We start from the raw sequence: 49,310 nt of genomic DNA, 5'->3' as shown, positions 1-49,310 counted from the left end.
TCTTCTATTCTTCTATTCTTTCACTAATAAATCCTAACCCTTTCACGTAGCACAAGCGTTAACTTATAGATTATTTTGATAATAGTGGGGATTTTACGTGCTGAGATCAATGTTACGCAAACGTTTAAATTTTAATGTAATAGCACTTGTTAAAAACAAACCATTCTCAGTAACTCATGCTTCTTTGCCACAAACTTTCAGTTCAACAACAAAACACTCAACGACTGCACCCACTCGATCTGAAAATTAATCAAAGTGAGCGCTGGGTAGTCATTGGACGCAATGGTTCCGGAAAAACCACGTTATTAAAGGCACTGGTTAATTTACTTCCCTTCAAAGGCGAAGTCGTCATAAACCAATTGCCGCTACGTAAGTTAACTTGCCAGCAAAGAGCAAAACAAATCAGTTACCTTCCACAACACAGTCAAGTGGATGGTCGTTTAACACTCAGAGAGTACATTCAACTAACCGCTTCCAATCAAGCCACTTCTAGCTTTTTACTTGACCAAATAAGTAAAGCACTAAAGATCGATACTTTCCTCGAACGAAGAATGGGACAGCTCTCAGGCGGCCAGAAGCAGCGAGCGCATATTGCACGATCTTTATGTCAGAACGCTGAGTTTCTGGTGTTGGATGAGCCTCTAAACCATCTAGATCCATGTGCTCAAGGGGAAGTTTTATCACTATTGAAAGATCAAGGTAAAACACTGATTTGCTCACTGCATGATATTTCCCTTGCGGCCAAGTTCGCGACTCACATTGCGATTTTGGAACACGGTGAACTGGTCGCGAAAGGAAAAGTAGAAGAGCTACTGACCCACACACAGCTTCAGCCGATTTTTGAAGTCGATTTAATCAGCACAACCAATAAGCGCACACAGAAAACAAGCAAGTTTTTCGACATTGAACTCGACCAAGGACAGGATCTTTCATGAATAAATTATCAGCATCAGCTTTAACTTTTACTTTCTTACTTTCCATGTCCGCACAAGCTCAAATCACGGTAGAAAACTGCGAATCGACACTTACGTTAGATACGTCGCCTAAAACCTTAATCACTCACGATATCAATATGTCTGAGATGGCATTTTCTCTCGGGCTTGAAGAGAATATAATCGGAGTCACCGGTATTAGCGGATACTACAAAACGACCCCGGAATTTAATCGCCTCCAAGGCAGCATTCCGGAGCTCGCACCGAAATATCCTTCTCTGGAGGTGTTAGTTAATGCCAACCCTGATGTTTTCTTTGCAGGATGGAATTACGGTATGCGGTTGGGCGGCTCAGTCACGCCTGATTCATTGAAAGAATTTGGCATTGATACTCTGATTCTTAATGAGAGTTGCAGCCATATCCGTAAAGATAAGCAGCCAGCGAACATGGAACAGATGTTCGATGACGTGACACGCCTTGCGACTTTATTCGGTCAGCAAGACAGAGCTCAAGCACTTATCTCCAAGTGGAAAGAGCAATTAGTACAGATTCAACAGCAAACCAAGAATCAAACTCCACTTAAAGTCTTTCTGTATGATTCAGGCGAAGATAAACCCTTCACCGCAGGAAAGTACGCGACAGTGAGCGCCATGATAAAAGCGGCGGGGGGCGATAACGTCATGAAGGATCTTGATATCAGTTGGGGAACCACATCATGGGAGTCAGTTGCGATGCATAACCCTGATGTCATTATTCTTCTCGATTATCAAAATGGGACAGGCGCTAAAGGCATGCAAGCCTTTTTGGAGCAGCACCCAGCGATGAAGCTGACCACAGCGGTAAAGACGACCCAATACCTTCCTCTGCGTTATGAGGAAATTACTCCTGGCCCAGCAAACATAGCTGCAATTGAAAAACTGGCACAGCGCATCCAAGAAATCCATGACAAGTCTTAGCACTAACCTAAACCGAACCGTACTGAACACCTGTGTATTCAGTGCTTTTTTTGCCCTCTTAGCGATGTTTTCTCTAAGTTTAGGCAGCGTTCAGCTATCTTTTGCACAAGTCGTTACGATTTTTTCAGCGGCGATGAATCAACAGATCGACTCTCCGATAGATCAAGTGGTACTGCACCTACGCTTACCAAGAACAATCATCGCGATTATTTGCGGTGCTGGGTTAGGTATTGTTGGGGCGTTATTACAAACCGTGACAAAAAATGATCTGGCCGACCCCTTCATTTTTGGATTGTCATCTGGTGCCGCAACGGGCGCAGTCTTTGTAATCACCGTAATTGGCAGCGCTATCGGTATTTGGACGCTTCCACTCGCCGCTTTTATCGGTGGAATCATCTCGGCTTCGGCTGTGCTATTTCTAGTCAGAAAAGTAGATGGGCAAGCGTCTTCTCAAATTGTTTTAGCCGGGCTGGCTATCTCATTCTTATTTACAGCTTTGACCAATTTTTTAGTCTTCCACGGCGATCAACGAGCAGCCCATTCGATCCTATTTTGGTCGCTAGGAGGCCTAGGAAACGCACGCTGGGACAATATGCTAATTGTGCTTGCTGGACTTATCGCCTTGATAGTCCTAGGTATATTAAAACATCGCCAGTTAGATTGTTTACTTGCCGGAGACGACGTAGCACAAACCATGGGCGTAGACACAAAACGCCTGCAAAGCGGTGTCTTTATTGTCTGCGCTTTTGCAACTGCATGTTTTGTTTCTATCATCGGAGTTGTCGGATTTATTGGCTTGATGGTTCCTCATATCGCGAAGAAAATCATCGGCCCATTGCACAAAAAGTTACTCATCACTTCAGGGCTGATTGGGGCTTTGCTTATGCTATTAAGTGATATTTTGGCGAGAACCTTGGTTGCTCCTCAAGAACTGCCTCTTGGTGTTGTCACCACCGCGTTTGGCGCACTATTCATTGTTTCCATTTTGATGGAGAAAAGTAATGAAAGCTGAACGCTTCACCATCATTGCGATTCGTCATGGCGAAACCGAATGGAATCGAATAGGCAAAGCACAGAATCAACAGGATAGCCCTCTGACAATGAAAGGCAAACGACAGATGCATAACGTCGGTCGTTATCTTGCAACTCAAAAATCATTGACTCTCAATGCTATTTACACCAGTCAATTAGGCCGTGCTATTTCCAGTGCTAAAACCATCGCACGCTACCTGAAAGTGCCCGTCATTTCTCAAATGGAGCTCAGTGAGTTCGATTCAGAACAGCAACGAAGAACAATGGCGATTCAGTGGATCCAACGAGTTTCTCGTCACCACAACAATGAGAACCCTATTTTGCTGCTCGGACATGGTGACTGGATAAAAACATTAGCCAGTTTAGGGACACCAAAGCAAATAATAGAAACACCAAACAACGGAGAAATCCTCAGGATAGATATCGAAGTATAACGTCATATCAGGGAATCAGGTGTAACTCCTGAACTGTACCCGCAGCTGTAAGCGATGAGCCCTTTACAAGCCACTGAGTCACACGACTTGGGAAGGAGTAAAGCGCAATGAGAACCTCAACATCGTAAGTCAGAATACCTGGACACATATGAATATCGAGCGGGAAAACTCAACACCATCCATACCTTGTCTAACAAGGGAACGCTCTGTATTCGTCAATACCTAAAACGTAGATGAAGAATACTGTGGTCACAAAAGTTAAACGATCCAAAAATAAGTCCGATCTCCGCAGTGGGTTTACCACCGGAGCGTGCGCAGCTGCAGCAAGCAGAGCGGCAGTTCAAACACTATTAACCGGACAAAAGCCTGACTATATCTCCATCACTCTACCTAATGGTGAGCCCGCTACGTTTAAGGTCGCGTTTATCCAAACATCCAACGATGCGGTGACCGCCAGCATTGTTAAAGATGCAGGGGACGATCCTGATTGTACCCACGAAGCCCATATTCAGAGTATTGCCCGTTGGCATTCAGAGCCCGGTTTTCACATCGATGGGGGTGTTGGCGTAGCTCGTGTGACTCTACCCGGATTAGAACTTCCCGTCGGTCAGGCGGCGATTAATCCCGTTCCTCGAAAAAACATTCTCGATATGGTGACTTTGGAATGGAACCAAGCTACCAGTCAACAGAAAAAACACGTCGGTATATTACTGGAAATTTGCGTCCCTGATGGAGAAGAGCGAGCCAAGGAAACCATTGGGCCAAGACTCGGTTTAATCGGTGGTATTTCCATTCTCGGGACACGCGGAACGGTAAAACCCTACTCCACTTCAGCGTTTTCAGCATCTGTGCGTCAATCGGTACAAATAGCGAAACAAAATGGCCAAAACCACTTGGTTCTCACGACAGGATCTCGAACCGAAAAATCAGCGATGGCCATGCTACCAAGTTATGACTCGATGTGTTTTATCCAAGCGGGTGATTTTGTTGGGGTCGGACTGCGCGCAGCAAAACGTTATCAAGTAAGCAAAATCACCGTCGTCGCCATGATAGGCAAACTCGGCAAGATGGTCGCTGGGCACATGATGACTCACGTATCCGGTAAAGCTATCGACTTTTCATTGCTGGCCGACCTCGCCACTCAATCGGGCGCGCCGAGTGAATTTTCCGAAGCGGTTAGCCAAGCCAACACAGGCCGCCACGTACTCGACACATGGAAAGAAGCCCAATCGGGCAAAGAGATTCCCAATTACGACTTTCTTACCTTGCTCTGCAAACAAGCTGCAGAGCACGCTGCTGTGTATGTCAAACATCACGTCAGCATTGAATTCAAATTGATCGATTTCAACGGCGATCTATTAGCAGAACATCTCTGCTCAAAAGGAAGTGATACCAACACTCACTTTCATGATGAATAAGCATGAACAAGGAAAACTCCATGACTAACGATATGCGTCAAATGACCAAGCAAGGCCGTCAAATTGAAAGTGACTCTTTCTCTATCATCGATGAAGAAATAGAAACTCTCCATGGGGGACATAACTTCAATCAAGGTGAATGGAATGTGGTTCGTCGTGCCATTCATACTACGGGTGACTTTGAATACGCTAAATTATATCAATTCAGCGACAACGCGATTGAGTCTGCCATTACCGCTTTAAAAAACGGTGCCAACATCATTACCGATGTCAGCATGATCGTGACAGGTTTAAACCAAACTCGCCTCAACGCTTACGGCAATAAAGCACAGTGCTTCATTAGTCATCCAGACGTCATTAGCACGGCCAAAGAGACAGGAGAAACACGTGCTATTCACTCAATGCGTTATGCCCGCGATAACGGCCTACTCGACGGCTCTATCATAGGTGTAGGCAATGCGCCTACCGCATTACTTGAGCTATTGCGCATGATAGAGGCAGGTGAAGCCAAACCAGCATTGATCATTGGCATTCCTGTTGGCTTTGTAAAAGCAGATGAATCGAAGCAAGCATTAACTGAACAAAACACAGTGCCTTACATTGCCAGCCTAGGCCGTAAAGGTGGCAGCCCGTTAGTGGTATCGACTATTCACGCCCTACTTGCTGAGTCAGTAAATGAATAATGTAAGTACTCACTCTCAGCTTATCGATTGCTATCAATCGGCTATCACGGTAGTCGGAGTACCCGAAGATGGGTGTTTAAGCCTAACCAGTCGAGCTGTTAATGCAGTTGAATCTGCACGCGTTGTTGCAGGTAACGACCGACTATTGGATTGGTTCCCCCAATTCAAAGGTCAACGCTTATCGATGCAAGAAGGCTATCAATCTTGGTTCGCTAAGTTGCTTGATGAATGCGAGGAAGGCGGCGTCGTCGTATTAGCTTCTGGCGACCCATTGTTCTTTGGCATCGGCGAATCGTTATTAAAAAAACTGCCTAATGATGAAGTACGCTTTATTCCCTCCCCTTGTTCAATGCAACTCGCTTGCAGCCGAGTCGGCATTGCATGGCAAGAAACCAAAGCAATTTCACTACATGGAAGAAAGCAGCATTACGATGGCATTAAAGGTATCGCAAGCCAAATGCAATGGGGAACTAGCTACTGCTTGCTAACCGATGTTCAAAACAACCCAGCTCGTATTGCGAAACACTTAGTCGAATTTAATCAACAAGGTTGGACGGCTTGGGTATGTGAGAACTTAGGTGGCACCGACGAAAAGATAAGCCAGTGGACTCTCGAAGACCTCGCACTAAAAAGTTCCGACGACTTCTCTACACTCAATGTAATGGTACTGCACCGAACGCTACCTCATGCGTGGGGTGAATTGGGCCAATACGCCAACGATGATGACTTCATGAAGCGCATGCCTAAGCGCGGCTTAATTACCAAACAACCCGTTCGTCACTTAGCGTTAGCAAGTATGCGTATTCAACCAAGATCTGTGGTGTGGGATATAGGCACAGGCTCAGGTTCTATTGCGATAGAAGCCGCTAAACAGTGCTATCAAGGACAAGTCTTCACCATTGAATCAAACCAAGAATGTTATGAGTCGGTCGAGGCTAACTTTAGAGCACACGGTACCGACAACGTACAACTGATTCGAGATAAAGCCCCAATGCAGCTCGACACCTTGCCTCAGCCAGACAGTATTTTTATTGGTGGAAGCCGCGGCAACATGCACACCATTTTAGATTTCTGTTGGTCAGCAATAAAACCGGGAGGCGTCGTGATCGGTTCTGCAGTGACTGTCGATTCAGTTTGCGAACTTCATCAATGGAGTAAAGACAGCGATGCTCCGACACAGGTTCAACTGGTCTCTATATCAACAGGCGTACCACTCGCTCACTACACCCGTTATCAATCAGAAAATCCGATTCACTTATTTATTTTTACCAAGCCGTTTATTCAGAAATAAGCGCTTAATTTTTTAATTAAGCGCCACTCAACATATTAAATAAAAACATAATTAGAGAAAGCACAGATGAAATTAGGAACTATGTACGCAATTGGTGTCGGCACTGGAGACCCAGAATTATTAACACTTAAAGCTCACCGACTACTCAGCACCGTCGACATTGTCGCGTTTCCAGAAAAGGACGCGGGCAGTAACCACTCTTTTGCTCAACAAATTGCCGCGGGTTCTGTTAGCCCTGAAAGCATGAAAGGCGAATGCCTATTTTTGCATTTCCCAATGACGCGTGACCCAAACATCAACGTTCCTGCATGGCGTAAAGCCGCCGTCACAATTGTTGAACTATTAAAGCAAGGTAAAGACGTGGCATTTGCAACCGAAGGTGATCCATCGGTTTACAGCACATGGGCATACATCCAAGAAGAACTAACAGAGCTACTTCCTGAACTTGATCCGGTGATCATTCCGGGTATCACTTCAGTTACCGCTATTCCATCACAAACAAAAATTCCACTTGCTGACGGTCAGGAGCGTTTTTGTGTTGTACCTGCGACATGGGGTATCGAGTGTTTAGAAAAGCTAGTCGAAGATTTTGACACCATCATGTTAATCAAAGCAGGTCGCGTTATCCCTAAGCTGATCACTCAACTTGAGTCGATGAATATGTTGGATTGTGCAACCTACGTGTCGCATGCCACCACAGAGAAACAAGAGCTTTACTCTGACCTACGTGATGTACCGAATGAAAACCGTTACTTCTCTATGGTTCAGCTTTCTGTTCGCGCTCGTCGTGGTGTACTACGTGGTACTAATGAATCAAAGAAATGTGCCGTTCTTGATGGTGGTAAAGCTGATAGTGGTAAAGATGACATCAATAAAACTAATAGCGGTAAAGCGTAATGAAAATCGCCATTTATGCCATCACGCTACACGGAGCAAGGCAAGCCAAACGCTTAGCTAAAACATTTCCGTTTGCTGATGTCTTTATTGCACCAGTTGGACAAGAAGAATACCCAGAAGCCGATGAGTTAACCCTGCCGCTTTCTGGTTTTCTTCCTCCTCAATTTAAGCAATATGATCACCATATCTGCTTTTTTGCTGCGGGCATTGTCAGCCGAATGATCGGCCCTTTGCTAGAAGACAAACGCACCGACCCCGGCGTGATCTGCATTGACGATCACGGCCAATTCGTGATCCCTATGTTATCGGGTCATCGCGGTGGCGCAAATGGGATCGCACTACAGATCTCACAAGCACTCAACGCGACTCCTGTAATCACCACCGCTTCTGACGCTGCCGGCAGTTTGTCGGTGGATATGCTCGGATCGCCATTTGGTTGGACACTTGATCCACAATGCGAACCCGCGATCACCGCCACCAGCGCAGCAGTTGTAAATGAAAAACGCATTCTAATAGTGCAGCACGCTGGCGAACAGAACTGGTGGCAGAACAAACGTTCCATGCCAAGACACATCATTACCCACCCAGCACTAAGCGATACAGACCTTTCTCAAATCAGTACTGATGATTGGGATGGTTTAGTTCTGATTTCAGATGAAGCACAACCAAAAGGTTACGCCGACTTAAAAAATAAAACCGTACTGTGGCGACCAAAATCGCTTGTGCTTGGAATAGGTTGTGACCGCAATACTCCTTTGCATGTATTGAAAGCAGGTATCGATGTTTTCCTGACTGAATATAACCTAGCAAAAGCCAGTGTTTCAGCTTTCGCCAGTATCGCTTTAAAAGCAGATGAAAAAGGTATTTTAGAACTCTCGTCTGAAAGCCAAATTCCTTTCCACACTTATTCAGCCGAGCAACTCGACGGCGTTGAAGGGATTGAAAACCCATCAGAATACGTAAAAAAAATCACGGGGGTATCATCGGTTTCTGAAGCGGCCGCGCTAAAGCACGGTAAACGAGATCAACTATTGGTACCTAAGTGGAAGTTCAAACAAGACGGTTTCAACATGACTTTGTCTTGTACTCGCATCGAATACGATGAACCCCTCGCCAAGAAGAAGTGGAAAAACTGGCTAGATAAAAACGTCAAAATCAACCTTCACGGTAATGAAGTGGTAGATGGTTTTCAGTGTAAGCCTAAGCATGTCGATTTAAACCGCCCGATGCTCTACCACCGCCATCACGTATTGCTATGTGAAGGTGGCCGCTGCGCGAAAGAAGGCAGTAAAAACCTTGCACACGATCTTAGACAGGTACTTAAAGCGCTCAATTTTTCCGACGGTGAACAGCGCATCAAGATAAGCCGTACACACTGCGCGGGCACCTGCAGAAACCGCGCCGCAATGGTGATTTACGAACGTTTACTAGAACATGAAGCACCTGTTAACAACGGGCTTTGGATTCGAGGTATCGAAGAATTCACCGAGCAAGACTGGAAAGATTTGTTCACAAATCTAGTCGAGCGGAAATCATTAAAAGCTTATTTAGATCCTAAGTTTATCGCACCAATTGAAAATGCAGACGGCACCACTGAGCTTTAGAAACCGCTTAGTTTTAAGAACCACTGAGCTTAGGTATAACTGAGCTTAGGTATCACTGAGCTTTTGAAACATAGTAGGCCAAATACTTTGCAAGCTATGAACATGATATTTCAAAGCTCACTTTAACCTCATTACCAACATGAGATAACCCGTTTATCTTGTGATATAGATTTGATAAGGACAGCGACAATTATGAAACGACTTCGTCATTATAACCAAGGCACAGCCATTGTACTGAGCTGCTTTGGTAGCGTTGTAGAACAACAACGTTATGAAACTCTCGCAGATCGCGTACGTCAAAGTTACCCAGATGTGCCAGTGCGCATTGCCACCAGCTCAAAGATGGTGATCAAGAAGCTGGCTCGTAAAGACACACCATGTTTCAGCCTACCTCAGGTATTGGCGGATCTAGACACACAAGGTTACGAACGTATTTTGATCGTTTCAGTGTACTTATTCCCTACCGATGAACATCGCTACATGACATCAATAGTTGATGGCTTCAAGCAGTTCTCATTGGCGCGCATTGAACAAACACCAGCGATCATGCATCACAGCCAATTAACGACCAATTTGCTTTCGGCTCTCCATGATCGTTTTGCTCCACAAGATCATTTCAACGTGTTCGTTCACCACGGTGCGCCTATGTTAGATAACCCTGGCCACCAATCGATCCATTACTGTGATGATCTACTCGGCAAATTATCGCAACGCAACTTCACTTGCTCGCTCGAAGGCGCATGGCCATTTAAGTTAGTGAAAGATGAAATGGTTCGCCGCATTAAAGAGCAACATACAGGCCAAGGCCGACCGCTTCTTAATCTAGTTCCACTACTGCTTGTATCGGGTAACCACTTCATCAACGATCTTAAAGAAATTAAAGAGATGCTGGCAGAAGACGCTGACGTTCAAGTGGCAGAGCCAATCCAAGGTGACAAGTTCTGCATGCTCGATATGCCAGAACTGTTACAGATTATCGATAAGCAAATTAAAGAAGGCTTAATTCGTTTAGGTGCACCAGAGGAAGAGAAATAATCATGGCAAAACTAACACTGGTAGGCTTAGGGCCTGGCGCAATAGACCTAGTCACACCCGCAGCGCAACAAGCGGTAAAGAATGCAGATGTCGTTGCAGGCTACAAGCCGTATGTAGAATCAATCAGCACACTAATCGACACTCAAGAAGTCATTCAAAGTGGTATGACTCGCGAATGGGACCGCGCTCAAGCCGCAGTAGAAGAAGCAGCAAAAGGTCGAGAAGTCGTATTGGTATGTTCTGGGGATTCTGGCATGTACGCGATGGCGCCTTTAGTGCTTGAATTATTGGAGCAAAACGCAGAACTGAACGCACAAGTTGAACTGGATATTATTCCGGGCATCACCGCGGCTAACGCCTGTGCTTCTTTAGTTGGTGCACCTCTTGGTCACGATAGTTGTACCATTTCGCTGTCTGATTTATTAACTCCTTGGGAAGTGATTACCAAGCGGATTGAAGCCGCGGCAATGGCTGATTTTGCGATTACCTTCTACAACCCTCGCTCTAAAAAGCGCACTCAGCATATTGAAACTGCACGTGAAATCCTTTTGAAACATCGTGACCCAAATACTCCCGTTGCTATCGTGAATGCTGCGTATCGTGATGAGCAAAAAGTCACACTGACAACACTGGCTGAATTTACCAAAGTGGAATTTGGTATGAACGCCGCGGTCGTGATAGGTAACAGCAACAGCTACCGATTTGGTGATTGGATCGTAACACCGCGTGGCTACACCAATAAATATCAACTGAAAGACGGCAAGGTACTAGAAGGTCAAAAACGTGGCCATTCATTAAAAGTTGAACCTAAAACAGAATCAGTGACGGAAGAGGCAAACTAGTATGACGGTATTTTTTATCGGCGCAGGGCCGGGTGACCCAGATTTAATCACAGTGAAAGGCGCACGCTTAGTTGAAGAGTGCCCTGTGATTGTTTACGCAGGCAGTTTAGTGCCAAAAGCCGTCATCGATCGCGCTCACCCTGATGCACTGGTCTATAACTCCGCTGACATGGATCTTGATGATCTAACCAATGTGTACCTAACCGCACACGAAAAAGGTCAAAACGTTGCACGCGTTCAAACTGGCGATCTTTCGATTTACTCGTCTCTTGCAGAACAAACACGTCGCTTGAACGAACTTGGCATTGATTGGAAAGTGGTTCCGGGCGTGTCCTCTTTCCAAGCAAGTGCTGCGGCTCTTGGCCAAGAACTGACGCTACCTGAAAAGTGTCAGACCATTATTCTTAGCCGAGCATCAGGTCGAACGCCTGTTCCTGAAAAAGAGAATCTACGCGCCCTTGCCTCTCACGAAGCAACACTGTGTTTATTTCTTAGCGCAACATTGATTCGTAAAGTGGTTCGTGAATTATCGGATGTTTACCCGCAAGATTGGCCAGTGGCTGTCGTTGAAAAAGCCAGCCATCCTGAACAGCGAATATTCCGTGGTACATTAGGTACGATCGCCCAAATTATGCATGATGAAGGGATTCGCTCCACCGCGATGATCATTGTGAGCAAGGTTTTAGGCGATAATGATTTTGTTGATTCTAAGCTCTACGATCCGACATTCTCACACGCTTGCCGAAAAGCACGTGTCGTTGAAGAGAGTGTATCTGAAAGTGGAACATTAGAAGACGATAAGAGCGCAGACTAACCTCGCTCATTAGCTGTTGATTGGTTTGTGCGTTTATTCATTTTTACTATCCAGTCAGCAGCATTATTTGGCAGACATAATGATCTTTTTTGATTTAAATTTTGGTTATTCAAGTTTAGCGATCTCGCTAATGATGATCGCCGCTTTGATGCTTGATCACTTACTGGGTGAGCCTAAACGATTTCACCCTTTGATCGGTTTTGGCAATGCGGTCCAGAAAATTGAGAAGCGGTTAAACCAAAACACTAAATTGTCAGGTTTGGTCGCATGGATAACTGCAACCGTTCCATTGTGCTTACTTAGCTTTTGGCTACAACATACGCTACTAAGCATGGATAACACATTAGGCTTTTGGCTATTTAATATCGTGGTTCTGTATATCGCGATAGGTCAACGTAGCCTGCTTGAGCACGCACAATGGATCTACCAGCCACTAAGCCAAGGTGATCTTGATTTAGCGCGAGAGAAAGTTGGTTGGATCGTTAGCCGTAATACTGAAACTATGGATCAACGCCAGATCACGTCATCGACGATTGAGTCGGTATTAGAGAATGGTAACGATGCGATCTTCGGCACTCTATTTTGGTTTGCACTGCTTGGGGCTCCGGGCGCAATTTTATTCCGATTAGTGAACACTCTCGATGCTATGTGGGGCTATAAGAACGAGCGCTGGCTAGAGTTTGGCTATGTGGCAGCAAAAGTCGATGATGTGATGGGTTGGGCGCCTGCGCGCTTAACCGCACTTAGCTACAGCCTTTTAGGCAACACTAAGTTGGCTCTGAAATGCTGGAAAGAACAGGCTAAACATTGCTCGAGTCCAAACGGTGGCCCCGTAATGACATCAGGTGCCGGCGCACTACAAATCATCATCGGTGGCGATACTTATTACCACGGAAAGCTCGTAAAGAAACGCCCTATGGGTGAAGGCACTATTGCAACCTTAGACGATATTCCACGTGCGATTGCTTTAGTACAAAAGACCAGTGTGCTATGGATTACCGTGATGCTATTGCTTTCTCTTTTAACTCTTTGTTTATTTTGATTTCATGTCTATTTTAACTCTTTACTTTAAGTACGCTAATGACGATTAAACAACACTCAACCTCAAACGAACTTCCGCATCACGGTGGTAAGTTAATCGAGTTTTCATTGCGCTATCAAAGGCCAATCGAACAATGGGTCGACCTTTCAACTGGAGTAAGCCCGCACCACTACCCTATACCTGAAATCCCTGCATCGGTATGGAATCGGCTACCAGAAGACGATGATGGCTTAATCACAGCAGCACAAACGTATTATCAAAGTGATGCCTTGTTACCCGTAGCGGGCAGTCAGGCGGCTATTCAATCGCTACCACATATGATTGCAAAGACACAGCCAACTTTGACGCACATCCTATTACCTCATACGGGTTACAAAGAACATCAACATGCTTGGCAGCAGTACGCAGAACAAAGCATACAAGCCGTCATATTCGACTTTTACCGACATAAACCGACAATCGAACAGCTCAAAACGGCAGACGTGGTCGTAGTGATTAATCCCAATAATCCAACCGCGCTGAGTGTGCCACCAAGTGAAGTACTGACTTGGCTAGATTACATCCGAGATCATTCAACGCTCGTGATTGATGAAGCGTTTGTAGACTGTACTCCTGAGCTTTCAGTGTTACCAAGTTTCCCAACAGGAGTACCTGACAATCTAATAGTCCTGCGATCAGTGGGTAAATTTTTTGGGCTGGCAGGGATTCGCGCAGGCTTTTGTTTTGCCTCGCCATTGCGTTTAAATATTCTTAAACAACACCTTGGCCCTTGGACACTCAGTGGCCCAACTCGCTATGTCACCACACATGCCTTGCTCAATTCTCACTGGCAAAAAGAAAACCGCCAACGCCTACATGAAGAGGCCGAGCGTATGGACCAACTCTTACAACAATACTTTGGCCAAATGGCGGGTTCGACAAAAATAACGTCACAGATACTCTTTCACCGAGTTGAAATCTCAGATTCGGCATCATGGCACCATCAACTCGCTAAGTTAGGGGTTTTTACTCGTCATTGTGATGAAAATGATGCCCTTCGTTTCGGGTTACCCGCTAATGAATCACAATGGCAAGCGCTCACTCGCGCACTCGAACAACTCAAGGAATAATTATGTCTACAGCTTACTGTTCTGCCCTAGTGGTAGGCGCACCTTCTTCTGGAAGCGGAAAAACAACCGTGGTCGCTGCTCTAGCAAGAGCTTTGGTTCAACAAGGAAAGAAAGTTCGAGTATTCAAAACTGGGCCTGATTTTATTGATCCACAATTTCTGTCTATTGCATCAGATACGCCCACTTACCAATTAGATTTGTGGATGTGTGGTGAAGCAGAGTGCCAACACTTAATTTATCAAGCCGCCCTAGAAGCGGATGTCATTCTAATTGAAGGCGTAATGGGCATGTTTGATGGTAAATGCTCAAGTGCTGATATTGCCGCTAAATTTAACCTTCCGATGTTAGCTGTTGTCGATGCTGGCGCAATGGCACAAACCTTCGGAGCTATTGTGAATGGCTTATCAACATTCCGTGATGACGTGGATGTATTTGGTGTAGTTGCAAACCGCGTCGGTTCTGAACGTCACGCTGAAATGCTAAAAGAAAGCCTAAAACCTGAAACCGAGTTTTGTGGTTGGTTACCAAAAGACATGGATTTGTCACTGCCAGAACGCCACTTAGGTTTAGTACAAGCACAAGAGTTAGATGACATAGAAGAGCGACTTAATCACGCAGCCAAGCTACTACTAAAACATGGTGAGATCCCATTACCAACAGCACAAGCATTTGAAAAGCCAAAGCAAACACTACCAGCCAGACATGAATCATTAACTGGTCATACAATTGCAGTTGCTCGAGACAAGAGTTTTGCTTTTTTGTACCAAGCCAACCTTGATCTGCTGGTTGAATTAGGCGCAACATTGTCATTTTTCTCACCACTGGCACATGATGATTTACCACAATGTGACGCTTTGTATTTACCGGGAGGTTACCCTGAATTACACATGGATAAGTTGGCGCTCAATCATGCGCTGAAGCAGCAAATCATCACACACATTGAACAAGGGAAGCCTTGCTTAGCCGAATGTGGCGGCATGTTGTACCTCAACAAAGCACTGACCGATTCAGAAAACCAAACAGAAAACATGGTTGGAGCGTTAAATGCCAAAGCGACTATGCAGAAGAAGCTAGCCGCGCTGGGGATCCTAGAAGCTAGTTTCGATGGTCAAATGCTGCGTGGTCATACTTTCCACTATTCAAAAACAAACAGTAAAGAAACCGTGCTAACTCAACCTGAATCTCAATATGGTAGGCCAACCGATCCTGTTTGGATAAAACACAACACCATCGCTTCTTATGCACATTGGTACTTCCCGTATAACCCTGATTTGGTAGCGAAAATATTCAAAGGAGCACTTTATTAAGTATGGGCGAAAAAATACTCCTTTAACGCTTTCACTAAGAACCGTTTGTCAAAAGTTGATATTTGTCGCTTCACGGTCAATAGTTAAAATAATGTTAACGAACAAATCAAGTTCAGACTTTGCTTCGTAAACTATTTAGCTGATGCGCGCTTACATTAAAGACGTCGCCAAGTCGGGCATCGAGTTTCGTTCGCTGCAGTTTAACTGCAGCGCAGGTAGAAAACCGATCAAGGAGGATCTATGCCTCGTACATTGAATACACAAGACTTCGACGATAAACAAAAAGAAATCAAAGACTCAGAATACGCTCGTACAATACCATGTAATCAGGTGAGTATTTCCGCGCCCTTTCATTGGTTGTCGCTTGCTCTGCACGACTTAGTGAGAATGCCATTAATCAGCGCATTTTACGGTTTGTGCTTTATGGGTGCGGCCATCGTCATTGTTCAACTTGTCCAATGGCAAGGAACACATTTGGTCGTTATGCCAAGCTTGATTGTGTACATGCTAATAGGGCCGTTTCTTGCCCTAGGCTTATATGACGCAGCCTGGGAAAGAGAAAAGGGGCACAACGCTAGCCTACTGCACTCGATGAAAGCCATCACACGCAACTCAACCCACCAATGGGCGTTTGCGATTGTATTAATGGTTGCGATGATATTCTGGATGCGTATCGCTGCATTATTGCACGCACTTTACCCTTCAGTTCAAGGGGCACCATTAAGCGAGTTTGCGCCATTCCTTATTACTGGTTCGGTGATTGGATTAGTTATCGCTAGCCTGATATTTAGTATCTCAGCATTTTCAATTCCACTAATGATGGAGAGGCGTGTAGATGTAATGAGTGCGATTTTTACTAGCTTCAACGCTGTTAAATCAAACATCCCTGCGATGGTCGTTTGGGCTGGTATCATTGGCACTGGTATCTTAGTCGGCTTCGCGACCTACGGTGTGGGTATGATTGTAACGATGCCATTACTTGGTTATGGAACATGGCATGCTTACCACGAAGTCATCAAAAAGAAACATCATGTTTAAATCGTTTCACGATCGATGAGCAATGTTATGATGAGGCCTTAGCTTAAACGCTGAGGCTTTTTTTGGAGTTAACAACACTTGTCTTACACCCCGCAACAACATCGAGTAAATAAAAAACTGGGCGAATGCCTAGCTATCGCTAATCAACATTTTTCTCGTGAATTTCCATGCCCAACCGTCACTTACAAGTTAAGAGGAAAGGCAGCGGGAAAAGCCTACCTCCAGTTAAACGAGATAAAACTCAACCAAGTGCTATTCAGCGAAAATGAAGATGCCTTTATTAACGAAGTCGTGCCTCATGAACTCGCACATCTGATCACACATCAGGTCTTCGGACGAGTTAAACCTCATGGGAATGAGTGGAAATACGTGATGGAAAAGGTATTCAATGTACCAGCTAGAACGACCCACAGCTTAGAAATCACCTCAGTGCAGGGCAAAACCTTTGAGTACCGATGTGATTGCACCACTTACCCACTGTCGATAAGACGACACAATAAAGTCATCCGCAACCAATCAACTTATCGTTGCCAACAGTGTCAACAAACCTTAGCTTTTACAGGCCTTCAATTGAGCTAAGTCTTAAGCTCACAAGGTAACTCGAATAAATGTAATAGAGAGAACTAACATTTGAGTGCTAGACTGTTGTTTATCATACTTTCATCAGTCTTTCTCTATGCAAAAAACCACTCAAAAAGTATTTGGCCTATCGGTATCCTTTTATCTATCAATAGTATTTGGCCTGTTGGTAACCCAAAGTGTTTTCGCCGCTCCACCAAGCTCCTTCTCCAAAGCAAAAAAAGAAGCCGTGAAGATTTATCTCGATCACCCGACTTCATTTTATTGTGGTTGTGACATCACTTGGAAAGACAAAAAGAAAGGTATCCCTGACCTCGACGGCTGTGGTTATCAAGTCAGAAAACAACAAAAGCGAGCAAGTCGGATTGAGTGGGAACACGTGGTTCCAGCTTGGCAATTCGGCCACCAGCGTCAGTGCTGGCAGGATGGCGGACGTAAGAACTGCACTCGTAATGACAAAGTATTCAACTCGATGGAAGCCGATCTTCATAATCTGACTCCGGCCATTGGCGAGGTTAACGGTGATCGCTCTAATTACAATTTCAGTCAGTGGAATGGAATGGATGGCGTGAGCTATGGTCAATGTGAAATGCAGGTCAACTTCAAGCAGCGCAAAGTGATGCCGCCAGACCGAGCAAAAGGCTCTATCGCGCGTACCTACCTTTACATGAGCCAAGAGTATGGTTTCAAGCTATCTAAGCAGCAAACTAACCTGATGATGGCGTGGAACAAGCAGTTTCCTGTCGATGAATGGGAGTGTACGCGAGACCAACGTATCTACAGAATTCAAGGTAATCACAACCCTTTTGTCTCCAATTCATGTCGGTAAATAAAGAAGGCTTAAACAAGCTATTGTTTAAGCCTTCTTTACAAGTGATTTATTACTTAGTGCCTGTATAAATATTAACGATATACATTGAGTTGATCTATCGCGATTTGGTTTTTATCAGACTCTACACTCTCAAATTTAAGGCGTACTTGTGATACGTTATTAGGAAGCGTAACCGTATAGTAAGCAGAGCCACTCAGCGCTGATGGATCATACCAATCAGGTTTACTCCCTCGGCTTGATGTCGATGCAATACCAGGTCGGTGACTCCATTCTCCTAAATACCCATATCCACTTGCCACCCCACCTTTATCTAACGTAAGCAACGTAATCCACTCACTACCATCGTGATATTGTGCTTTTAAGAACCCTTCTTTATAGTCTGTCCACTGGCTCGCAGAGAAGCGCATTTGAGAAAAGTCTTTACCATTATTGTCCGTAATAGTGATGGTATCGCCTTTACTTAAACGTAAAATCGATGCGTCATTTGAGTAAACTTGTCCTTCAACTTTAAAATCAATTCCATTCATAGAGTGACTAGAGTTAATTGGCCAAGGGTCATTATCGGAACCGACAGCGCTATCTGTTAATTCATTTTTTGTAAAGGTAATTGCGATAGCTTCACCAAGAACATCCGAGTTAGTGACACTCCATACGTTACCTTCAATCCAATCGCTTCCATATTTACTATCGACTCTCCAATAGATAGCCTTTTGGTTAGAGTCAGGAGTAATTGATAATGATTGAGTTGTCTGCTCACTCATCGATGTTGATACCGTAGCATCGTATCCCCAATTTACTTTATAGGAATCAGCATTCTTTGAGTCCCATGTTAAGTCTAATCCTTTTGAAAATGATTGGTAATGACCATTGACAGGGCTATTTGTGAAAGCCTTCTCTTTATTTGTAGCAATACTTTTAATTTCTAAATCAGGAAGAGCATAAGTGTAAATTTGCACATCATCTACTGCAAATTTATCAGAGATAAACTTGGTAAAAGAAACCCATATATTATTTGCTCCTGAACCTGTATTAGAGCCATTTGTTCTCATAAACCAAGGCCCATATCCTTCTGTTGAAGCATCCCAACTAGAATCAATCCAGCCATAAGTCCCACCTGGATATACTCCGCCAAAATCACGAGGTAAGGGGACGTAATCCATAAAGTTTGTAGGATCTGTGCTTAAGGCCATAGGAAGAATAGTTCCATCAACCCATGTTGATACATTATTATTTTCTCGATCTATAACCCACGCAACTGAGTGCCAAGTATTATCCGTTATGTTTGCAGCGTCTGGCTTAGCAAATGCATGAACCACATGAGGCTTTTGATCAAATGATTGCCTTGAAAACATTTGACGCCCCACCAATGTCCAACCTAAGCCTTTCTCGGGTTCGCCAGGTCGATGACGGTTACCATTAAAGTGCGAAAGTGCGAAACCTTCATCGAGTTTACCTGAGCTATATAGGCTAACTTCATGAATACCTCTATTTTCAGATACCGTTTGGTAATAACCATCCTGTTTATAACGAGTTACTATCGAAAAACTTTGCTTACCGGGCACTAAGTCATGCGGCATATGCTTTTGTAGTGTCATCAAGTTATTTTCTTCAAATGTAGGTTCAGTTTGTACAGCCGGTGTATTTGTGGATGTTTGATCAATTATATATTGATAAAAACCGGAATTTGGATAAGCCGGTGTTGATACTTTACCAAAGAACATCTCCCTACCAGCTCGATTAACTAAATGATCAAAGTTAGGTTTATCAAGTTCTGCATGGTTTTTGATATCTTGTCTAGTCGTATATTTCGCATCAGATAAATACAGCACCCTAGCTTTACTTTTTACGCTAACGTGCACTTCAGAACTATCTTTCAAGCCAGAGTCATCAGTAATAGTATAGCTAAAGTGGTCTTCTCCAACGTAGCCTTCTGCTGGTGTGTATTTTAACATTGAACCTAGACGTTCAACTTTACCACCGCGTTGGCTCAATGGTGTGTAGCCATATAAAGATAATCGACCTCCATCATTTGCTCCATTGGCATCAAAATCATTGTCTAATACATCTACTGTAATACTTGTGTTTCTGCTTGTTCCTACATGAACTATATTAGCTTTCGGACTTATTTTAGATTCCATTGCAGGGGCCAAACGTTGTTCAATTGCTCCTGAAGATTTCATTGTTGAAATCATATTTGTGTCAATAGCTAAAGCAAAATTCATTAATGTATTGGTTTCAGGTCCGACATGGTGACCTAATGAAAATGTGTGGCCTATTTCGTGTAAAGTGTGGGCCAAGTCAGGTTGAAAATCACAACTACTACTCAAACCTGAAGCAGCACAACGCTGTCCTTTCTTAAAAAAGTTTTGAAATATAGAAAAGGGACTCGGTGACGTATTTTGAACAAATGACTTCAATTTTGAATAAAGCTCTGACGCTGTTTTACCGCCGCTATTTACAGTAATCAAACCTATAGGGTAATCCACTCGAATTAAAGCATCTCTGGCAAAAAAATAATCCAAGGCATTCGTTGTATGATCCATTGCAGCAACAGCATCAATTATGTCTTTATTAAAGGACGTCTCAAATGAATCAATATCAACAAGGTAGCCCAAGCTGCTCATTTGAAGTTTCATTTGAGATTGAGTGGGAATAGGAGAAACCAGCGAAGGTACAGGCAATTGATAATTAGTATCCGTTGGTATGAGTTCTTTAGGCTGTCGATTTAATTCCGGATCAAGTTTTTTCTTTGCTCCAGTATTGATATTCGGCACTACAAGTTGATCTATGGTCCAAGCTTTGTCTTCACCATAAAAAACAAAACCATAAAATATATTTTTAGAATTTACATAACCTACAACTTGCGAAGCCGCCTCTCCGACTATTTTCCCGCGGTAACTCCTAACCTCTGGCGTGTACTCAAAAGCTATCGGCTCTAAAGATTTTGCCGCATCATAGTAATAAAATTTAGTATCGCTGCGACGTGCTGAGTACTTTGACACCTGCAACTTCACTGTTTGCCCATTACGCACAACATCAGTCGTGAATGTCAAAGGCAGAGTTTCATAATCGGACAATGGCGGTTGAACACTTCCACCAGAACCGCCCGAACCACTGCCGTCTCCGCCACCGCTTCCATCAGAGCCGCCCGAATCACTGCCGCCTCCGCCACCGCTTCCATCAGCACTCCCAGAGCCACTGCCGCCAGAGCCAACTTGCGAATTATCCGTTGCTTTTCCTTCAGCACCACCTCCTCCACATCCAGAGAGAAGCATTAACATACAGATTATTAACAGTGTTTTTTTCATATCGTTTCGTTTCTGCGTAGATAGACAATAAGAGGAGAACTCAGGATATGTGAGATCTTCATCACATAAAATTCTGGGGCAGCATACAGTAAACTATAATAATGATGAATATATGGCTCTATTTTTTATAAGGTTTTCCTGTAAATATTTATGTACCGACTTGTTTTATTTCACCTTAGACTCCATCCTATTGTTCTGCTCTACAGCGTGAGATATTAAAAAATGCGAACTCCAAGAATTTACCACCCTGAATTGATTCACCCATTGGGGCAACTCGCTCTTAGCGAAGATGCCGCGGGTCATGTTGGTCGAGTCCTTCGTATGAAAGAAGGCCAAGACGTTCTTCTGTTTGATGGCAGTGGTGCTGAATTCCCTGCGACAATTGCTGAAGTATCAAAAAAGAACGTCACAGTTAATGTTACTGAACGTATCGAACGTAGCAGCGAATCTCCGTTAGACTTACATTTAGGCCAAGTGATTTCACGTGGCGACAAAATGGAATTCACAATTCAAAAATCGGTAGAGCTTGGTGTAAACACCATTACCCCTCTGATTTCTGAGCGCTGCGGCGTTAAACTTGATACAAAACGTTTCGAGAAAAAACTCGCACAATGGCAAAAGATCGCTATCGCGGCATGTGAACAATGTGGACGCAATACGGTTCCGGTTATTCGCCCAATCATGCAGCTTGAAGAGTGGTGCAGTGAACCAAGCGAAGCACTGAAGCTAAACCTGCACCCTCGTGCAAAATACTCAATTAATACCCTTCCAGAGCCCATCAGCAAAGTACGCCTATTGATCGGTCCTGAGGGCGGACTGTCCGCTGAAGAGATCGGTATGACAGAACAATACAAATTTGAAGAGACGCTACTCGGTCCACGTGTACTTCGTACCGAAACTGCTGCTCTAACCGCAATTACCGCCTTACAAGTCCGTTTTGGCGATCTAGGCTAGGAGAAAGAAATGATCAAACTTGGCATCGTAATGGATCCAATTTCATCCATTAACATCAAAAAAGACTCTAGCTTTGCCATGATGCTTGAAGCTCAGCGTCGTGGTTACGAAATCCATTACATGGAAATGGATGACCTACACTTAGATCAAGGCGTAGCCATTGCTGACACTAAGGTTGTAGAACTAAAAGAAGATCCAAACGGTTGGTACGAATTCAAGTCACAACAGACTATCGCTCTCTCTGATTTAGATGCAGTTTTGATGCGTAAAGATCCTCCGTTTGATACTGAGTACATTTACGCGACTTATATTCTTGAGCGTGCTGAAGAGAACGGTGCACTGATCGTAAATAAACCACAAAGCCTACGTGACTGTAATGAAAAGCTATTCACAGCTTGGTTCCCAGAACTCACACCAACCACCATCGTGACTCGTAAAGCTGAAAAGATTAAAGAGTTCCGCGAGAAACACGGTGATGTGATCCTTAAACCACTTGATGGCATGGGTGGCGCGTCAATCTTCCGCGTGAAGGAAGGCGATCCAAACGTATCAGTGATCATCGAAACACTGACCAACCACGGTCAAAACTACGCAATGGCACAAACCTTTGTTCCAGACATCAGCAATGGTGATAAGCGTATTCTTGTGGTTGACGGTGAACCAATGCCTTACTGCCTAGCGCGTATTCCTGCGAAAGGGGAAACTCGAGGTAACCTTGCTGCTGGCGGTACAGGTGAAGCTCGCCCGCTGAGTGAAACAGACTGGGCTATCGCAAGAGCAGTTGCACCGGCATTAAAAGAGAAAGGTTTAATCTTTGTAGGACTTGATGTTATCGGTGACAAACTGACTGAAATCAACGTGACAAGCCCTACTTGTATCCGTGAAATTGAAGCTGCTTTTGATATTTCGGTAACGGGCAAATTAATGGATGCAATCGAGCGTCGCGTTAACGCTAAATAGCCTAAACTAAAGAAAGCCTTAGCTATTCGAAAACACAAAAATATCTAGGCAAAGAACAATGAGCGGCTTTACGCCGCTCTTTTTCCTTTACTGGGAACACACTGGCAGGAGGCTCTATGAATTTAACGAACCACTTTCTGGTCGCTATGCCCGGAATGAAAGACCCATACTTTAAAAATTCGGTGATCTATCTTTGTGAGCACAATGACGAAGGTGCGATGGGTTTGATGATCAACGCTCCTATTGATGTCACTGTCGGCAGCATGCTTAAGCAAGTTGAGGTTGATTCTGAACAGCCGAAACCCAACCAAGCAAGCCTTGATAAGCCCGTATTAAACGGTGGACCTGTAGCAGAAGACCGCGGGTTTATTTTGCACAAGCCCAAAGGCAGCTATCAATCCAGTATCAACATGACGGACCAAATCTCGGTAACAACATCAAAAGATATCTTGATGGTGTTAGGGACTGAAGATGAACCTATCAATTATCTGGTTGCACTTGGTTATTCTGGGTGGGAGCCTGGTCAGCTGGAGATCGAACTGACTGAAAACTCATGGCTAACCGTTGAGGCCGATCCAAAGGTCATCTTCGACACACCAATTTCGGATCGCTGGAAAGTTGCCGTGCAAATGTTAGGTATTAATGCCGCTCAGCTTTCAGCAGATGCAGGCCACGCCTAGCTCTACTCAGTTCAATAAAATATACACTCAAACACAGATTAATTTGGAAGCCCCATGTCACGAACAATTATGGCATTTGACTACGGTACAAAAAGTATCGGCAGTGCGATTGGACAAGAAATCACAGGCACAGCAAGCCCTCTGAAAGCCTTTAAAGCCAAAGATGGCATCCCAAACTGGGACGATATCGAGAAGCAAATTAAGGAATGGCAACCAAATCTTATCGTGGTTGGCCTTCCTACCGACCTTCATGGCAAAGATCTAGCAACTATCACCCCTAGAGCGAAGAAGTTCGCTAACCGCCTGAAAGGACGCTTTGGTGTGGATGTTGAACTGCATGATGAGAGGCTATCGACCGCGGAAGCAAGAGCCGACCTTTTTAACATGGGTGGCTATAAAGCACTAAGCAAAGGCAACGTTGATAATCAATCAGCTGTGGTTATTTTAGAGAGCTGGTTTGAAGCACAATATGGCTAAGTTATAAACGAATAAAACCCGCCACAGAAGCGGGTTTTGTGTTTATCAATAAAGTAGACTAGCCCATATCTATCTTAACGCCAGCCAACGTGCTAGTTCCGGAGTCTTCATCACCACGATTAGTCTTGAGCATTAAACGCAAGTCATTGGCAGAATCCGCGCTATGGAATGCATCCTCTTCGCTGATCTTGCCTGCTACAACTAAATCATATAAAGCTTGGTCAAAGGTCTGCATACCAATCTCTTTTGATTTTGCCATGGTTGCTTTCAGTTCATGTAGTTCACCACGACGAATCAAGTCAGACACACGAGGGCTATTCAGCAGAATTTCAAACACACCATGACGACCGCTGCCATTCTTATCTCGGATTAACTGTTGAGCAACCACGCCACGCAAGTTCATCGACAAATCAAACAGGAACTGCTCTTTCTGTTCTTTCGGCACCAAGTGAAGAATACGTTCTAACGCTTGGTTGGCATTATTCGCGTGCAAAGTTGCCATACACAAGTGACCCGTTTCAGCAAAGGTCATCGCGTATTCCATGGTTTCACGGCTACGGATTTCGCCAATCAAGATCATGTCTGGCGCTTGACGTAACGAGTTCTTAAGTGCGACTTCATAGCTCTCGGTGTCGAGCCCAACCTCACGTTGAGTCACGATACATTTTTTATGTTCGTGAACGAATTCAATTGGGTCTTCAACCGTCAAGATATGCCCCGAGCGGTTGGTATTGCGATAACCAGTCATCGCAGCCATTGAGGTCGATTTACCAGAGCCTGTCGCCCCAACCACCAACACAAGTCCGCGCTTAGCGATTGAAAGGTCCTGCAGTACATCTGGAAGCTTTAATTGCTCAAAGGTTGGGATGTTAGTCTCGATACGTCGAATGACCGCTCCAGGTAGCTCTCGTTGAAAGAATGCACTGACACGAAAACGCCCAAAGTCACGCACTATGGCAAAATTAGCCTCACGCGTTTGCTGATATTCATCACGTCGGTCTTGATCCATCATCGCATCAAGTAGTTGAGCGACCTGAACCGAATTCAGCTTCTCGCCTTGCGGTCGTAGTTCACCATCGACACGGAACAAGACAGGCGCATCGACGGTGATATAAAGATCGGACGCTTTTTGAGACAGCATTCCCTCAAGGATTTGATTCAATTCCATTATGTGCACCTTGATTAAAACATTGAGGTTTCAATTTCGATCTTTTTCTCGATCTCTTCCGAGTCAACCAAGCCTTGAGCCATCAGCTGCTTCGCGTTTTGCTCCATGGTTTGCATGCCATGTGCTGCGCCCGTTTGAATGATCGAATACATCTGAGCGACCTTATCTTCACGAATCAAGTTTCTGATCGCTGGTGTCGCCATCATGATTTCATGGCAAGCCACACGACCACCCCCTACACGTTTTAGCAGCTTCTGTGCAATTACCGATCGTAACGATTCAGACAGCATTGAACGCACCATGTCTTTATCGCTACCAGGGAAAACATCAATGATACGGTCAATCGTTTTTGCTGCAGAGCTGGTATGTAGGGTACCAAAAACCAAGTGACCGGTTTCCGCTGCGGTTAGCGCTAAGCTGATCGTTTCTTGGTCACGAAGCTCACCAACAAGGATAACATCTGGGTCTTCACGTAACGCGCTGCGCAGCGCCGCTTTGAAGCTGTGAGTATCACGATGGACCTCACGCTGGTTAACAAGGCATTTATTGTTGGTGTGAACGAATTCAATCGGGTCTTCGATCGTCAGGATATGTTTGTTGTGGTTGCGGTTTACGTAATCAACCATCGCCGCAAGGGTCGTTGATTTACCAGAGCCTGTTGGGCCAGTAACGAGCACTAAACCTTTTTCGTAGTTGGCAATCTTTTCAAAGATTTCAGGCGCACCTAGTTGATCTAAAGTTGGGATCTCTACAGGGATAGTTCGAAAGACAGCCGAGCAACCACGAGCTTGGTTAAAAGCATTCACACGGAAACGACCAACATTGGGCAATTCAAAAGAGAAGTCGACTTCCAATTTTTCTTCAAACTCACCACGCTGCGAATCGCTCATGATCTCAAAAACCAAACGATGCACATCAGCATGACTCAAAGCTGGGATTCCAAGCTTCCTTACTTCACCATCTATACGTACCATTGGAGATACACCCGCAGAAAGATGTAGATCTGACGCGTTATGCTTTACACTAAAATCTAGTAACTCAGTGATATCCATTTATTTTCCCTTAAGTAAAGTCAGCTATGAGTAGTATTCAACAAAATATCGAACAAATCACCTCACAGATTCGTAGTGCTGAGCAAAAGTGCGGACGAGCTCCAGAGTCCGTGCAACTTTTAGCCGTCAGCAAAACTAAACCTATTGATGCGATTCTAGAAGCCGCACTCGGAGGCCAAGTTGCCTTTGGTGAAAACTATGTTCAAGAAGGTGTCGATAAAGTAAAACACTTTTCAGAACAACATTCTAACCTAAATTTAGAGTGGCACTTTATTGGTCCAATTCAGTCCAATAAAACTCGTCCAATCGCGGAAAGCTTCCAATGGGTACATTCCGTTGATCGCGATAAGATCGCACAAAGACTTAATGATCAACGTCCAAGCGAACTTCCACCTCTACAGGTGCTGATTCAGGTAAACACCAGTGGTGAAGAGTCCAAGTCAGGAACCTCAGAAGAGACAGTTTTTGCACTCGCGGAGTTGATTTCATCGCTCCCTAACCTCACCTTAAGAGGATTGATGTCGATTCCTGCAAACGTCTCTGACTATCAATCACAGCTTAATGCGTTCTTTCAACTGGCAGAGCTTAAAGATAAGTTATCCGCGAAGTATCCAGACATCGATACCCTATCTATGGGGATGAGTGGTGATATGGATGCAGCCGTTGAGGCTGGCAGCACAATGGTTCGTATTGGAACGGCTATTTTCGGCGCTCGTGATTACGCGAAATAGCCGTAGTAAATAACCAACGACAAGTACAAGTATTGATAACGCTTCGCCTTATCCGCGCAGCGACACGCTCAGGATTTTATATATGGAACATAAGAACATCGCCTTTATTGGGGCGGGAAACATGGTTCGCTCAATTGTAGCGGGCTTAGTCGCGAGTGGTTACCCAGCGCAAAAGATTACGGCAACCGCACCTTCAGAAACCAGAAGGTTGCCGTTAGAACAAGAATACGGCATCAATACCACCAGCGATAATATTGCAGCAGCAGAGCAAGCAGACGTTGTTGTGTTATCCGTGAAGCCACAAATGATGGCTAATGTATGTAAGCCCTTACAAGATATCGACTTCAGCAACAAACTGATTATCTCAATTGCCGCGGGTATTAATGCGAATCGACTCAATGAGATGTTAAACTGCCAGCTAAACCTTGTTCGTGTGATGCCAAACACGCCATCACTACTTGGGAAGGGGATGAGCGGTCTTTATGCCGATTCAACCGTTAGCCAAGATGATAAAGACTTTGCTTCTCAGCTGATGCAAGCTGTAGGTGAAGTAAGCTGGGTTGAGCAAGAGTCTGGTATCAATAACATTATTGCGGCGGCGGGTAGTGCTCCGGCTTACTTCTTCCTGTTTATGGAAGCGATGCAAGCAGAAGCAGTCAACCAAGGCTTCGACCAAGAAACCGCTCGTAAATTAGTTCAGCAGTCTGCGTTAGGCGCGGCAGAGATGGTGGTAGCGAACCCAAACACTGAATTATCAACATTGCGTGAACAAGTAACTTCAAAAGGCGGCACGACCGCAGAAGCATTGCGCACATTCAATGAACATCAACTATCAGACATCGTAGCCAAAGCCATGCAAGCGGCAGTAGCACGAGCTGAAGAGATGGAAAAACTGTTTTAGTACCAATCAAGGTAAACAAGTATTTTGTCGCTCAAGTGATATCTAAGCGGCAAGTAAATCCGAAAAAGGAAACAATATGAACTCGATGAGCTTTCTGATCTCGACCGTTTTTGATCTTTACATCATGGTTGTGATCTTGCGTATCTGGCTACAAGCATCACGTGCAGATTTCTACAATCCATTCTCACAATTCATCGTAAAAGCGACACAACCAGTTGTTGCCCCGCTACGCCGAGTTATCCCATCAATCGGCAGCCTTGATCTGGCGACGGTTGTTTTTGCTTACGTGCTGTGTGTACTTAAGTTCGTTGCTCTAAACCTGATTATCTCTGGTGGCGCTGCCGTTTTCGATATTAGCTTCCTAATCTTTGGTGCACTGTCTCTGCTCAAAGCGGCTGGTGGTTTAATTTTCTGGGTTCTACTTATCCGTGCAATCCTAAGCTGGGTAAGCCAAGGTCGTAGCCCAATCGAGTACGTATTCCATCAACTAACTGAACCAATGTTAGTGCCTATCCGCCGTATCCTTCCGGACATGGGTGGTTTCGACCTAAGCGTACTGGTTCTGTTCATTGTTCTGCAATTTGCGAACTTCCTAATGGGCGACATGATTGGTCCTATTTGGTATCAGCTATAATTCAAGTACAAACATCAGGTACTTTTACGATGCCAAAAGCGGTTTGGGCCGAGGAAGACGATATTCTTCTTAGGCTCTATATCCAACCTAAAGCAAGCCGAGACAAGATTGTTGGCTTGCATGGTGAGGAACTAAAAATTGCCATTACCGCCCCACCGGTAGATGGCAAAGCCAATGCCCATTTAGCGAAATACTTAGCGAAACAGTTTAAGGTCGCAAAAGGGCAAATTAAGATAGAGAAGGGAGAGCTCGGTCGGCATAAGCAAGTTCGAATATGCTCGCCAAGCCAAATCCCAACTGAAGTCAAAGCCATCCTATGATGGCATAAATAACGTTATAACTTGTTGTTTTTACTCGAAAAACAAATAAAACCAACCACAAAATGACCACACAATTAAAAAGCCCGCTAAGTAGCGGGCTTTTTTTAAAAGCTCGATGATAAGCTTCCAACATCCATGCTAAGAGATGTTCCTTTGTCGCTCTTCGCTTTGTCTATTGCCACAGGAGCTTGAGATTTAATGGTCAATGATACTTCTGATTTACTTTGTAGTGTGGGTGACTTTACTGGTTGGTAGGTGTTGAAAGTGTCTCTATTTACTGCCGTATAGGTGTTGTTGTAAGTGTCTCTACTGCCTTCGGTGTAGGCGTTACTCTCACCCTGTCGTGGCTCTTTTGGTGCATGTGTTAGCTCTAACTCTGATTTAAGTCTTTTTTGTTGCTGTGCTGATTTTGCAAGTTCCTTAGAGCCGTCATCGTCAGAGAACCATGAGGTTATACCGTCCCACGCCTTGCTAATGTCAACTAGCTCATTAAACTTAGCAATCAAATAACCTACGCCTACAACCGCAGCTGCAATACCTACAGCCATCCAGCTAATGGGATTTGCCATCATGACAGCATTGAGCGCAACCATACCAATTTTGAACATGGCGACTATCGCAACAACTTCACTAAAGTTTTCAACTAAGAATCTTATCGCACCGCCCAATCCTCGAAAAACGGTAAACGCACCCTTTACAAAATCCCGCAACTGAGCAATTACTTTATTACGCTCCCCCACGTCCTTCATGGTTAGAGCTAGATCTTCCATGATGAATGACAATTCAGCCATGATAGGGGTTAGCGCGCTAATTTTCAGTGAATCAACTATCGCCCCCATCTTCTTCATTGAGTCTGTGAACATTTTGGCGTTGTTTATGGACTCAGAGCTAACTGCTCCACCACTATCTCTTAGAAGCTGCTTGGCTTTGGCAAGACCATCCGTCCCCGAACGCAGAACTGCAAGCATTTTTTCACTATCGCCACCAAAAAACTCGTCAGCCATAAAGTTTTGTTTTGATTCGTCGGTTTCGTTGGCTATCTCACGCAGTAATACTTGGTAAGCTTCGGTGGCGTTCTTAGCCTGCATTAAATCATCGTAGGCTTTTTGGTTGCCCGTATCTTTGAAATAATCATTCATTGCGCCGCTTTTTAGGGTTTTCATTTCGCCCCATCGCAACATCATTTCTTTAATTGCAGCGTCCATATCTTCAGACTCTGCACCTGCTAATTTGGCTTGCATCCTAAGAGCCTGTAATTCGCCTATAGGCATTTTTACATCATCAGCCGCCCTTGCCATTTCATTGATCTTGGTTGCTGTGTCATTGATGATCAACCCAAAACCAGCCATAGAAGCCATTACACCACTACTTGCCACCATTCCATTCTTAGCTCCTGCAATGGTTGGCATTTTGAGCTTACCATTTAGCTTACGGATGGGCTTCATGGCTGCCTGAAGTAGGTGGTATTTTTTTTGCAGTTTGGTAATTTCCTTGTTGTGTGCCTTGTGACGCTTGCTTAAGCGTTCACTTTCACCGTCAAGGTCGTACATCTTTACGCCTGTTTTTTTTATTTGCCTGCCTAGCTCTATGTACCTAGCCCCACTTCGCTCTTGGGTGTCTATAAGCGCGTTAAGCTTTTCTCTTTGTTTGGCGATACTTTCTGTGAGCGCAGCACTTGGTTTATCTGTTTTTTTTGATTGCTCTTCTAGCTTTCTGAGTTTTTCGGTTGCAGTATCAACCGCAAGCTCGTTTCTTTTCATTGCCTCTTTCGTGGCCTTGAAGCTATCTATCATCCCAATAGTGGCAGAGTCGTCTTGCTGTTGTTTTTGAATTTTTGTTATGGCTTTAGAGTAATGGTTGGACTCTTTTCTCATCTCTTTTAGCGGGGCTGTAGTTTTGTCTTTCAGGCTCATAAGCACCGATAGGTTCATCTTCATATGGGTTCTCACTTTTTAGATACAAAAAAAAGGAGCTAATCGCCCCTTTCGGATTCTTGTTGGGTTCGCTCAATGGCTAACTCACGGAAGTGCAGCAGTTCATCTAATGTGAGCTTGTCTATCTCACTAGGCTGCCAATGAAACATGGCAGCAATATCAGCGTAGAGTGGCTCAACACGTTTGATTTGTTCTATTACGCTTCCGTATTCACAAAAAAAGAGGCTAGCGTCGTGAGCAGTGGTGCCCAATTCTCCGTCTCAAGGTTAAGCATGTCACGCTCGTTTAGGCATGAGATTCTAGGTATTACTTGAGAGCCGGCATCAAAATCACAACCCCCAATGTCATACAGGCTAACACCGCGTAGGTGTCCGCTGTTTGGTTTGTTTAATTCAATTTCTGTGTAAACAACAGGCTCTCCATTCACTTCTTTAGTGATGGGAATTGGTAGTTTGACCTTTTTTGCCTTGCTCTTGTCTTTAATGGGATTTGTCATAATTTGCTCTTTAGTTTGTTGGGTTTTCTTTGTTTTCGTATGGGCTGGTCGTTATCACCGATTGGCCCACAAAATCACTCACAGCCAGCGCAACACTTGGTTAGCCCCAAGCGTCTCCTTTTTTGAGTTTTACCTTCTCAAACTCAATAGCGGCCGCTTTGTCAAGTTGCTCGATAACGTAGCAAACCTGAGCAGATTCGAAGTTCTCAATAAGGTTTTTGCTGTCGTTTCTCTTGCCAAATGAACGACGGAATGAGTGATTCAAAAAGTAAATGGAGAGGTTATCAAAGCTTGTTACCATGATTCCGCGTGCTGGAAAGCAAGAAGGCATAAAGGCAGGCATTGCTCCATATGATTCTTTTATTTGGCGCAGTTCTATTTGGTGGACGGGTTGTTTTGGGTCGATTTGCTTTTGGTAGAAGCTAGCTCTGTCGTGCGCTACTAGATCGCTACCAAGAAGTACCACTAAATCATTCACATCTCGATGCCTTGCAGCAACCTTGTCCTTTACCGCGCATACTGCATCATTTACGGTTAAGTAATCCCCACCTTGACCAATATTAACGGGATAGCCCTTTTTTTCTAAAATGGATTCAGGACGGTTGTCTCTCAAGGCTTGAATCCAGCCTTTCGTTACATCCTCCCCGTTAGGGTTTAGAGTAACATTTGAGTTGTCGGCTGCTTGCTTACCAAAGAAACCCACTCTAATTAAATCAAGGTTTGAATGCTTTCTGATCTCACGCTCAAGGCAGTCGCTAAAGTTGTCATGATGTGCGTATGCGTCCATTGTCTCGAAAGAGATAGCACAATCAAAATTAATCTGGTGACACTCATATTGCATTGCAACATCGGGTTTTATTTTTCGAGCGGTGCGCGTTCCTCCGCGCAGGGTGTCAACTCGGGCTGCAATTAACTTCCCGCTACCAAGCCCAATCCCTTCCCCCACAAGTAGACCTACAGAAACTAAATTAACTCGACTAAGGAACTCATCAGTCTGTCGGATACTTTCTATCTCTAGTGTTGCTTGTGATGCGTCAACATTAAACATGCCGTCTTGATCATCTGTGTTGTACTTTTTTTGCTTGTCACTGCGGTACTGGTTTAGCTTTTTAATCGTTTCTATATTCATTTTAAGGACTCTTTTTGTGTCTTGCTAATCATTGCGCTCGTGGTTAAAGCAAGGTTTTAGGGGCTGGGTTTGGCGTGGTACATCGCTCAACGGTTTTGAGCATTTCGCGCCTTTTTCGTGCAATTTCAGGTTGAAGCTTGTCGGATGGAAGGGAGGCTCTACCTATGATTCGTACGGGGCTACAAGGTGACGCTAAGAAGGTTGTTTTCGCGCCACAATGGGAATCTGTGCAATCGAGGAAAACTTTCCGTATGCACTCTGTGAGTGGGTTTGATGTTTTTACCCTCATTACAGCACCGCAGGTGGGGCATTTAATTACTACCTTGGGTTTTTCCTTCATAAGTCACGTTTACCATCTCAATATTAGTAACAAACAAAGCGGCGCACATAACGTTCTTGCATTGGCAATGAATGGCGTAGGTATTATCTGCTTTGTCTTCTTGTGCTATCACTCTCGAGGTGCAGTAGCATTTGGGGCATATCAGCATCATTCGCACTGTTTCCTAAAAATAGAACTAGCGTTGCTGGATAAGAGTAATATCAATTAGAGGTGGGCGCATTTCTACAATGGCGATATAGAGTAAAGGGGTGTTCATAATCGTAGTGCTCTATAGTTGGTCACTCTTCGATTGTGAAATTGAATTTTTGAGATTTCTCTGGATAAATGCGCGCGCAGCCACTGTTCGGACTCACCCTCCCCTCCACACCAAAATTCCGCCCCACAATAAAACGATCCTGATTTGTGCATATATAGGCAGATTTTATTCACTATCAGGCCTTGGTACACAAGGCTTTGCGGTGGATTTTGTATGGGAGATTAAAAAAGGTCAGGATCGCATTTGTTCGTTTTTGTGCGCGAGAGTGAACTGAGAAGGGGGGCAATAAAAAAGAGCACCTGAGTGCTCTTTTTAGGATATTTCCTGTGTTGATATGATGAAGGCTCGATTCTTGTGTTCTTCATCTGCGCCCCACTCATTGGGAATGTAGTTTTCCATTAGGTCGTTAGAGCTATCGATGCGCTTAATTACTGGGGACATTTCATTATCAAGCTCGTTCAGGTTGACGTAATAAACATCACGGTCAGCGATGGCGAAAGATTCTCCCATGCGATCTAACCAAAAACGCTTGCCGTCCTCAGTTTGCTGTTCGTCCGTTATCATAATGCTGTGCGAGCGCAGTAGGAAGTTGAATACGGTGCGAGCGAAGCCACTTAAAACGTGACCATGCAAGCCGGTGATTTGTCTCCACACTACAAGTTGGGTGCAGTTCTTAATGGGAAGATAAGCGTTTGGTTCGTTGCGAACGATAGTCTTAACTTTGTAAACCGTCTCCGCGTATTCTCCGCCAGTGTAGATTAGACAAATAATTTGCGTTTCACCTTCTTGAGTTTGCGCTGGTTTATTCGCAACCAAGCGGTAGCCTGCTGGGACAGCAAAATCAGATAAAGCAAAATCAGCCGGCTTTGCGAGTAAAAATGCTTCCGTTTCTATTTTGTTTGACGATGGTCTTGTCAGTTTCATATCGAAATTCGCATTAATTATCTGTGGCATAGTAAGTTTAGCTCTAGATTTACAATATAGAAGGGTTTTGTATAGTTACATACTACAGCATTTGCTAGAGGGAATAAAGTTCACTCTTGCACTCTGCAATCTTCATTATTTTGCTCGTTTCCATCACAACCCACCATGAAACCTAGTGTCAATAAATCGATAAATTCAGAATAAAGCTCTAAATTATGACTTGGTTATTATTTGTTCTTTTGCGACCCCTTTTTTAAGTTCAGCGTCGGAAAACCCTTACTTTCCTTACCACCCCAAAAAACAGGAGCTAACCCCATGATTACTAATACAAAAAATGGTAAGGGTTATTCCATTACTTTTCCTTACCGAAAACTTACTTTCTTTAGAATCAACAACTTAAATTTTCAAGTGGTAATGGATCTATTTCATTACTGGTAAGGGTTTGGTAATGAAAAAGTAAGGATTTAAATATTAAATTTATTGTATACATATCAATACTTTATTTAACTATTTTAAAAAAGTAATGAAAGTAATGGTTTTCCGATGGCGGCCTGAAAAAAAAGGGTCTATTGATGCTTATTTAATCAGTATTTATCTAACCTTTTGTTTTTAAATAACTTTATTAACCTTTCGCAAGTTATTATATTTTTCTCTTTTTGAGGGGCTATTTGAGGCTTTATTGGAGGGGTAATATTTATATTATGCTGCCTTTCAGTCTTACGCCCCTATGTATTGGTATTATATTCTAACTTCGAACTGGTAATAATGACCGCGCTTGATGTGTCGCGGGTGTTGCCGTGTAGGGAGCTTGACGGTGGGGAGCTTGACGGTGGGGCGAAAGTGGCCAGCATAGACAGGGGTATCTATGCTGCAGCTGTGATCTTGATTGTCTATTGCGTGGTGGTTTAGTGTAAAAAAAGACCCAAGACAAGGCTTGGGTCGATAGGTTAAAGCATGCTTAATTGATTGACATCACCCTTGCAAAGCTCAGGCTGTAACCTTGGGTCTGGAGGTAGACCTGATGTATCAATAATGGCCTCAACAGTGGTTAGCGTGCTAAAGCGAACCCCGCAGTTAAAGTTAAGGCACTGCCAATAGGCTTTTCGGGTTTTATTGGTTATCTCCTGAGAGGTAACAATACGAGTCTTACACTCACAAGACGGACACGGCATTAGCATCAAGACCCTCCTCTATTGGTTACTTGGCCTTTAAGGGTGATAAGCCCCCCTAAAGAGGCAGTGAAATAAGGGGAATGGGTGAGTCTTTAAAATCGCACAGTACTTCTGCTAGCATTTTTCTCGCCCTCTCTTCTGGGGTGGTTGAATTGCCACAATGAGGCGGTTGCTGATGGCTGATTAAACGCCTTGCTGGAAAATTATCCAAACGACCCATAATGCACTTCCAGATTTGGCGGTATTCGTCAAAACCAACCCCCTCTGCACTATCAAGAGTTGCCCATATGGGACTATTCCCACCCTGCTCATTCAGCCAACAGCAAAGCCCCTCAAATATATCCGCATTATGAGTAGCAACATCAAATACATCGATGATCCTCCCCGTACTCTCACAAACACTAACCGCCTCAAAACCCCCAACTAAAGTCTTAAATTCAGGTGGTGAAGCGTTAGTTCTTGTGTAATCAAATATCAACACGCGGAGGGTAATGATTCGGCTGTCTTTTTTCATGGTCCATCCTTAACTTCGAGCAAGCTACTTTGAGGGGATTGCTGGGCTTAACTTAACAACACACTGGCTTCTTCATGCGCTAAAGCGCAGCGATACAACAAAATATTTTGCGCTCTCTCTACAGCTCTATCTTTCGCGGTTTCGTTTCCTGTGCTCTTTCGGGCTTCTGGCTGGGGCACAATCTTTCGCGCGCTTTGAAGAGGTAGCCAGCCAAGCACATTAGCCCAACTCTGATCAAACTCTTCTCCGGTTATCAGTGCGTCTAACTCACAATCTACATTCTCAATCACACCCACAACCAAGCCATGATCCCCATGACAATTTAGCCACTCATAAAGTCGAGCGTAGGCTTCTGCAAGACCAATCCCACCAACGTGCGAAAGTCGAGCCCATTTGCGCTTTAGCTCTTTGTTGAACATGGCGTGTGCACCCTCTGGGTGTGTATTAACTGGCGTTGAGTAACTATCTACAATCGCCCCTGTCTTTTCGCATACTCTCACCGCCCCTATATCGGTAACATAGGTCTTTAGTTCAGATGCGGCTGCATCGTCTTTGTTGTGAGTAAAGGCTTTAATGTAAAGCACGGTGATTGGTTCTTTTTTCATAACAATTCTCTCTTATGTTTGATGGGGTTACGCCTTACAACAAAGGCTATCTTGCAGTGTTTAACTTGCCTTAATCGCAACTATTGATTCGCGGATTTAGCTTTGAACACCCAACACCACACTTTATCTGGGCGTGGGTTGCTGGTGTGGATTCTGTTGTGCGCTGCGTTCGCGGCACTACTCACGGTCTTATTCCCAATAAAGGGATGTCGCTTACCCGTTTTTAGCAATGCTTTTAAGTCTGCTATCGGAGCAAGTGACTGCCTCCACTCGGAAGCGACTTGCTGGACTTGGTTAAGGTTTAGCGCGATAACGCTCTTGTCTTTGGAGTGATTCAACTGGCAACCGCTACCCTCTAGGTAATCAACCACCTCCCAAAACTCTTGCAGTGAAATATGATCAGCTTGCACCGCTTTTTCTCTCTGCTTAGCTAACTGTAAAATGCAATCTAGTGATAACTCTATCCACTCATCTTTGAGTTGAATGACTTCACTGAGCGATTCCACCAAAGCCATAAGCTGGGCGTGATTTTTGATGATACGGATGTGTGATAACCCACGCTCGGACAACACTTGTTCGTAGTGCTTTTGTTGCTCGTGATACACCTCCATAACGCGCTTTTCGTTGAGCGTCGCCTTAACAATGAATCCAGATAGAGACTCCATAGGGAAACGCTCAAGCTGCTCGGCTGCGTGTTTAGTGGTGGCACTCTGCGCTGCTCGGCTCATGTAGAGGTGTAGTATTCGCTCAAGCACGGCTGGCGTAGCGTCTACGGGAGCATTCTGCGCTATCACAAGCGCACCTCGAAAGGGTGGCTCGTAGGTTTGGTTGCCGTCTGTTTTCATACCTCTAGAGCGAACGCTGCGCCCGTTGTACAGTGGCTTGGTTTCTTCCCAATCAAAGCCCTTTTGCTTTGCGTCATTCATGCGGTCGCCCTCGATGAACACAACGGGCATACCTGAGACTTGCGAAAGGTTACGGCTTCGCGCTGCAATCGTGGATTTAGACGGGTCAAAGCCCTCATAACTTTCTCTACCGAAAAGCTTCCACATAAATTCAATAAGCGTACTTTTTCCTGAACCAGGTTCGCCTACAATTTCCAAAAATGGAAAGCTCTTATCATGGTGTCGAATCTGCTCTGAAAAGAGAGAGCCAAACCAAAACGAAAGCGCAATAATCCCTTTAGCCCCAAAAGCATCCCACAACGACGGTAGCCACGCTTCACTGTATTCTTTAAGGTTGGGGTTAATGTCGAGCGTAACGGAATGCTCAAGGCTTTTGATGCTGGATTTAGCCACATCAAAATAATCCTCTTCATTAAGCGGGATTATTTTTCCTTGGTTGATAGCAATATCTTTAAATAGGTAGCTCTGGTGCGCCTTGCTGTAGCCTAAAAAGTCCACCGTATCGACCGTCTTAATGCTTTGGGCGTTTTGGTTCAGTATGAATTGGTCTAGCTGCTTACCTGAGCCAGTCCATAGCGCACCCTTAGCAATGTGTAGCAGTCTTTTTTTGAACTCTGACGCGCTGTATAGCTGCCCTGCGGTGAACGCACTCTTAACCACTTCACCCGTAGGAAAATCAATTTTGAAGTAGTACCAGCTTTCATCTGTGACAAGGTTTCTCTGATAGTACAAAGCGGTTGGCTTACAGTTCGCTATCTCTGTAATGCTATTTGCTTCAATTAGTGCCTTTTCGACCAACTCACCCTGTGAAGTGAACGCCTCCCCATCATCAAGGTTACGCATGGCGCGTTCGTAGCGTTCAAAGTCCAACTTGAATTGAAAAAGCCGGTTATCAAAATCAAATAAAAATAGCTGCTTTCGGTTGTGGGCATGTATCACCATAGCCTTATCGGTTGCAGTTTTCGCAGTGAGCAAGCTCCCATAGTGCAAATACTCATTAATGTTCGCGTCAGTCAATCGCTCTCTTTGGTGAAGGTCGTTCCAGTCGGGCGCATTCAATCCTTTTAGTTTGAATGGGGGCTGCGCTGCTACCGCGTTCCAGTGCTCTAAATGCAGTTTTTCAACAAGCTTTTTAGTGTGCTTTTGCCCAGCCTTGTCACTGTCTAGCGCAGCAACAATTCTCACCTCTGGGTTGTGCTCTTTGAGTTCAGCAAGAAAGGCAGTGGGGTAATTTGAACAACTCATTAATGACACCGCAGCGATACCGTTTTCAATCAGTGCCAGCGCATCAAAAATCCCCTCTGTAAGCCAGATGTCGGGCGCAGTGTGGTAGTCAATGCTTGGGTGTCTCCACACCAAGCCTTGATACTTACCGATAAAATTAGCTTTGCGGTTAAATCGGTTAGGCTTGTCAATCAATCGCTCCCAATACACACCCTTAGCAAGCGTGAAGCGCACCGTTGCAGAGCCTAGCTGTAACTTAGTATCAAAGTAGCTTTCTTGTGTGTAAGTGCCTTTAAGGGATGCGATATCTAGCCCTCTCGCATTGATTAAGAATGCGTCCGCACTGGCGGTAGGGTTGCTTTGCGTAGGTTGGTAGCGGTCTGAAAAGGATTCAAACAAATCAGGGTAAAGCTCTTTGATGTGGATTTCTTCACCGCATTTATTCAGGCGACCACAACGCAGAACCCAAGGCGAAGCCGCGCCTGTGTAAAGTTCTTTTTTATGACACTTAGGGCAAGAGCCTTGCTGTAGCCATTCGGAACTTTCCTTGAAGGAAAAGTCCTGCATTAGCCTTTGATAAACATCTTTATATATTTCAGGGTTCATACTACAATCACCAAATCAGGTTCACGCCTGAGTTAAAAAATCTTCCTGTTAAAAGAGCAATCAGAAATGGTTGCTCTTTTTTTTGGATCTCTTCCACCGCCCAACCCTCAGAAGCCCCACAGCAACAACACCCAGACAGGAAAAAAACACGCAAGCCCATCTGAGTATTCAGCGATAGCTAGAATTAGCAGCATCATTGCAATGGGGGTAATTACCCAATCAGCAAAATAATTCATCACTTGCTCACATAGGTATAGGGGGTACACCGTCACAACCAAGGTTAGAGGCGGTACGAAGTATAGAGCCAGCCAATTCAGGCTCTCCAAGGTCAGAAGCGAAATGCGCGAGCATATCTAGCTTATTGGTTGTGCCCTCGCGGAATTTCTCACTCATAAAATGGCGCGTATTATCTGGCGTACTGTTTTCTTGCATGGTGGATTGCTCAAACTGGTATTTCTGAACCAGTCCGTTGTAAATGTTGATAATGGAATCTCTGTGCGTCATGCCTTACCCCTTAAAATGCTCTAAAAAAGTTATCTTTAGCGCTCTCTTCAGCATCAGCTTGGGCGTGCTCCCAAAGAACAAGCATGTTGATATAAACCTTTTTCTCTCCACGCTTTTTCTTTTTTATTGGAAGTCTGCCTTCGTGAACCATATTTCTAACCGATTGAGTTGAGACCCCCCAACGACGTGCAAACTCTTCTACAGGTAAATAGGGTGTATCTGGTTGAATAGGGCTAATCATGTTATTTTTCCTTATACATCGAAATGCAATCAAACAATTAAGTTCCATTTGAAACGTTAACGTGCACGCAGAATAGAACTACTTAGTATCACAGTCAATAAGGTTTTAGAGTATGAATAGTGAAAGCATTAGTTTTGTTGATAGATTAAATGAACTCAGGAACGGAATGTCAGCTAGGCAAATGTCCAGCAAATGCGGAGTTTCGTCCCCTGCAATGCTGAGGTACCTGAAAGGGGAGGCGCAACCGAATATAGAATCATTGATTAAAATTTCTCATGCCTTCAATGTTAGCTCTGACTGGTTGATCGGGTCGTCGAATGTGTCGCTAGAAAATGCACGTATTTTGAGTGATAGCGATTATGTATCTATTCCTCTCTACTCGGCAGAAGCTAGCGCGGGGGACGGCTGCTTTCAGCAAGATGACTCAGTTATTGGGGAGCATCTAATGCTAGCTGTAGATCTAAAGCATCTCGGAGTAAAAGAAGATGATGCCTGTGCAATAAAAGCGCGTGGCGATTCTATGCTGCCCACTCTTATGGATGGTGATTTGTTGGTGGTAGATACTCGAGAGCAAGCTGGCATTTACGATGGTGTTTATGCGATATCCATTGACAACCAATTACTTGTTAAACGCTTACGTTACGACATGGCGAGTCAGGGCTACCACGTCATTAGCGACAATCCCGATCATGATAACCTACTACTCCCCCAAGAAGACTTAAACCGCCTTAGAGTCAATGGGCGCGTTCGTCAGGTGGTAAAGAACTTATGAGCATTAAAAAGCAGGGGGATAAGTACCTCGTAGATGTTCGGCCACAAGGTAGAGACGGAAAACGTTACCGCCGTAAGTTTGATACAAAATATGAGGCAAGCCAGTATGAAAAACACGTACTCGCTACAGCTCATAATAAAGACTGGTTAGAAAAGCCCGCAGACCGTAGACCTCTAAGTGAGCTAATAGAGCTATGGTGGAAATACGAAGGGCAAAGCAAGAAAACAGCCCCAACCTACCATCGGATACTAAAGCAAATTGATATTGAACTCGGAAAACCCAAGGCACACCAAATTACCCATAAAATGCTAGCTGACTACCGCGCTTACCACCTAGATAACAACAAGGCTATGACTACGTTTAATCGCAAGGTTATGTGTTTAAGTAATGTTTTTACCGCGTTAATGGAGGCCCAGGAGTACAACGGCACTCACCCAACTAAGGGGTTTAAAATAAAGCGACCTAGAGCAAGAGAGATGCAATTCTTATCTCACTTAGAGATAGACGCATTACTTTCTTCACTGTCTGGTGATGCGCTAAAAGTTGCTAAACTGTGCTTAGCTACGGGGGCAAGGTGGGGAGAGGCTGAAAGCTTAAAGGGGAGCCAATTGGTTAATGGTCGGGTTACTTTTGTAGACACCAAAAACGGAAGGAATCGAACCGTACCGATAGATGAAGATCTGGAACTAGAAGTTCACACGGGAGGAAATGGCCGGCTTTTTTCTGACTGCTACCATGAGTTTTACTCTACCCAAAAGAGTTGCGATTTCGGATTGCCAAGAGGTCAAGCTTCTCACGTTCTAAGGCATACATTTGCAAGTCACTTTATGATGAACGGTGGTAACATCCTCGCATTACAAAAAATACTTGGTCACTCAACCATTCAGCAAACTATGACCTACGCACATCTTGCGCCAGATTACCTACAAGATGCGGTTAGATACAACCCTTTAAGGAGATCCACAAAGTGACCACAATTAGTACTCACAACCCAATACATGTAAATACAAACAGTACAAAAAAGCCTTTAAAATAAGGGGAAACACCCATTTCACTAGACTAAAAAAGCCCTCCTATGATGGCTTTTTGCTATTTATTGGAGTCATTATGCGTCTATGGATAACAGCACTACTCACCACTCTTATTGCCCTACCTAGTTGGGCTGGGCAGTTTAAAAACATCAAAGATGTCGAGGTTCACTATTCGGCTTTTAACTCGACATTTTTAACGGCTCAAGTCGCTAAGCAATACAAACTTAAGCGAAATGGATACTCAGCAATCCTCAACATCAGCGTGTTAGACAAGGCTTCCCTAGGCAAGCCTGCTACAACGGCTAAAATTACGGGAACAGCAAAGAACCTCGTTGGAAACACCCGAACTTTGAAGTTTCGAGAAATCAAAGAAGGTGATGCGATTTATTACCTTGCTGAGTTCCCTGTAACTCACGAAGAGAACATCACCTTTAACATCGATGTTAACGCAGGCTTGAAAGGCACTGGCCCACTGCGCTTCACACAGAAATTCTATATAGAAGAGTAAGCTATCCCTTACTTTTCATTTATTCACTTATTAGAGTCACATTCCCATGAGCAAGATTGTTTTAGCAACAGGCAACCAAGGTAAAGTTCGCGAGATGGCAGATATTCTGTCTGAGTTTGGCTTTGACGTGGTCGCACAAAGTGAATTTAACGTTTCAGAAGTCGCTGAAACGGGGACAACTTTCATTGAAAATGCCATCATCAAAGCTCGCCACGCCGCGAAAGAAACAGGACAGCCAGCGATTGCTGACGACTCAGGTTTAGAGGTTGATTACTTAAATGGTGCTCCGGGCATCTACTCAGCGCGTTACTCAGGTGAAGGGGCAACCGATAAACAGAACATCGAAAAATTGCTAAACGCGATGCAAGGTGTCGAAACTGAAAAGCGTACTGCGCGTTTCCACTGTGTGTTGGTGCTAATGCGTCACGAGAATGATCCAACACCTCTCGTGTGTCACGGGAAATGGGAAGGTCGCATCCTTACCGAAGAACATGGTGAGAATGGCTTTGGCTACGATCCCGTATTCTTTGTTCCAGAAGATAACTGCGCATCAGCAGAGCTTGAATCTTCACGTAAGAAGCAACTATCACACCGTGGTAAAGCGCTTACGTCACTATTCAAGACTCTCAAGGAGCAAGCTCTGTAATGCACAATGCAGCGCTAATACCACCCGCACTTAGCCTCTATGTACACATCCCATGGTGTGTACAAAAGTGTCCGTATTGTGATTTTAACTCTCACGCCCTCAAAGCCGAGATCCCAGAGAAAGAGTACATCGATGCACTGCTTGAGGATCTCGATACCGATATCGAAAAATATCAGCTCAATGGTATGCCTCGTCCATTGCACTCAATCTTTATAGGTGGAGGAACTCCGAGTTTATTCTCTCCTGAAGGCATCGGGCGGTTACTACAAGGTATTGAGCAACGTATTCCGTTCAAACCTGAAATCGAAATAACCATGGAAGCCAACCCAGGCACCATTGAGGCTGAACGTTTTGCAGGTTATCAAAAAGCTGGTATTACTCGAATCTCAGTGGGTGTACAAAGCTTTGAGCAAGAGAAACTGGAAAGGCTTGGACGCATTCATGGTCAAGATGAAGCGGTCAACGCAGCTCATCTAGCACATAAGATCGGATTAAACAGCTTCAATCTAGACTTAATGCACGGCTTACCTGATCAGAGTATTGATCAAGCATTGGCGGATCTAGACAAAGCGATCGAGCTTAACCCTCCACACTTATCTTGGTATCAGCTAACAATAGAACCTAACACCATGTTCTATTACAAAACACCAAAGTTACCTGACGATGATGATCTTTGGGATATTTTCGACTTGGGTCATAAGAAGCTCGCAGACGCAGGCTATGTGCAGTACGAAATTTCAGGCTACAGCAAGCCCGGATATCAATGCCAACATAACCTCAACTACTGGCGATTCGGTGACTACCTAGGTATTGGCTGTGGCTCTCATGGCAAGCTGAGCTTTGCAGATGGACGCATTGTTCGCACCACTAAGGTTAAGCATCCTAGAGGCTACCTAGCGGCATACCAGAACATGGTGAAACCTTATCTATCAGACGAGTTTGAAGTGCCGAATGAAGATCGCCCTTTTGAGTTCTTCATGAACCGCTTTAGGTTAATGGAAGCATGTCCAAAGCAGGATTTCATTGATACGACAGGGCTTGGTTTTGACTCGATTCAAAAAACGATTGAATGGGCAAAAGAGCTAGGCTACTTGAATGAAACCGACACTCACTGGCAGATAACAGAAAAAGGGAAGCTATTCCTCAACGATTTGCTGGAAGCTTTTATGGCAGAAGAGGACGAATAGATTCGAGAGATATTGTGTAAGGGTTGGTTTTAGGGCCAACCCTTTTTATTTTATAGCCCCCTCTCGGAGCGAAGCGTTCTACAGGACGAAGCCCGTGCTCGCATCTTTCTCTTAGAAAATAGAACGACCAATTCGCTCAGAAAGCAACTCTAGCGCCTTAGTACCTGCTAAAGAGTTACCAGAAGGGTCAAGCTCTGGAGACCACACCGCAATAGTCATTTCGCCAGGAACGATAGCGATAATACCGCCACCCACACCCGATTTACCTGGCATCCCAACACGGTAAGCAAACTCACCAGCCCCATCATACAAACCGCATGTCGCTAGCAAAGCATTCAACTGCTTGGTTTGAACTGGCGTGATGATCTCTTTCTTGGTTTGAACCGACACACCTTTGTTTGCTAAATAACTAAAGGTCTTCGCCAAGTCCACACAGGTCATTTTAAGCGCACAAGCATGAAAGTAATTGTTGAGTACAGGGATAACATCGTTCTCAAAATTACCAAATGAACGCATCAAATAAGCGATAGCAGCATTACGATCGCTGTGCATCATCTCAGAAGCTGCCACAACCTTGTCATACACAATATGAGTATCACCCGATAACTGACGCACAAATTCTAATAAACGGTGTCTTGGTGCTGATAAACGGCTTTGTAATAAGTCAGCCACGACAATCGCACCAGCATTAATAAACGGGTTACGAGGGATGCCGTGCTCCATCTCAAGCTGAATCATCGAGTTAAAGGCTTGTCCTGAAGGTTCTTTGCCTACGCGTTGCCAAATCTCTTCAGGCTTGTATAACACCATAGCTAACGTCAGGCTCAAGGCTTTAGAGATGGATTGCACAGAAAAGGCTTCCTCTGCATCACCCGCTTGAATCACCTCACCTTCATTGGTGTATACCGCAATCGCCAGTTTCTGGTTCGATACGCGAGCCAATGCAGGGATATAATCAGCAACCTTTCCCTGACCAATTAGGGGACGAACTTCGTCTAAAATCTCGGCCAAAATAGCTTGAGTTGGTTTCATGTGTGCTTACTTCTATATTGTTATTTTTGTAGGGTTCTAACATTACTTTCTGTCCTTAAACCTTTATCGCAATAAAAGCCTAAGGACAAAAAAGCCAACATTACAATAATGTTGGCTTTAATCAATCCCACAAAGTGTAAGGTTTAACCTAAAGCAGGTTTACCTTCACTTGTTGTGCTCGAGAATTACTTAGTACGCTTGTACTTAATATCCCAAACACCATGACCAAGACGGTGGCCACGAGCTTCAAATTTAGTCAGTGGACGCTCATCTGGGCGAGGAATGTAATCACCATCTTCAGCGATATTCTCGAAGCCTGGAGCAACTTTCATCACTTCAATCATGTGCTCTGCGTAGTTTTCCCAGTCTGTTGCCATGTGGAAAATACCAGTATCAAGTTGAAGCTTACCGCGAACCATTTCTGCAAACTCAGCCTTAACGATACGACGTTTGTGGTGACGAGCTTTATGCCATGGGTCAGGGAAGAACAGTTGCAGTGTATGCAGGCTGCTATCTGGAATCATGTGTTCAAATACTTCTACTGCATCGTGACACATTACACGCAGGTTAGTTACGCCAGCATCACGCGCTGTACCTAAACACGCACCAACACCTGGGCTGTGAACCTCAATACCTAAGAAGTTTTTCTCAGGTGCGTTCTTTGCCATTTCAACCAGTGATGCACCCATACCGAAACCAATTTCTAGTACAACTGGGTTATCGTTGCCAAATACTTCTTTCCAGTTAAGAAGCTCTGGGTTGTAGTCGATACCCATTGTTGGCCAACATTCATTCATCGCGTTTTCTTGGCCTTTTGTTAAGCGGCCTTCGCGGCGAACAAAACTACGGATCTTACGAACCAGTTTGCCGTCTTCAGTATATTCGTTAGTGGTCACTTCACTCATTGATTTTTGCCTGCACATTGATTAATCAAAGCGGGGATTATCCAAAGAATTGCCTCCGGTGCAAGTCTTTCCGTGGATAAATTCCCACACAATTTGTCTGTTTTACATCCAACCGTAAGTGTGGTGCAATTTCACTCCTAATAATAGCAAAGCATAGAGCATGTCGTGACTCCTTTCGCAACCGCCATATTAAAGTGGTATGACGCCTTTGGGCGCAAAGAATTACCTTGGCAACAAAACAAAACCGCCTACACCGTTTGGCTATCTGAAATCATGCTTCAGCAGACTCAAGTGGCCACGGTGATTCCATACTACCGGCGCTTTTTAGAACGCTTTCCAACGGTTACTGACCTAGCGAACGCCGAACAAGATGAGGTGCTGCACTTATGGACAGGGCTTGGTTACTACGCACGAGCTCGCAATCTACATAAAGCAGCCAAGATCGTTGCTGAGCAATATGGTGGTGAATTTCCGCTTTCTATCGAAGAGATGAACGCGCTACCGGGCATAGGTCGCTCGACGGCAGCTGCAGTGCTGTCTTCGGTTCACAAACTTCCTCATGCGATTCTTGATGGCAATGTAAAACGAACACTTGCGAGAAGCTTTGCCGTAGAAGGTTGGCCAGGACAAAAGAAAGTCGAGAACCAGCTCTGGGAACACGCCGAAGCACACACACCGAAGAAAGATGTCGATAAGTACAATCAAGCAATGATGGATATGGGCGCGATGGTTTGCACCCGTAGCAAGCCTAAATGTGCGTTGTGCCCGATTGAAAGCATGTGTGAAGCCAAGAAACTTGATAAACAACTCGACTTTCCAGGTAAGAAACCTAAGAAAGAAAAACCAGTAAAAGAAACATGGTTTGTGATTCTGTACCACAACAATCAAGTATGGCTCGAACAACGCCCTCAATCTGGTATCTGGGGAGGACTATTCTGTTTCCCTCAAAATGAAAACGCAGAGATCGAACATCAACTAGACCTTCGTTCGATCAAAGACAATGAAACCGATTCGATCAAGACCATGATTGCGTTTCGACATACTTTCAGCCACTACCACTTAGATATCACGCCTGTACTAGTAAAATTAGATAAACAACCAGATTTGATAATGGAAGGGACTAAAGGTCTCTGGTATAACTTATCAAAACCGGAAGAAATTGGCCTAGCCGCTCCTGTAAAGCAGCTTATTGAGAGCCTACCCTTTGAACTGAACGACGTTTGAATCAACGAACGCGATAAGAGGAACCACTATGAGCCGCACTGTATTTTGTGCTCGCCTTCAAAAAGATGCTGAAGGCCTAGATTTTCAACTTTACCCGGGTGACCTAGGTAAGCGTATCTTTGACAACGTATCTAAAGAAGCTTGGGGACAATGGCAAAGTAAGCAAACTATGCTTATCAATGAAAAGAAGCTGAACATGATGGATCCTGAGCATCGTAAACTTCTTGAAACTGAGATGGTTAACTTCCTTTTCGAAGGTAAAGATGTCGTTATTGATGGCTATACCCCGCCTAGCGAATAAGACATTTATTTAAATAAATTTTAATGACATCATGGTTTACGCCGCGATGTCATTTTTGTATGAGGAACTATGAAAAAGCTAAGTTACTTGCTAACAGCCATGTTGTTAACAGGGTGCAGTCGTGAATTTGTCGAGAGCATTTATGATGTTAACTACGAACCAACCAACCGGTTTGTAAGTAATTTGGCAGAACTACCAGGGCAATTTGAAAAAGATACTGGTGCGTTGGATGCTTTGATTAGTAGCTTTTCAGGCAATATCCAAAAGCGCTGGGGCAGCAATGAAGTAAAGATGGCAGGTAAGAGTAACTATGTGAAATACATAGACAATTATCTAAGCCGTTCAGAAGTTAACTTCAGTCAAGGTATCATAACGGTAGAAACCGTCTCCTTAACAGATCCTAAAAAGCACCTCAAAAATGCGATCATGACGACGCTCCTGACACCCGATGATCCAGCTCATGTTGATCTATTCTCCTCTAAAAGCATAAAGCTAGAAGGTCAACCCTTCCTCTACAACCAAGTCGTAGACCAAGAGAAAAAGCCCATCCAATGGACATGGCGTGCTAACAAATTCGCAGATTACCTGATCGCCAATAACCTAAAAACCAAAGAAGTCGACTTTAAAAAAGCCTACTACGTCGAAATCCCAATGGTGGCAGATCATGCGAGCAAACGTAGTTATAAGTATGCCGACATAGTACAACGAGCATCTCAACGCTATGACATCCCTGAAGACTTGATCTATGCAATCATCAAGACAGAAAGCAGCTTCAACCCTTACGCGGTGAGCTGGGCAAATGCTTATGGTCTTATGCAGGTGGTACCTAAAACCGCTGGACGAGATGTCTTTAAGCTCGTTAAAAAGAAACCTGGAGAACCAAGTCCTGAGTACTTATTCAATCCAGAAAACAACATTGATGCAGGCACCGCATACTTTTACATCCTTAAAAATCGTTATTTAAAAGACGTAAAACACCCAACCACGCTTGAGTACAGTATGATCTCTGCATACAACGGCGGCACTGGTGGCGTGCTCAATACTTTCAGTAAGGATAGAAAGCGAGCAATGCGTGACTTAAATTCATTGCAACCGAGTCAAGCTTACTGGGCACTAACAAAGAAACATCCCAATAAAGAGTCGCGCCGATACTTAGAGAAAGTAACAAAATTCAAGAAAGATTTTAACCAAGGTAAAACGTAAGCCTCACTTTTGAATAAAAAAACAACTAACGAACGTTTTTTTTAGTTATTTTCAAAAAATGTGTTGACGGTTATGCAGAAAATCCGTTTAATAGCGCTCCGTTGCCCGGATAGCTCAGTCGGTAGAGCAGAGGATTGAAAATCCTCGTGTCGGTGGTTCGATTCCGCCTCCGGGCACCACAATTTGATTTGTTGGTGTCAACACTCTTTAACAGGGAGTAGCAACACGGACAAAAGCATAAAGAATTTAGTGTGCCGACTTAGCTCAGTAGGTAGAGCAACTGACTTGTAATCAGTAGGTCACCAGTTCGACTCCGGTAGTCGGCACCATTCTTTTGCCTCGATAGCTCAGTCGGTAGAGCAGCGGATTGAAAATCCGCGTGTCGGTGGTTCGATTCCGCCTCGAGGCACCATTATTTGGTACTTAACAAATAATGGTCTTCATAGACCTGATGTTGAGACAAGTAATTCCCCTTTAGTTCAGTTGGTAGAACGGCGGACTGTTAATCCGTATGTCGCAAGTTCAAGTCTTGCAAGGGGAGCCATTTTCAAGAACTTCATTTTATATGAGGTTTTAAATTAGAGAGTTTACTCTCTAAAGCAAAGAATTTAGTGTGCCGAC

52 protein-coding genes, 4 tRNA genes and 1 riboswitch are annotated in these 49,310 nt (G+C 44.3%); of the genes, 38 read left to right on the top strand and 18 right to left on the bottom strand.

Annotated features, from left to right (window positions below; translation table 11 throughout):
• Positions 1–176: 176 nt before the first annotated feature.
• The 18 genes from AB4407_RS11385 to AB4407_RS11300 all read left to right on the top strand — a co-directional run bounded on the left by AB4407_RS11385 (position 177) and on the right by AB4407_RS11300 (position 17,842).
• Positions 177–935: an ABC transporter ATP-binding protein gene (locus AB4407_RS11385; protein ID WP_372120625.1), complete on the top strand. Its 759-nt coding sequence runs from the start codon at positions 177–179 to the stop codon at positions 933–935.
• Positions 932–1,888 carry an ABC transporter substrate-binding protein gene (locus AB4407_RS11380; protein WP_372120624.1) on the top strand — a complete coding sequence of 319 codons (957 nt, stop codon included), beginning with the start codon at positions 932–934 and terminating at the stop codon, positions 1,886–1,888. The genes AB4407_RS11385 and AB4407_RS11380 overlap by 4 nt, the downstream gene beginning before the upstream one ends.
• Positions 1,875–2,900 carry a FecCD family ABC transporter permease gene (locus AB4407_RS11375; protein ID WP_372120623.1) on the top strand — a complete coding sequence of 342 codons (1,026 nt, stop codon included), beginning with the start codon at positions 1,875–1,877 and terminating at the stop codon, positions 2,898–2,900. Before AB4407_RS11380 ends, AB4407_RS11375 begins: the two co-directional genes overlap by 14 nt.
• On the top strand, positions 2,890–3,354 hold the full coding sequence (locus AB4407_RS11370) for a phosphoglycerate mutase family protein (RefSeq protein ID WP_372120622.1): 465 nt from the start codon (positions 2,890–2,892) through the stop codon (positions 3,352–3,354). Before AB4407_RS11375 ends, AB4407_RS11370 begins: the two co-directional genes overlap by 11 nt.
• Positions 3,318–3,511, top strand: a riboswitch (cobalamin riboswitch). (Overlaps the previous gene by 37 nt.)
• 88 nt (positions 3,512–3,599) lie before the next feature.
• Positions 3,600–4,772 carry a cobalt-precorrin-5B (C(1))-methyltransferase gene (locus tag AB4407_RS11365; protein WP_372120621.1) on the top strand — a complete coding sequence of 391 codons (1,173 nt, stop codon included), beginning with the start codon at positions 3,600–3,602 and terminating at the stop codon, positions 4,770–4,772.
• Between the two features lie 20 nt (positions 4,773–4,792).
• Complete coding sequence (locus tag AB4407_RS11360; RefSeq protein WP_372120620.1) at positions 4,793–5,455, top strand: precorrin-8X methylmutase; 663 nt, start codon at positions 4,793–4,795, stop codon at positions 5,453–5,455.
• Entirely contained in the window at positions 5,448–6,746 is a 1,299-nt protein-coding gene (gene cbiE / locus AB4407_RS11355; protein WP_372120619.1) for a precorrin-6y C5,15-methyltransferase (decarboxylating) subunit CbiE, read from the top strand. The genes AB4407_RS11360 and cbiE overlap by 8 nt, the downstream gene beginning before the upstream one ends.
• 66 nt (positions 6,747–6,812) lie before the next feature.
• Positions 6,813–7,643, top strand: coding sequence for a precorrin-2 C(20)-methyltransferase (gene cobI, locus AB4407_RS11350; protein ID WP_372120618.1), 831 nt, complete (start codon positions 6,813–6,815; stop codon positions 7,641–7,643).
• Positions 7,643–9,247 carry a cobalamin biosynthesis protein gene (locus AB4407_RS11345; protein WP_372120617.1) on the top strand — a complete coding sequence of 535 codons (1,605 nt, stop codon included), beginning with the start codon at positions 7,643–7,645 and terminating at the stop codon, positions 9,245–9,247. The genes cobI and AB4407_RS11345 overlap by 1 nt, the downstream gene beginning before the upstream one ends.
• 192 nt (positions 9,248–9,439) lie before the next feature.
• Positions 9,440–10,282, top strand: a complete 843-nt coding sequence (locus AB4407_RS11340; RefSeq protein WP_372101553.1) for a sirohydrochlorin cobaltochelatase — start codon at positions 9,440–9,442, stop codon at positions 10,280–10,282.
• Between the two features lie 2 nt (positions 10,283–10,284).
• Positions 10,285–11,124, top strand: coding sequence for a precorrin-3B C(17)-methyltransferase (gene cobJ / locus AB4407_RS11335; protein ID WP_372120616.1), 840 nt, complete (start codon positions 10,285–10,287; stop codon positions 11,122–11,124).
• A 1-nt stretch (position 11,125) separates the two neighbouring features.
• Positions 11,126–11,938, top strand: coding sequence for a precorrin-4 C(11)-methyltransferase (cobM, locus tag AB4407_RS11330; RefSeq protein WP_372120615.1), 813 nt, complete (start codon positions 11,126–11,128; stop codon positions 11,936–11,938).
• Positions 11,939–12,017: 79 nt separating this feature from the next.
• Positions 12,018–12,980 (top strand): adenosylcobinamide-phosphate synthase CbiB, encoded by a 963-nt coding sequence (cbiB, locus tag AB4407_RS11325; RefSeq protein ID WP_372120614.1) that lies wholly within the window; start codon positions 12,018–12,020, stop codon positions 12,978–12,980.
• 38 nt (positions 12,981–13,018) lie between these two features.
• Positions 13,019–14,089: a threonine-phosphate decarboxylase gene (locus AB4407_RS11320; protein WP_372120613.1), complete on the top strand. Its 1,071-nt coding sequence runs from the start codon at positions 13,019–13,021 to the stop codon at positions 14,087–14,089.
• Between the two features lie 2 nt (positions 14,090–14,091).
• Positions 14,092–15,396, top strand: coding sequence for a cobyrinate a,c-diamide synthase (locus AB4407_RS11315; protein WP_372120612.1), 1,305 nt, complete (start codon positions 14,092–14,094; stop codon positions 15,394–15,396).
• 240 nt (positions 15,397–15,636) lie between these two features.
• Positions 15,637–16,434 (top strand): DUF2189 domain-containing protein, encoded by a 798-nt coding sequence (locus tag AB4407_RS11310; protein WP_372120611.1) that lies wholly within the window; start codon positions 15,637–15,639, stop codon positions 16,432–16,434.
• Positions 16,435–16,512: 78 nt separating this feature from the next.
• A complete protein-coding gene (locus AB4407_RS11305) occupies positions 16,513–17,013 on the top strand; it encodes a SprT family zinc-dependent metalloprotease (protein WP_372120610.1) in 501 nt (166 codons plus the stop codon).
• 97 nt (positions 17,014–17,110) lie between these two features.
• Positions 17,111–17,842 (top strand): endonuclease, encoded by a 732-nt coding sequence (locus AB4407_RS11300; RefSeq protein ID WP_372120609.1) that lies wholly within the window; start codon positions 17,111–17,113, stop codon positions 17,840–17,842.
• A gap of 74 nt (positions 17,843–17,916) precedes the next feature.
• Here AB4407_RS11300 and AB4407_RS11295 read toward each other — a convergent pair whose 3' ends face one another.
• Positions 17,917–21,153: an Ig-like domain-containing protein gene (locus tag AB4407_RS11295; RefSeq protein ID WP_372120608.1), complete on the bottom strand. Its 3,237-nt coding sequence runs from the start codon at positions 21,151–21,153 to the stop codon at positions 17,917–17,919.
• Positions 21,154–21,375: 222 nt separating this feature from the next.
• Here AB4407_RS11295 and rsmE point away from each other — a divergent pair, with 222 nt between their 5' ends.
• The 4 genes from rsmE to ruvX all read left to right on the top strand — a co-directional run bounded on the left by rsmE (position 21,376) and on the right by ruvX (position 24,224).
• The gene (rsmE, locus tag AB4407_RS11290) at positions 21,376–22,107 is read left to right on the top strand and encodes a 16S rRNA (uracil(1498)-N(3))-methyltransferase (protein WP_372120607.1); all 732 of its coding nucleotides are present in this window, start codon (positions 21,376–21,378) and stop codon (positions 22,105–22,107) included.
• Positions 22,108–22,116: 9 nt separating this feature from the next.
• The gene (gshB, locus tag AB4407_RS11285; RefSeq protein WP_372120606.1) at positions 22,117–23,067 is read left to right on the top strand and encodes a glutathione synthase; all 951 of its coding nucleotides are present in this window, start codon (positions 22,117–22,119) and stop codon (positions 23,065–23,067) included.
• 116 nt (positions 23,068–23,183) lie between these two features.
• Positions 23,184–23,747 carry a YqgE/AlgH family protein gene (locus AB4407_RS11280; RefSeq protein ID WP_372120605.1) on the top strand — a complete coding sequence of 188 codons (564 nt, stop codon included), beginning with the start codon at positions 23,184–23,186 and terminating at the stop codon, positions 23,745–23,747.
• Between the two features lie 54 nt (positions 23,748–23,801).
• The gene (gene ruvX, locus AB4407_RS11275) at positions 23,802–24,224 is read left to right on the top strand and encodes a Holliday junction resolvase RuvX (RefSeq protein ID WP_372120604.1); all 423 of its coding nucleotides are present in this window, start codon (positions 23,802–23,804) and stop codon (positions 24,222–24,224) included.
• A gap of 58 nt (positions 24,225–24,282) precedes the next feature.
• Here the strand turns inward: ruvX and AB4407_RS11270 are convergent, their stop codons facing one another.
• Both AB4407_RS11270 and AB4407_RS11265 read right to left on the bottom strand, forming a co-directional pair.
• Complete coding sequence (locus AB4407_RS11270) at positions 24,283–25,392, bottom strand: PilT/PilU family type 4a pilus ATPase (protein ID WP_372120603.1); 1,110 nt, start codon at positions 25,390–25,392, stop codon at positions 24,283–24,285.
• Positions 25,393–25,406: 14 nt separating this feature from the next.
• Complete coding sequence (locus AB4407_RS11265) at positions 25,407–26,444, bottom strand: type IV pilus twitching motility protein PilT (RefSeq protein WP_123284041.1); 1,038 nt, start codon at positions 26,442–26,444, stop codon at positions 25,407–25,409.
• Positions 26,445–26,470: 26 nt separating this feature from the next.
• Here AB4407_RS11265 and AB4407_RS11260 point away from each other — a divergent pair, with 26 nt between their 5' ends.
• From AB4407_RS11260 to yggU, 4 genes are all read left to right on the top strand, one after another.
• Complete coding sequence (locus AB4407_RS11260; protein ID WP_048659420.1) at positions 26,471–27,175, top strand: YggS family pyridoxal phosphate-dependent enzyme; 705 nt, start codon at positions 26,471–26,473, stop codon at positions 27,173–27,175.
• Between the two features lie 82 nt (positions 27,176–27,257).
• Complete coding sequence (proC, locus tag AB4407_RS11255; RefSeq protein ID WP_123284040.1) at positions 27,258–28,076, top strand: pyrroline-5-carboxylate reductase; 819 nt, start codon at positions 27,258–27,260, stop codon at positions 28,074–28,076.
• Between the two features lie 76 nt (positions 28,077–28,152).
• Positions 28,153–28,710 (top strand): YggT family protein, encoded by a 558-nt coding sequence (locus AB4407_RS11250; protein ID WP_017067798.1) that lies wholly within the window; start codon positions 28,153–28,155, stop codon positions 28,708–28,710.
• A 29-nt stretch (positions 28,711–28,739) separates the two neighbouring features.
• A complete protein-coding gene (yggU, locus tag AB4407_RS11245; protein WP_009847703.1) occupies positions 28,740–29,030 on the top strand; it encodes a DUF167 family protein YggU in 291 nt (96 codons plus the stop codon).
• Between the two features lie 104 nt (positions 29,031–29,134).
• Here yggU and AB4407_RS11240 read toward each other — a convergent pair whose 3' ends face one another.
• From AB4407_RS11240 to AB4407_RS11180, 13 genes are all read right to left on the bottom strand, one after another.
• Positions 29,135–30,967, bottom strand: a complete 1,833-nt coding sequence (locus AB4407_RS11240; protein ID WP_372120602.1) for a hypothetical protein — start codon at positions 30,965–30,967, stop codon at positions 29,135–29,137.
• Between the two features lie 35 nt (positions 30,968–31,002).
• Positions 31,003–31,215 carry a GpE family phage tail protein gene (locus tag AB4407_RS11235; RefSeq protein ID WP_372120601.1) on the bottom strand — a complete coding sequence of 71 codons (213 nt, stop codon included), beginning with the start codon at positions 31,213–31,215 and terminating at the stop codon, positions 31,003–31,005.
• Positions 31,161–31,460, bottom strand: a complete 300-nt coding sequence (locus tag AB4407_RS11230; protein ID WP_372120600.1) for a phage tail assembly protein — start codon at positions 31,458–31,460, stop codon at positions 31,161–31,163. The genes AB4407_RS11235 and AB4407_RS11230 overlap by 55 nt, the downstream gene beginning before the upstream one ends.
• Before the next feature lie 100 nt (positions 31,461–31,560).
• A complete protein-coding gene (locus AB4407_RS11225) occupies positions 31,561–32,589 on the bottom strand; it encodes a P2 family phage major capsid protein (protein WP_372120599.1) in 1,029 nt (342 codons plus the stop codon).
• Positions 32,590–32,632: 43 nt separating this feature from the next.
• Entirely contained in the window at positions 32,633–32,878 is a 246-nt protein-coding gene (locus AB4407_RS11220; RefSeq protein WP_372120598.1) for a hypothetical protein, read from the bottom strand.
• A gap of 22 nt (positions 32,879–32,900) precedes the next feature.
• Positions 32,901–33,077, bottom strand: coding sequence for an ogr/Delta-like zinc finger family protein (locus tag AB4407_RS11215; RefSeq protein ID WP_372120666.1), 177 nt, complete (start codon positions 33,075–33,077; stop codon positions 32,901–32,903).
• Positions 33,078–33,497: 420 nt separating this feature from the next.
• Entirely contained in the window at positions 33,498–34,109 is a 612-nt protein-coding gene (locus AB4407_RS11210; RefSeq protein ID WP_372120597.1) for a hypothetical protein, read from the bottom strand.
• 947 nt (positions 34,110–35,056) lie between these two features.
• The gene (locus AB4407_RS11205) at positions 35,057–35,281 is read right to left on the bottom strand and encodes an ogr/Delta-like zinc finger family protein (RefSeq protein ID WP_372120665.1); all 225 of its coding nucleotides are present in this window, start codon (positions 35,279–35,281) and stop codon (positions 35,057–35,059) included.
• Positions 35,282–35,336: 55 nt separating this feature from the next.
• Entirely contained in the window at positions 35,337–35,795 is a 459-nt protein-coding gene (locus AB4407_RS11200) for a hypothetical protein (RefSeq protein WP_372120596.1), read from the bottom strand.
• A 47-nt stretch (positions 35,796–35,842) separates the two neighbouring features.
• Complete coding sequence (locus AB4407_RS11195) at positions 35,843–36,400, bottom strand: hypothetical protein (RefSeq protein ID WP_372120595.1); 558 nt, start codon at positions 36,398–36,400, stop codon at positions 35,843–35,845.
• An 80-nt stretch (positions 36,401–36,480) separates the two neighbouring features.
• The gene (locus AB4407_RS11190; RefSeq protein WP_372120594.1) at positions 36,481–39,135 is read right to left on the bottom strand and encodes a toprim domain-containing protein; all 2,655 of its coding nucleotides are present in this window, start codon (positions 39,133–39,135) and stop codon (positions 36,481–36,483) included.
• 243 nt (positions 39,136–39,378) lie between these two features.
• Entirely contained in the window at positions 39,379–39,639 is a 261-nt protein-coding gene (locus AB4407_RS11185; RefSeq protein ID WP_372120593.1) for a hypothetical protein, read from the bottom strand.
• 10 nt (positions 39,640–39,649) lie between these two features.
• Complete coding sequence (locus AB4407_RS11180; RefSeq protein WP_372120592.1) at positions 39,650–39,880, bottom strand: DNA-binding protein; 231 nt, start codon at positions 39,878–39,880, stop codon at positions 39,650–39,652.
• A gap of 112 nt (positions 39,881–39,992) precedes the next feature.
• On the opposite strand from AB4407_RS11180, the gene AB4407_RS11175 reads away from it, so the two are divergent.
• From AB4407_RS11175 to hemW, 5 genes are all read left to right on the top strand, one after another.
• On the top strand, positions 39,993–40,652 hold the full coding sequence (locus AB4407_RS11175) for an XRE family transcriptional regulator (RefSeq protein ID WP_372120591.1): 660 nt from the start codon (positions 39,993–39,995) through the stop codon (positions 40,650–40,652).
• Positions 40,649–41,623, top strand: a complete 975-nt coding sequence (locus AB4407_RS11170; protein ID WP_372120590.1) for a tyrosine-type recombinase/integrase — start codon at positions 40,649–40,651, stop codon at positions 41,621–41,623. Before AB4407_RS11175 ends, AB4407_RS11170 begins: the two co-directional genes overlap by 4 nt.
• A 136-nt stretch (positions 41,624–41,759) precedes the next feature.
• Positions 41,760–42,191, top strand: coding sequence for a DUF4426 domain-containing protein (locus tag AB4407_RS11165; protein WP_048662968.1), 432 nt, complete (start codon positions 41,760–41,762; stop codon positions 42,189–42,191).
• A 46-nt stretch (positions 42,192–42,237) separates the two neighbouring features.
• Positions 42,238–42,837, top strand: a complete 600-nt coding sequence (locus AB4407_RS11160) for an XTP/dITP diphosphatase (protein WP_123284039.1) — start codon at positions 42,238–42,240, stop codon at positions 42,835–42,837.
• Positions 42,837–44,024, top strand: coding sequence for a radical SAM family heme chaperone HemW (gene hemW, locus AB4407_RS11155; protein ID WP_048659425.1), 1,188 nt, complete (start codon positions 42,837–42,839; stop codon positions 44,022–44,024). The genes AB4407_RS11160 and hemW overlap by 1 nt, the downstream gene beginning before the upstream one ends.
• A 111-nt stretch (positions 44,025–44,135) precedes the next feature.
• On the opposite strand, the gene glsB is transcribed toward hemW, so the two are convergent.
• A complete protein-coding gene (gene glsB, locus AB4407_RS11150) occupies positions 44,136–45,056 on the bottom strand; it encodes a glutaminase B (RefSeq protein ID WP_017629544.1) in 921 nt (306 codons plus the stop codon).
• A gap of 185 nt (positions 45,057–45,241) precedes the next feature.
• Positions 45,242–45,961, bottom strand: coding sequence for a tRNA (guanosine(46)-N7)-methyltransferase TrmB (gene trmB / locus AB4407_RS11145; protein ID WP_048659426.1), 720 nt, complete (start codon positions 45,959–45,961; stop codon positions 45,242–45,244).
• Between the two features lie 165 nt (positions 45,962–46,126).
• Here trmB and mutY point away from each other — a divergent pair, with 165 nt between their 5' ends.
• The 7 genes from mutY to AB4407_RS11110 all read left to right on the top strand — a co-directional run bounded on the left by mutY (position 46,127) and on the right by AB4407_RS11110 (position 49,233).
• Complete coding sequence (mutY, locus tag AB4407_RS11140; RefSeq protein WP_372120589.1) at positions 46,127–47,185, top strand: A/G-specific adenine glycosylase; 1,059 nt, start codon at positions 46,127–46,129, stop codon at positions 47,183–47,185.
• Positions 47,186–47,213: 28 nt separating this feature from the next.
• Positions 47,214–47,486 (top strand): oxidative damage protection protein, encoded by a 273-nt coding sequence (locus AB4407_RS11135; protein WP_010435637.1) that lies wholly within the window; start codon positions 47,214–47,216, stop codon positions 47,484–47,486.
• Between the two features lie 69 nt (positions 47,487–47,555).
• On the top strand, positions 47,556–48,689 hold the full coding sequence (mltC, locus tag AB4407_RS11130) for a membrane-bound lytic murein transglycosylase MltC (RefSeq protein ID WP_372120588.1): 1,134 nt from the start codon (positions 47,556–47,558) through the stop codon (positions 48,687–48,689).
• Between the two features lie 103 nt (positions 48,690–48,792).
• A tRNA-Phe gene (locus AB4407_RS11125) sits at positions 48,793–48,868 on the top strand.
• Positions 48,869–48,942: 74 nt separating this feature from the next.
• A tRNA-Thr gene (locus tag AB4407_RS11120) sits at positions 48,943–49,018 on the top strand.
• A 7-nt stretch (positions 49,019–49,025) separates the two neighbouring features.
• Positions 49,026–49,101, top strand: a tRNA-Phe gene (locus tag AB4407_RS11115).
• Positions 49,102–49,157: 56 nt separating this feature from the next.
• Positions 49,158–49,233, top strand: a tRNA-Asn gene (locus AB4407_RS11110).
• Positions 49,234–49,310 lie beyond the last annotated feature (77 nt).

The sequence above is a fragment of the Vibrio sp. 10N.261.46.E11 genome (assembly GCF_041472735.1).
Taxonomy (GTDB): domain Bacteria; phylum Pseudomonadota; class Gammaproteobacteria; order Enterobacterales; family Vibrionaceae; genus Vibrio.
This window is presented reverse-complemented; position numbering and strand designations above follow the sequence as displayed.

Excerpts from the sequence above, each read along its gene's own strand:
- AB4407_RS11370 (WP_372120622.1), top strand. The coding sequence starts at position 2,890 with ATGAAAGCTGAACGCTTCACCATCATTGCGATTCGTCATGGCGAAACC.
- glsB (WP_017629544.1), bottom strand. The coding sequence starts at position 45,056 with ATGAAACCAACTCAAGCTATTTTGGCCGAGATTTTAGACGAAGTTCGT.
- AB4407_RS11210 (WP_372120597.1), bottom strand. The coding sequence starts at position 34,109 with ATGAAACTGACAAGACCATCGTCAAACAAAATAGAAACGGAAGCATTT.
- proC (WP_123284040.1), top strand. The coding sequence starts at position 27,258 with ATGGAACATAAGAACATCGCCTTTATTGGGGCGGGAAACATGGTTCGC.
- AB4407_RS11385 (WP_372120625.1), top strand. The coding sequence starts at position 177 with ATGCTTCTTTGCCACAAACTTTCAGTTCAACAACAAAACACTCAACGA.
- rsmE (WP_372120607.1), top strand. The coding sequence starts at position 21,376 with ATGCGAACTCCAAGAATTTACCACCCTGAATTGATTCACCCATTGGGG.
- cobM (WP_372120615.1), top strand. The coding sequence starts at position 11,126 with ATGACGGTATTTTTTATCGGCGCAGGGCCGGGTGACCCAGATTTAATC.
- AB4407_RS11225 (WP_372120599.1), bottom strand. The coding sequence starts at position 32,589 with ATGAATATAGAAACGATTAAAAAGCTAAACCAGTACCGCAGTGACAAG.
- AB4407_RS11185 (WP_372120593.1), bottom strand. The coding sequence starts at position 39,639 with ATGACGCACAGAGATTCCATTATCAACATTTACAACGGACTGGTTCAG.
- AB4407_RS11160 (WP_123284039.1), top strand. The coding sequence starts at position 42,238 with ATGAGCAAGATTGTTTTAGCAACAGGCAACCAAGGTAAAGTTCGCGAG.
- trmB (WP_048659426.1), bottom strand. The coding sequence starts at position 45,961 with ATGAGTGAAGTGACCACTAACGAATATACTGAAGACGGCAAACTGGTT.
- hemW (WP_048659425.1), top strand. The coding sequence starts at position 42,837 with ATGCACAATGCAGCGCTAATACCACCCGCACTTAGCCTCTATGTACAC.
- gshB (WP_372120606.1), top strand. The coding sequence starts at position 22,117 with ATGATCAAACTTGGCATCGTAATGGATCCAATTTCATCCATTAACATC.
- AB4407_RS11270 (WP_372120603.1), bottom strand. The coding sequence starts at position 25,392 with ATGGAATTGAATCAAATCCTTGAGGGAATGCTGTCTCAAAAAGCGTCC.
- cobJ (WP_372120616.1), top strand. The coding sequence starts at position 10,285 with ATGGCAAAACTAACACTGGTAGGCTTAGGGCCTGGCGCAATAGACCTA.
- cobI (WP_372120618.1), top strand. The coding sequence starts at position 6,813 with ATGAAATTAGGAACTATGTACGCAATTGGTGTCGGCACTGGAGACCCA.
- AB4407_RS11265 (WP_123284041.1), bottom strand. The coding sequence starts at position 26,444 with ATGGATATCACTGAGTTACTAGATTTTAGTGTAAAGCATAACGCGTCA.
- AB4407_RS11340 (WP_372101553.1), top strand. The coding sequence starts at position 9,440 with ATGAAACGACTTCGTCATTATAACCAAGGCACAGCCATTGTACTGAGC.
- AB4407_RS11165 (WP_048662968.1), top strand. The coding sequence starts at position 41,760 with ATGCGTCTATGGATAACAGCACTACTCACCACTCTTATTGCCCTACCT.
- AB4407_RS11230 (WP_372120600.1), bottom strand. The coding sequence starts at position 31,460 with ATGACAAATCCCATTAAAGACAAGAGCAAGGCAAAAAAGGTCAAACTA.
- AB4407_RS11315 (WP_372120612.1), top strand. The coding sequence starts at position 14,092 with ATGTCTACAGCTTACTGTTCTGCCCTAGTGGTAGGCGCACCTTCTTCT.
- AB4407_RS11205 (WP_372120665.1), bottom strand. The coding sequence starts at position 35,281 with ATGCCGTGTCCGTCTTGTGAGTGTAAGACTCGTATTGTTACCTCTCAG.
- AB4407_RS11375 (WP_372120623.1), top strand. The coding sequence starts at position 1,875 with ATGACAAGTCTTAGCACTAACCTAAACCGAACCGTACTGAACACCTGT.
- AB4407_RS11280 (WP_372120605.1), top strand. The coding sequence starts at position 23,184 with ATGAATTTAACGAACCACTTTCTGGTCGCTATGCCCGGAATGAAAGAC.
- AB4407_RS11240 (WP_372120602.1), bottom strand. The coding sequence starts at position 30,967 with ATGAAGATGAACCTATCGGTGCTTATGAGCCTGAAAGACAAAACTACA.
- AB4407_RS11295 (WP_372120608.1), bottom strand. The coding sequence starts at position 21,153 with ATGAAAAAAACACTGTTAATAATCTGTATGTTAATGCTTCTCTCTGGA.
- AB4407_RS11195 (WP_372120595.1), bottom strand. The coding sequence starts at position 36,400 with ATGAAAAAAGAACCAATCACCGTGCTTTACATTAAAGCCTTTACTCAC.
- AB4407_RS11220 (WP_372120598.1), bottom strand. The coding sequence starts at position 32,878 with ATGAGGGTAAAAACATCAAACCCACTCACAGAGTGCATACGGAAAGTT.
- AB4407_RS11380 (WP_372120624.1), top strand. The coding sequence starts at position 932 with ATGAATAAATTATCAGCATCAGCTTTAACTTTTACTTTCTTACTTTCC.
- AB4407_RS11300 (WP_372120609.1), top strand. The coding sequence starts at position 17,111 with ATGCAAAAAACCACTCAAAAAGTATTTGGCCTATCGGTATCCTTTTAT.
- AB4407_RS11180 (WP_372120592.1), bottom strand. The coding sequence starts at position 39,880 with ATGATTAGCCCTATTCAACCAGATACACCCTATTTACCTGTAGAAGAG.
- mltC (WP_372120588.1), top strand. The coding sequence starts at position 47,556 with ATGAAAAAGCTAAGTTACTTGCTAACAGCCATGTTGTTAACAGGGTGC.
- AB4407_RS11310 (WP_372120611.1), top strand. The coding sequence starts at position 15,637 with ATGCCTCGTACATTGAATACACAAGACTTCGACGATAAACAAAAAGAA.
- AB4407_RS11360 (WP_372120620.1), top strand. The coding sequence starts at position 4,793 with ATGACTAACGATATGCGTCAAATGACCAAGCAAGGCCGTCAAATTGAA.
- cbiE (WP_372120619.1), top strand. The coding sequence starts at position 5,448 with ATGAATAATGTAAGTACTCACTCTCAGCTTATCGATTGCTATCAATCG.
- AB4407_RS11260 (WP_048659420.1), top strand. The coding sequence starts at position 26,471 with ATGAGTAGTATTCAACAAAATATCGAACAAATCACCTCACAGATTCGT.
- cbiB (WP_372120614.1), top strand. The coding sequence starts at position 12,018 with ATGATCTTTTTTGATTTAAATTTTGGTTATTCAAGTTTAGCGATCTCG.
- AB4407_RS11320 (WP_372120613.1), top strand. The coding sequence starts at position 13,019 with ATGACGATTAAACAACACTCAACCTCAAACGAACTTCCGCATCACGGT.
- AB4407_RS11175 (WP_372120591.1), top strand. The coding sequence starts at position 39,993 with ATGAATAGTGAAAGCATTAGTTTTGTTGATAGATTAAATGAACTCAGG.
- AB4407_RS11190 (WP_372120594.1), bottom strand. The coding sequence starts at position 39,135 with ATGAACCCTGAAATATATAAAGATGTTTATCAAAGGCTAATGCAGGAC.
- AB4407_RS11170 (WP_372120590.1), top strand. The coding sequence starts at position 40,649 with ATGAGCATTAAAAAGCAGGGGGATAAGTACCTCGTAGATGTTCGGCCA.
- AB4407_RS11345 (WP_372120617.1), top strand. The coding sequence starts at position 7,643 with ATGAAAATCGCCATTTATGCCATCACGCTACACGGAGCAAGGCAAGCC.
- yggU (WP_009847703.1), top strand. The coding sequence starts at position 28,740 with ATGCCAAAAGCGGTTTGGGCCGAGGAAGACGATATTCTTCTTAGGCTC.
- AB4407_RS11200 (WP_372120596.1), bottom strand. The coding sequence starts at position 35,795 with ATGAAAAAAGACAGCCGAATCATTACCCTCCGCGTGTTGATATTTGAT.
- AB4407_RS11135 (WP_010435637.1), top strand. The coding sequence starts at position 47,214 with ATGAGCCGCACTGTATTTTGTGCTCGCCTTCAAAAAGATGCTGAAGGC.
- AB4407_RS11215 (WP_372120666.1), bottom strand. The coding sequence starts at position 33,077 with ATGCTGATATGCCCCAAATGCTACTGCACCTCGAGAGTGATAGCACAA.
- AB4407_RS11250 (WP_017067798.1), top strand. The coding sequence starts at position 28,153 with ATGAACTCGATGAGCTTTCTGATCTCGACCGTTTTTGATCTTTACATC.
- ruvX (WP_372120604.1), top strand. The coding sequence starts at position 23,802 with ATGTCACGAACAATTATGGCATTTGACTACGGTACAAAAAGTATCGGC.